Here is a 57671-nt window from a genome sequence, read left to right as displayed (position 1 = left end):
GACGGCGATGGGATCGCCAGCCGCGGACGGCCCACCCGACGGCGCGGTCACCCGGATCCGGGCACTGCTGGCCGGGGTGCTCAAGATGCCCGTCCAGCGCATCGAAACCGACGTCCCGCTGGAGCAGTACGGCATCAACTCGGTGGTCGCGTTGAGCATGACCGCCAAACTCGAGGAGGTCTTCGGCCGCCTGCCCAAGACCCTGTTCTTCGAGTACCGCACGATCGAGGAACTCACCGGCTACTTCCACACCGCCCACCCGGCGACGCTACGCACCCTCGCCGGAGTGCCCGCCACGGTGACATCGGCTGCGGTGGCGCCCGCCGTCATCCCCGCAGCCCCCGCGGTGATCGAGGAGCGTGGCCGTACCGGTGATATTGCCATCATCGGCGTCGCCGGACGCTACCCGCAGGCGCGCAATCTGCGGGAGTTCTGGGACAACCTGGCCGCCGGACGCGACAGCATCACCGAAGTCCCGCAGGACCGCTGGGATCACGCCCGGTTCTCCGGTGAGACGTACTGCAAGTGGGGCGGCTTCCTGGACGACGTGGACCGCTTCGACCCGTTGTTCTTCCGCATCTCCCCGCGCGAAGCCGAGATCACCGACCCGCAGGAGCGGCTGTTCCTGCAGTGCGTCTACGAAACGCTGCAGGACGCCGGATACACCCCCGGCCAGCTACCCGGCACGGGTGTGTTCGCCGGCTCGATGTACGACGAATACCAGCTGCACGGCACCACCGAGGCCGGCAAACCGGTGCCCGGCAACGCCGCGTCGATCGCGAACCGGGTGTCGTACTTCTGCGACTGGCACGGCCCCAGCCTCACCGTCAAGACGATGTGCTCGTCGTCGCTGACCGCCCTGCACCTGGCCGTGCAAAGCCTGCGGACCGGCGACTGCGAGACCGCCGTGGCCGGTGGCGTCAACCTGTCGCTGCACCCCAGCAAGTACGTGCTGCTCGGACAGAGCAAGTTCGCCTCCAGCAAGGGCATGTGCGAGAGCTTCGGCCGCGGCGGCGACGGCTACGTACCCGGAGAGGGCGTCGGCGCGGTGCTGCTCAAGCCCCTGGAACGGGCGATCGCCGACGAGGACCGGATCTACGGGATCATCAAGGCCACAGCGGTCAACCACGGCGGACGTACCAACGGCTACACGGTGCCCAACCCGCAAGCGCAAGGCGAGGTCATCGCTTGCGCCCTGGACCGGGCCGGCGTGGACGCGCGGGCGATCAGCTACGTCGAGGCGCACGGCACCGGCACCGTGCTCGGCGACCCCATCGAGATCGCCGGGCTGAGCCGGGCGTTCGCGCGGCACACCAGCGACACCGAGTTCTGCCCCATCGGATCGGTCAAGAGCAACATCGGCCATGCCGAAAGCGCCGCGGGAATCTCCGGCCTGACCAAGGTGCTGCTGCAGATGCGGTACGGCCGCCTGGTGCCCTCGCTGCACGCCGAGGAGCTCAATCCGCACATCGACTTCGCCGCCACGCCGTTCCGGGTGCAACGCGAAGCAGCCGACTGGCCGCGACCCACCATCGTTCGCGACGGCGTAGCCCACGAACAGCCGCGCATCGCTGGCCTGTCCTCGTTCGGTGCGGGCGGTTCCAACGCCCACGTCATCATCGAGGAGTACGTCCCGGTTGCGCCGCCCGCACCCCCGGCCCCGTCGCCGCTGTCCAGCGTCTTCGTGCTCTCCGCGCGCACCGAGGACCAGCTGCGCCAGCAAGCCCGAGGACTGCTCGACCACATCACCGCCGAAGGTGTCGCCGATAAAGACCTGCCCGGCATCGCGTTCACCCTGCAAACCGGCCGCGACCACTTCGACGAGCGGGTCGCCTTCCGCGCCACCAGGGTTGCCGAGCTCAGCGACCACCTGCGCGAAACAGCCGGTGACGTCGGCGAATCCGGCGGGCTGCACCGCGGCCGGGTCCAGCGGGGGAGCGGCGCGGTGGCGCTGTTCGCCGACGACGAAGACATGGCCGGTGTGGTCGACGCCTGGATCGGCAAGGAAAAGATCGGCCGGCTGCTCGACCTGTGGGTCAACGGGTTGTCGCTGCGCTGGCGCGACCACTACACCGGGGCGGCGCCGCGGCGGGTGGGGCTGCCGGCGTACCCCTTCGCTCGGGACCGCTATTGGGTTTCTGCCGCCGCATATCCGTCGCCCGCTGTCGAGGTGCCGCTGCCCGAACCCACGGCCCCGGCGCAAGCGCCGGACAAGCCGACCGGTATTCAGCTGACCACGACGGCCCAGCCAGCGCCGCAATCCGAGCACCTCATCGCCGAGCTTGCGGCGAGCCTGGCCCAGGCGCTGTACCTGGCCGACGGCGACGCTGACCCGGACACGGACTTCATCGATCTGGGCCTGGATTCCATCGTGGGCGTCGAATGGCTCAAGGACATCAACAAGAGGTATGACCTCACCCTGAACGCCACGGTCCTCTACGACGCCTCAACCGTCCGCCGCCTGGCCGGCCACATCGCCCACCTCACCCCCTCACCGCCCCTCACTACTCCTGTTGTTCCGGTCGCGCCGGTTTCGCTTGCGCCGCCGGCCGCCGCACTGCCATCGGTTGCTCTCACGCCGCCAAGCGCCACCGCGCCACCGGTCGTCTTGACGCAGCTTGCCGCTTCGCCCGCGCCTTCCCCATCTCCCGCCGCCCCTGCGGCGCCGGTTGCGCCCGTGCCGGCCGCTGCTTCCGCGCCGCCGGAGGCCGAGCTGGCGGCGGCGCTGACCGAAACCCTGAGCCAGGCGCTCTACCTGGACGCCGCGGACATCGACCCGGACGCCAACTTCATCGATCTGGGCCTGGATTCCATCGTGGGCGTCGAATGGCTCAAGGAAATCAACAAGAGGTACGCCCAAAACCCCCCCCCCCCCCGCCTCTACGACCACCCCACCATCCACCAATTAGCCGCCCGCCTCCACCACGACCTCTCCACCCAACCCACGGTCTTCCAAGAGCCCGCCGCTCCCCAAGAGCCCGCCGCTCCCCAAGAGCCCAACTCCGACCTCATTGCCGTCGTCGGCATGGCCGGGCGCTATCCCGGCGCCCCCGACCTGGCCGCCTACTGGGACAACCTCGCCGCCGGCCGCGACAGCGTCTGCGAGATCCCCTCCTCCCGCTGGGACACCGCCGCCTACTTCGATCCGCGCCCCCAGCAGCCCGGCAAGGTCTACAGCAAGTGGATGGGCATGCTCGACGACGTCGACGTTTTCGACCCGCACTTCTTCCAGATCCCGCCCGCCGAGGCTGAGGCCATGGACCCGCAGCAGCGCCTGTTCATGCAGGAGGCCTATCACGCCTTCGAAGACGCCGGGTACGACGTCCGCGCCCTCAGCGGTCATCGCTGCGGTGTCTACCTCGGCATCATGAGCAACGAATACGCCATGCTCGTACAGCAGCAGGGCGGCACCACCTCCAGCGCCGCCACCAGCAACAGCAACGCCATCTCCGCCGCGCGCATCGCCTACCTGCTCAACCTCAAGGGCCCAGCGATTGCCCTGGACACCGCCTGTTCCTCGTCGCTGGTCGCCACCCACCTGGCTACCCAGGCGTTGCGGGCCGGTGAGATCGACATGGCGCTGGTCGGCGGGGTCACGCTGTACCTGAGCCCGGAGTCGTACGTCAGCATGTGCGCCGCTGGCATGTTGTCGCCGGATGGGCAGTGCAAGACCTTCGATGACGGCGCCAACGGGTTCGTACCGGGCGAAGGCGTCGGTGCGCTGATCCTCAAGCGGTTGTCCGATGCCGAACGCGACCACGACCACATCTACGGCGTGTTGCGCGGCTCGGGCATCAACCAGGACGGCAAGACCAACGGCATCACCGCGCCCAGTGTCAGCAGCCAGACCGAGCTGGCCCGCGACGTCTACGCCCGGCACGGCATCGATCCGGCCGGCATCGACTACGTGGAAATGCACGGCACGGGCACCAAGCTCGGCGATCCCATCGAGCTGGAGGCGCTGGCGTCGGTTTACCGCGAGCACACCGATGCGGTCGGCTACTGCGCGGTGGGGTCGGTGAAGAGCAACATCGGACACACCTCGGCCGCTGCGGGCATCGCCTCCATTCAGAAGGTGCTGCTCGGCATGGAACATGGCCGGCTCGTTCCGACGCTGCACTTCACCCGGCACAACGAGCACTTCGACTTCGCGCGTTCGCCGTTCTACGTCAACACCGAGACCAAGGATTGGCCGGTACGTCCCCACGACGCCCGTCGCGCAGCAGTCAGTTCGTTCGGGTTCAGCGGCACCAACGCGCACCTAGTACTCGAGCAGTACCCGAACCCGGCCCCCACCGCCACCACCGCAGTCACGCCGGCCGTCATCGTGCTCTCCGCGCGCGGCCCCGAGCAGCTCGCCGGGTCCGCGGCCCGGCTGCACCGCTACGCCGTCGAACACCCGGACCTGGTGCTGCGCGACCTTGCCTTCACCCTCCAGGTAGGACGCGAAGCGATGCCGCACCGGCTGGCGTTCGTGGCCCAGTCCCGCGACGAGCTGCTGGCGAAGCTCTCCGCCTTCCACACCACCGGCGGGGGCAACGGCCTCTGGGCCGGTTACGTGCCGCGGCGCGGCACCGCGAACGCCGGGGCGGATCCGGCCGACCTGGCCGCCGGGGCGCGGGACGCCTCCGGTGCGGCGAAGCTGGCCGAGCTATGGGCCGCAGGTACGGCGGTCGACTGGTCCCAGCTGCCCGCCAACAGCCAGGCGCGCCGCTTGCCGCTGCCGGGCTACCCGTTCGCCCGCGGTCACTACTGGCTGGCCACCTCGGCGGCGCGGCCTGACACCACCGTCGAACCCCAGCCGCTCGCCGAGGGCTCCATAGTTCTCAAGCCGGTGTGGGACGTGACGGTCCCGGCCGGGTCGCCCGTCGCAACCCCGGCCGGTCGGGTGGTGGTGGCCGGTGGCACCCCGCAGGACCTTGAGCTCGTACGCCATCAGCACCCCGAAGCCGAACACCTGCACCTGTCCGGCGCTGACTCGGTGCCGGCGCTCGCCGACCGGCTCGACGGCGCCCGTGGGGCGATTGGGCGGCTCATCTGGTTCGTGCCCAGCACACCCGGCGTCGACGCGGACACCCTGATCACCGCGCAGCAGGACGGCCTGTACACCGGCTTCCGGGTGCTGAAAGCTTTGCTCAGCCTCGGTTACGGCCGCCGCGACCTGGACCTCACGGTGATCACCCGGGCAGCCCAGCCGATCCTCAAGCGCGACGTCGTCGACCCCGCCCCGGCGGGCCTGCACGGGCTGTTCGGCGCCGCCGCCAAGGAATACCCGGCCTGGACCGTGCGGCTGGTTGATGTGAGCGCCGACGGCGCGAACCCGGTGCCTGAGATTCTGGCGCTTCCCGTTGCCGAGCCCGGCTCGACCTGGGGGCACCGGCGCGGCCGCTGGTACCGCCAGAACCTGGTGCCGGTGCAGGTGAGCGTACCCGAGCCGGGCAGCCGCACGCCGTACCGCCGGGGTGGCACATACGTCATCGTGGGCGGCGCCGGCGGGCTGGGCGAGGCCTGGACCGAGCACATGATCCGCCGGTACGACGCCAGGATCGTCTGGATCGGCCGGCGCACCGAGGACGCGGACATCTCCCGCCGCCGGGAACGGCTCGGAACCCTGGGCCACATGCCGCTGTACGTGCGCGCCGACGCCGCCGACCCCGAGTCGCTGCGAGCCGCGTACCACAGCATCAAGCAGCACCACCCGGTCGTGCACGGCATCGTGCACTCGGCCATCGCGTTGCTCGACGCCGGGCTGGAACAGATGGACGAACAACGGTTCCGGGCCGCGGTCACGGCCAAGGTCGACGCCGCCGTACGGGTGATGCAAGCCTTCGCCGCCGAGCCCCTGGAGCTGGTCCTGTTCTTCTCGTCGATGAATTCGTTCCTGCGGGCCGCCGGGCAGAGCAACTACGTGGCGGGCTCGGTGTTCGAGGACGCCTACGCCCACCGGCTCGGCCGGGACCTGAGCGCCGCCGTAAAGGTCATGAACTGGGGCTACTGGGGCAGCGTCGGCGTCGTCGCCGACCGGCAGTACCAGCAGCGGATGAGCCAGGCCGGGGCGGCCTCCATCGAACCGGCCGACGGCATGGCCGCTCTCGACGTTCTTCTCTGCGGCGCCTTCGACCAGCTCGCCCTGGTCAAGGCCCAGATGGGTGACAGCTGATGCACAACCTCATCCCCAGCGAATCGATCATCATGGCCCCCACCGGGGTCCCGGTCGGTCTCGAAGCGCTCGGCTGCCAGGTCGCCGCGACGCTGCCCGCCGCCATGGGGACCCCCGCCGGGGCGATCGAGGACGACCTGCTGATCCGGCTGCTCGCGGTGCAGCTCGGCGATGCGGTCGCGCCGGTGGCGGCGATGCACCGCTGGTACGCCGAATCGGTGCGGTTGCTGCGCAGCCGGGGCCACCAGCCGGGCGGCGGCGACCCGGCGGCGGTGTGGGCCGAGTGGGACACCCGATCGGCCGGCTGGGCCCAGGATCCCGGGCTGCGCGCCCAGGTGCGGCTGCTGGATGCGACGCTGCCTGCCCTGCCGCGCATTCTCACCGGGGCGATCCCGGCGACCGACGTCATGTTTCCGGGTTCCTCGATGTCGCTGGTCGAGGGCATCTATCGCAACAACCCGGTCACCGACACGTTCAACGCCGTCATGGCCCGCACGGTTGCGGCCGTGCGGGATGCCGTTGTCGCCGCGGAACCGGCGAACCGCCTGCGCCTTCTGGAGATCGGCGCCGGCACCGGCGGGGGCAGCGCCGGGGTGCTGGAGCAGCTGCGCGGCGCACCGGTCGAAACCTACAGCTACACCGATCTGTCGCGCTCGTTCCTGCTGCACGCCGAACGCGAATTCGGGCCGCAGCACGCCTTCCTGGACTACCAGATCCTCGACATCGAACATGCGCCGCAGGACCAAGGGTTCACCCCTGGCTCGTACGACCTCGTGCTGGCCACCAACGTCCTGCACGCGACCGCCGACATCCGCCGCACCCTGCGCCACGCCAAGGCGCTGCTCAAACGCGGCGGAGTCCTGTTGCTCAACGAGATCTCGGCCTACTCGGTCTTCGCGCACCTGACGTTCGGGCTGCTCGATGGCTGGTGGCGCTACCAGGACGCCGACCTGCGCATCGCGGGCACCCCGGCGCTGGCCCCGGACACCTGGCTCGAGGTGCTGGAGGAGGAGGGCTTCGACCCGGTCGCGTTCCCCGCCGCCGCGCTGCACGGCCTCGGCTACCAGGTGGTGGCCGCCGCCAGCGACGGTCTGATCCGCCAGCAGGCCCCCAGCGCTGCTGCCGAGCCGCCGCCCCAGCCAGAACCTGAGCCTGAGCCTGTTTCGGTCGAGAAGTCCGGTGACGGGCTGCGACGGCACGTCGAGGACGCCATTTTCGCGCAGCTGAAGAGCTCGCTGAAGCTGGGCCGTGAGCACATCGCCGCTGATGACGCGTTCATGGACCACGGCATCGATTCCATCCTTGGCGTCCAGCTCATCCAGCAACTCAACCGGGTGCTGGGCATCGAGCTGAGCACCACCGACCTGTTCGACCACGGCTCGGTCACCCGGCTGGCCGGGCACATCGCTGCGACGTACCCGAATCTGCTGCCCTCGCCGCCCGAGACCGTCACCGTGCCGCAACCCCGGGCCCCGCAGCCCGCCGCCCGCGCCGAAGCGGCACCGGCCGGCAAAGAGCCCATCGCGATCGTCGGGATGAGCGGCCGCTTCGCCGGATCCGACGATCCCGCGCAGCTCTGGGAACACCTCGAACGCGGCGACGACCTCGTCGGCGAGGTCACCCGCTGGGACCTGCCGGCCTCCCCAGCAACCGGCGCCGACGCCTGTCGCCACGGCAGCTTCCTCGACCGCATCGATCTCTTCGATCCGATCTTCTTCAACATCTCCGGGGTCGAGGCCCGCTACATGGACCCCCAGCAGCGGATCTTCCTCGAAGAGTGCTGGAAGGCCCTCGAAGACGCCGGGTACGCCGGCCGCGGCACCCGGGGCCGCCGGTGCGGCGTCTACGCGGGCTGCCAGGAAAGCGGGTACGGCCAGCTCATCGGCGGCGAGGCGCCCGCGTCGGCGATGTGGGGCAACGCCCTGTCGGCCATGCCCGCGCGCATCGCCTACCACCTGGATCTGCGCGGGCCTGCGGTGTCGGTGGACACCGCCTGCTCGAGCTCACTGGTCGCGATTCACCTGGCCTGTCAGGGATTGTGGACCGGCGAGACCGGGATGGCGCTGGCCGGCGGTGTGTCCGTGCAGTGCACGCCGCGCTTCTACCAGGTGGCCGGGCATGCCGGGATGCTGTCGCCCAGCGGGCGCTGCCACACCTTCGACGAGCGCGCCGACGGATTCGTGCCCGGCGAGGGCGCCGCGGTGCTGGTGCTCAAGCGGCTCAGCGACGCGCTGGCCGACGGCGACCACATCCACGGGATCATCCGCGGCTCGGGCACCAACCAGGACGGCGCCTCCAACGGCTTGACCGCCCCCAGCGCCGCCTCCCAGGAACGGCTGCTGACCAGCGTGTACGACGAGTTCGGCATCGACCCGGCCGGCATCCAAATGGTGGAGGCGCACGGCACCGGCACCAAGTTGGGCGACCCGATCGAATACCACGCGTTGCAGCGCGCGTTCACCGGCACCGGCCCGCGGACCAGCCCCTGCGCGCTCGGCTCGATCAAGTCCAACCTCGGGCACACCATCACCGCGGCCGGGGTCGCCGGGATGCTCAAGGTGCTGCTGTCGCTGCGCCACCGGGTCATCCCGCCGTCGCTGCACTTCGAGCAGGGCAACGCGCACATCGACTTCACCGGTGGCCCGTTCGCCGTGCCGGTCACCAGCAAACCGTGGAACGTGCCGGCCGGTACGCCCCGCCGCGCCGCGGTCAGCTCCTTCGGCGTCACCGGCACCAACGCGCACCTGGTGATCGAGCAAGCCCCGGCGGTGGCGCCGCAGGGGTCGTACCGTGGTGCTGAGTTGATTGTGTTGTCCGCGCACACTCCGGAGCAGTTGCGTGAGCAGGCCGAGCGCCTGGCCGTGCGCTGCGCCGACGACAGCGGGCTCAACCTCGGCGATGTGAGCTTCACGCTGCTCACGGGCCGCAAGCACCTGCCGCACCGGCTCGCCTGCGTGGCCACCACCACGGGCGGGCTCGTCACCACCCTGCGGGCCTGGCTCGCCGACCAGCATCCCGCCGGGGTGCACGCCGCCGTGGCCGATGTGGCCGAGGAACGCCCGGCGCTGCGCGCCTTCGGTGCCGACTGTATCCGCCGGGTCGCCGCCGGGCCGTCCGCCGGCGACGAGCTGAGCACCGTGGCGGATCTGTGGTCGCAGGGCTACGACCTGCCGTACGAGGACCTGTTCCTGGCGGGCCACGACCGTCGGGTGCCGCTGCCGACGTACCCGTTCGCCCGGGAAAGCTACTGGGTCCCCGCCGCCCCGCAAGAGACCCCGCAGGGCGCGGCCGACGTGCTGCATCCGATGGTGCACACCAACGTGTCCACGTTGCGCGAGCACTGCTACCGGACCGCGTTCACCGGCTCCGAGCCGTTCTTCACCGACCACCGGGTTCAGGGCCGCAAGGTGCTGCCCGGCGTCGCGTTCCTGGAGATGGCTCGGGCCGCCAGCGCCGCGGCCCTGGACGACGACGGCACCGCCACGATGGTGCTGCGCAACGTGGTATGGGCGCGCCCGCTGGTCGCCGACCCGCAGCCCCCGGCAGTGCTGACAACGGTGACCGCTACCGGCTCGCACGAGGTGGCCTACGAATTCACCGGTGCCGACGGGCAGGTGCACGGTCAGGGCCGCGCGGCAGTGGAACACCGGGATCCGGTCGTCGTTGACCTCAGCGCCCGGCGGGCCGCCTGCACCGGGGCACAGGTGGGTGCCGGCGAGCTGTACCCGGCGTACGAGAAAATCGGTTTCTCCTATGGGCCTTTGCACCGGGGGATCGAGCGGCTCTACGCGGGGCCGGACGAAGTGCTGGTCCGGCTGGTGCTGCCCGAGGCGTTCCATGGCTCGCTTGCGACGATGGTGCTGCACCCCGGCTTGCTCGACGCCACGTTGCAGGCGTCGCTCGGTATGGGCCTTACCGCGGGCAGCGTCGGCGAGCTGGACGTGACCGGGATGAAGCCGTCGCTGCCGTTCGCGCTGGACGAGCTGGAGGTGCACGGACCGGGGGCCCCGGCGATGTGGGCGTGGATCCGCTACAGCGGCGGCGTGCGCCCCACCGGCGACCTGATGAAGCTCGACGTCGACCTGTGCGACGACGACGGCCGGGTACGAGCCCGCCTGCGCGGCATGTCCTACCGCATCCTCGACGGCGACGTCACCCCGACCGCCCCGATCGATCCGGCCACCCCGTGGCTGAGCCTGCGCCCCCGCTGGGAACGCCACCCCGCCACCGGCCGTACCCCGCAACGCACCGTCGTGCTGGTGCCCGGCCTGCCCGAGCTGGTCGAAGCTCTCCCTGCATCCGACGCCAGCACCGACGTCATCCCGCTGACCTCCACCGCCGGCACCGCGCGGCGCTACACCGAGTACGCCGAGCAGGCCCTCGCCTGGGCGCAGCGCGAACTCGGCAACCCCGCCGCGGGCGACACCCTGGTGCAGCTCGTGGTGCCCGAGGAACCCTCGCTCGCCCTGTCCGGCGGGCTGCTGGGCCTGCTCCAGTCGGCGGCCACCGAACAGCCCCGGCTGTCCGCGCAGGCCGTGTACGTCGACACCGCGCAGCCGCTGCCCACCCTCGTGGCGCAGGTGCTGGCCGCCCGGCACCACCGCGCCGCGGCCCGCATCCGGTTCCGCGACGGCGAAGCAGAAGCCCAGACCTGGGAGGAGCCGGGCACGCCGGCCCCGGCCCGGTTGCCGTGGCGCACCGGCGGGGTCTACCTGATCACCGGTGGCCTGGGCGGCCTCGGTCGGATCGTGGCCGCCGACCTGGTCGACCAGGTTCGTGAGGTCACGCTGGTGCTCGCGGGCCGTTCCGCCCCGGACACCGAACAGACGGCGGTGCTGGAGCAGTGGCGCTCCCGCGGCGCCACGGTGACCTACGTCCAGGCCGACGTCAGCGACGCCCAGCAGGCGCAGTCGCTGATCGCCGGGATTCTGCGCGAGCACGGCACGCTGCACGGCATCCTGCACAGCGCCGGAGTGCTGCGCGATGCGTTGCTGGGCACCAAGACCGCCGCCGACTGCCGGGTGGTCCTGGCACCCAAGGTGGCCGGAACCGTGCACCTGGACGAGGCGACCCGTGAGGTGCAGCTGGACTTCTTCGCGCTCTTCTCGGGTCTGGCGGGCATCTTCGGCAACACCGGGCAGGCCGACTATACGGCGGCGAACGCGTTCCTGGACGCCTACGCCGCCTACCGGCACACCCTGGTGGCGCAGGGCCGCCGCAGCGGTGCCTCAGTGTCCATCGCCTGGCCGTTGTGGGCGCACGGCGGCATGCAGGTCGACGCTGCAACTGAGCGCACGATGCGCGAGCGGCTGGGGATGGTGGCGATGGGTTCGGCCACCGGGCTGGCAGCCTTGCACGCCGCGCTGACCGCGGGCGACCCGCAGGTGGTGGTGGTCGCGGGTGATCTGGAGCGGATTCGTACCGTGATGATGCCCGCACCCGAAAAAACCGCTCTGACGGGGGCGGATCTCGTCGGGTATCTGCGCGGCGTGCTGTCCGAGGCGTTGCAGATTCCGGTGCACCGCATCGATCCCGCTGCGCCGTTCGACCGGTTCGGCATCGACTCGGTGCTCGCGCTGTCGGTCACCAACCGCCTCGAGAACGACTTCGGGTCGCTGTCCAAGACCCTGCTGTTCGAGCACCGCAGCGTGCAGGCCCTCAGCGAGCACCTGCAGCAGACCCACACCGCGGCGGTGTCCACCATCCTCGGCGTTGAAAAGGCGCCTCCCGCGCTGGCCACGGTGCGGAAAGAAGAAGCCCCGACCAGCGAAAAACCACGCCGCGATGATGATGTCGCGGTGGTGGCTCTGGCCGGGCGCTATCCCGGTGCCGCCGATCTCGACGAGTTCTGGGACAACCTGGTGGCCGGCCGGGACTGTGTCACCGAGGTTCCGGCGCAGCGCTGGGACCGTACCGCTGCATCGCTCGGCTGGGGTGGCTTCCTGGACGGCGTCGCCGACTTCGATCCGCTGTTCTTCCACATCTCGCCGCGCGAGGCCGCGGTGATGGACCCCCAGACCCGGCTGTTCCTGCAGTGCGTGTGGACGCTGCTGGAAGGGGCGGGCTACACCCGGCAGACCTTGCGGGAACGGTACGACGGCAGCGTCGGCGTCTACGTCGGCGCGATGTACCACCAGTACCAGTTGCTGGCCGCCGATCCGGCGCAGGAAGCGCTGACCTCGGTAGTGTCCTACAGCGCGATCGCCAACCGGGTGTCGCACTTCTTCGACCTGCGCGGGCCCAGCCTCGCGGTGGACACCACGTGCTCGTCGTCGCTGGCCGCCATCCACATGGCCTGCGAGGAGCTGCGCCGCGGCACCTGCGACATGATGATCGCTGGTGGGGTCAACCTGTCGCTGCATCCCAAGAAGTACGCCGGGCTGGAGGTGATCGGGCTGACCGGCAGCGGGCCGCACAGCCGGGCCTTCCTCGACGGCGACGGGTTCATCCCGGCCGAGGGCGTCGGCGCGGTGCTGCTCAAACCGTTGGCCCGCGCGGTGGCCGACGGCGATGACATCCTGACCGTGATCCGGGCCAGCGGCATGAACCACAAGGGCGGCAGCGGCGGCCCGGTGGTGCCGGACCCCGATCAGCAGGTCAGCCTGATCGAGGCGAACCTGCGCCGCTGCGGGGTGCATCCGCGCACGGTCAGCTACGTGGAGGCATCGGCGAACGGCTCCCCGCTGGGTGACGCGCTGGAAATGGCGGCGCTCAAGCGGGTGTACGGCGACGGCAGCGCACCGGGGCACTGCGCCCTCGGCTCGGTCAAGTCCGGCATCGGTAACGCCGAAGCCGCCTCGGGTATCGCCCAGCTGAGCAAGGTGGCGCTGCAGATGCGCCACCGGATGCTGGCCCCGCTGGTCGGGACCGGATCGCTCAACCCGAGTCTGGACCTGGAGCACTCGGCGTTCCACCTGCCCCGGAAGGCGACCAAGTGGGAGCGCCCAGTCGTCGACGTGGACGGCGTGGAGCGCGAGTATCCGCTGCGGGCCACGATCAGCGCGTTCGGTGCCGGGGGCAGCAACGCCCACCTGGTGCTGGAGGAATACGTGGCGGCCGCCCCGCCCGAACCGCACCCCGACGCGCCGCGCGGGCCGCTGGTGGTGCCGCTGTCCGCTCGTACCGGCGATCGGCTCGAAGCCGTGACCCGGCAGCTGATTTCCCATCTGGACGATCACCCCGACGTGGTGCTCGACGACCTCGCGTACACGCTGCAGCAGGGCCGCGAGGTGATGGAGTGCCGCCTGGCCGTGGTTGCCGCCGATGTGCCTGAGCTGATCACCGGCCTGCGCCAGCACCTGGGCAGCGACCCGGCAACGGTTGCGGTGTTCACCGGCGAGGCCCGGCACGGCCGCTCCGACCTGGCCATGCTGCTGGGCGGCGACTCCGGCGAGGCATTGCTGCGCCAGATCGTGGCGACCGGCAGCGCCGAGCAACTGGCCATGTTCTGGGCCCAAGGCGGTGACGTGCCGTGGACCACCGTGGCGCACACCGGCCCGCAACCGCGGATGCTGCGCACTCTGCCCACCTACCCGTTCGAGCGGCACCGGTTGTGGCTGGATCAGACGACCTCGGCGGCCACCCCGGCAACCGCGTCCGAGGATGTTCCGGCGGCGGTGGCGGACCTGCTCGGGTTGCCGGTGTCGGCGCTGGACCTGGACGCACCGTTGCCGCAGCTGGGATTCAGCTCGATGCACACCGTGCAGCTCGCCCAGCGCCTCGGTGCCGAGCCGCAGAGGGTGGCCGCCTCCGCGACCGTACGAGACCTGGCCCGCCGCCTGACCGAGCAGCCCGAGCGCGCGGTCGCACCCCACTTCACCGAGCTGGTGCCGCTCAACTCCGGGCGCACCGGCCGCCCGGTGTTCTGGTGCCACGGCGGGCTCGGCGGTGTCGAGGTGTACGCCCCACTCGCGGCCGCGGTGGGCCGTCCGTTCTACGGCATCCAGGCCCGCGGCTGGATGAGCGAGGAGCCGCCGCTGCACGGGATCGCGGCGATGGCCGCCCACTACGCCGGCATCATCCAGGCGGTCCAGCCCGAGGGCCCGTACGACGTGGGCGGGTATTCGCTGGGCGGGCTGCTGGCGTACGAGGTGACCCGGCAGCTGCAGCAGCGCGGCGCCACCGTCGACAGCGTCGTGATGCTCGACGCGATGTACGGCGAGCACCTCAAGAACCTGGCGATGTCCCGCCGCGACCTGCTGCTGCAACAGGTGAACGCGTTGCTCTTCGCGAGCCTGCGACCCGAACCGGCCGAGTTCGCCGGCACCCTGGTGGCCAGCGTCGACGTCAACTGGGACCGCGACGACGACGCGGTGCTGGAGCAACTGGTCACCCTGGCCCGCGGGCGTGGCCTGCGCACCCCGCCCGGCAAGCTGCGTGACCTGCTGGCCCACAACGCCGACGTGCACGAGGCGTACGACGTGCTCGGCTTCGACGTGCAACCCCTGCCGCAGCCCGGCGCGGTCACCTGCTTCTACCTGCGCAACGGCAGCGGGCTGTTCTACGGCGAGCTGGCCTCGGTGTTCTCCGCGCAGGACGGGCCCAACGGCGTCGACCACACCGACTACTGGTCGGAGTGGCAGCGCCGGATCCCGCAGTTCCACCTGCGCGACGTCGACTCACCGAACCACTTCGTGCTGCTCAGCCACGAGTCCTCGGCCGCCGTGGCCGCGCAGCTCTGCACCCGGCTCTACACCACGGACCCGGGCGCCGACGCGATCGAGGCCACCAAGCGGTGGATGAGCGGGCAGGACCAGCAATGAACCCCGGCAGCCTCGGATCGGCGGCGTTCCGCCAGGACCACGGCATCGCCTACGCCTATGCGGCCGGGTCGATGTATCGCGGCATCGCCTCCCGGCATCTGGTGGTGGCGATGGCCCGGGCCGGGTTCTTGAGCTTCCTGGGCGCGGCCGGGATGGCCCCGGACCGGGTGGCCGGCGAAATCGCGGCGATCCGGCGCGAGCTGGGCCCGGACCGGGCGTTCGGGGTGAACCTGCTCAGCGACCTGCAGGACCCGGCCCGCGAGATGGCCCGCGTCGAGCTGCTGCTCGGCCAGGGCGTCCGGCTGATCGAGGCATCGGCGTTCGTCCAGCCCACCCCCGCGCTGGTGCTGTTCCACCTGCGCGGCCTGCGCCGCGCCCCGGACGGCCGGGTGGCCCGCGACACCCGGATCATCGCCAAGCTGTCGCGCCCCGAGGTGGCGTCAGCCCTGCTCGACCCGGCCCCCGAACCGATGGTGGCGCAACTGCTGGCGGCCGGGAAGGTGACCGCCGAGCAGGCCGAGTTGGCCCGCGAGGTCCCGCTGTGCCAGGACCTGTGCGTCGAGGCGGACTCCGGCGGGCACACCGACCGTGGGGTGTCCACCGTGCTGCTCCCGGCCATCCAGGCGCTGCGCGACGAGCGGTCGACCCGGTTCCCCGCCGCCCAGCGGGCACGGGTGGGGCTGGCCGGGGGGATCGGCACCCCGCAGGCGGTGGCCGCGGCGTTCGTGATGGGCGCGGACTTCGTCACCACCGGCTCGATCAACCAGTGCACCGTCGAATCGGGGATCAGCGACGCCGTCAAGGACCGGCTGCAGCAGATCAACGTGCAGGACACCGCGTATTGCCCGGCCGGGGACCTGTTCGAGATGGGCGCGCTGGTGCAGGTGCTGCGCAAGGGGGTGCTCTTCCCGGCCCGGGCCAACAAGCTGTTCGCGCTGTACCAGGCGCACGAGTCATGGGACGACATCCCCGCGACCACCCGCGCGCAGATCGAGCGGACCTTCTTCCGCAAGAGCGCGGACGAGGTGTGGCAGGAAACCGCGGCCTACCTGCAGCGCACCGGACGCGCCGCCGAAGCCGGGCGCGCGGCCCGCAGCCCGAAGCGGCGGATGGCCCTGATGTTCCGCTGGTACTACGGCTACAGCAGCCGCCTGTCCTTAACCGAACCGGAACGCGACCTGGCCAACGTCCAGGTCCACACGGGTCCGGCCCTGGGTGCCTTCAACCAGTGGGTGAAAGGCACCGCACTGCACGACTGGCGTTGCCGGCACGTCGACGACATCGCCACCCGGCTGATGAGCGAGGGCGCGGCACTGCTGTCCCGCCAAGCCCGGACCGCCACCGCGAGCAAGGAGGAAGTGTCATGAGAATTTATCTGTTCCCCGGACAGGGTTCCCAGGCCAAGGGCATGGGCGACGGCCTGTTCGACGAGTTCCCCGAGCTGACCCGCACCGCCGACACCCTGCTGGGCTACTCGATCAAAGAGCTGTGCCTGCAGGACCCGCGCGGCGAACTCGACCGCACCGAGTTCACCCAACCAGCCCTCTACGTGGTCAACGCGCTGTCGCTGGAACAGCGTCGGCGAAACCAGGAACCGGTGCCGGATGTGGTGGCCGGGCACAGCCTGGGGGAGTTCAACGCCCTGTACGCCGCCGGGTGTTACAGCTTCGCCACCGGCCTGGAGCTGGTGAAGAAGCGGGGTGAGCTGATGAGCCAGGCTACGGGGGGCGCCATGGCCGCGGTGCTCAACGCCAGCGAGCAGGAGGTCCGCTCGATCCTGGCCGGCAACGGGATCACCACGATCGATCTGGCCAACTTCAACACCCCGTCGCAGATCGTGCTGTCCGGCCCGGCCGCGGACATGGAGGTGGTCAAGCCGCTGTTCCAGACCGGCCGGCACTTGTTCATGCCGCTGCGTACCAGCGCCGCATTCCACTCGCGCTATATGGAACCGGCGCGGGCCGAGTTCGCCCAGTTCCTGCAGCGCTTCTCGTTCGCCGAGCCGTCCGTGCCGGTGATCTCCAACGTGACCGCCCAGCCGTACGGGCGCGCCGACGTGCGCGATCTGCTGGCCCGCCAGATCGTCAGCCCGGTGTGCTGGACCGACAGCATCGCCGGGCTGCTGGCACAGGGCGACGCCGAGTTCGAGGAGATCGGGCACGGCAAGGTGCTCACCAAGCTGGTGCAGAAGATCCGGCGGGAGCTGCCGGACCCGCCGCCCCGCCCGGCGCCGGCGACCGGGCGCCCTGAGCTGGCCGACGAGCTGGTGCGGCGCTGGAACCAGACCTACGCCATCGGCACCCGGGTCAAGTCGACCATCGGCATCCACGAGCTGCTGGAGACCGCCACCCCGGCCACGGTGCTGTTCGGCCACCGTGCGGCCGTCTACATGAAGGGCTACCGCGGCTACTTCGACCTCACCGAGATCGAGCCCGTCGGCTGACCCGCATCCCCGGCCACCGAACCCCCGCTACGGAAGAGAACCCCTGATGACCTCTGCCGGTATCGAAGCCATGAACGTGTTCGCCGGAACCGCCTACATCGACGTCGCAAAGCTCGCCGCGCACCGCGGCCTGGACACGGCCCGTTTCCACAACCTGCTGATGCAGGAGAAGTCCGTGGCCCTGCCGTACGAGGACCCGGTCACCTACGGCGTCAACGCGGCCAAGCCGCTGCTGGACGCCATGACCCCAGCCGACCGCGACCGCATCGAGCTCGTGGTCACCGCCACCGAGTCGGCCTTCGACTTCGGCAAGTCGATGAGCACGTACTTCCACAGCCTGCTCGGGCTCAACCGCAACTGCCGGCTGTTCGAGGTCAAGAACGCCTGCTACTCCGGGGTGGGCGCGTTGCAGACCGCCATCAACTTCGTGCTCGCCCAGGTCTCACCTGGGGCCAAGGCGCTGGTCATCGCCACCGACATCACCCGGTTCATGGTGGCCGAGGGCGGCGACGCGCTGTCGGCCGACTGGTCGTTCGCCGAACCCAGCGGCGGCGCCGGGGCGGTGGCGATGATCGTGGGGGAGACGCCGCACCTGTTCGAGGTCGACAAGGGCGCCAACGGCTACTACGGCTATGAGGTGATGGACACCTGCCGGCCGCTGCCCGACAGCGAGGCCGGCAACGCCGAGCTGTCCCTGCTGTCGTATCTGGACTGCTGCGAGAACGCCTTCCGCGAGTACCAGAAGCGGGTCACCGGCGCCGACTTCGCCACCACGTTCGACTACCTGGCCTTCCACACCCCGTTCGGCGGCATGGTCAAGGGCGCGCACCGCAACCTGATGCGCAAGTTCGTCAAGGCGGCCCCGGCGGCCATCGAGGCGGACTTCCAGCACCGGATGCAGCCGGGACTGACCTACTGCCAGCGCATCGGCAACATCATGGGCGCCACCGCGATGTTGGCGCTGGCCAGCACCATCGACCACGCCGACCTGAGCAGCCCCCGCCGGATCGGCTGCTTCTCCTACGGCTCGGGCTGCTGCTCGGAGTTCTTCAGCGGCGTGGTGCGCCAGGAGGGCCAGGACCGGCTGCGCGCCCTGGGTATCGACCGGACGCTGCACGACCGCTACGAGCTGACCCTGCCCGAGTACGACGAGCTGCTGCGTACCAACGACGCCGTCAAGTTCGGCACCCGAAACGCCGTGCTCGACCCCGACGTGGTGCCCAAGGCGCGCACCGCGCTCGGCCGTGAGGTGCTGTTCCTCAAGCAGATCAACGAATTCCACCGGGAGTACGAGTGGACGTCCTGACCGGCCACGACTACCGCAGCATCCGGGTCAGCACCGACGCCGGGATCTGCACTGTGCGGCTGCACCGCCCCGAGGCGGGCAACACCATCACCGCCGAGTTGGTGGCCGAGTGCACCCGGGCCGTGCACGCGGCCACCGGCCGGGCCAAGGTTCTGGTGATCGAGGGCACCCCCGAGGTGTTCTGCCTCGGCGCCGACTTCACCGAGCTCGGTTCGGGCACCGCCACCACCGGCCCCGGCACCTCACACGCCGAGGCCCTGTACGACCTGTGGCGCGCCATCGCCCAGGGCCCGTTCGTGTCGGTGGCCCACGTCCGCGGCAAGGTCAACGCCGGCGGGGTCGGGTTCGTTGCCGCCTGCGACGTCGTGATCAGCGACGACCGGGCCACGTTCGGGCTCTCCGAGCTGCTGTTCGGGCTGATACCGGCGTGCGTGCTGCCGTTCCTGATCCGCCGCATCGGCGCGGCCAAGGCCAACTACCTGAGCGTGATGACCCAGCCGGTCACCGCGCAGCAGGCGCTGGACTGGCAGCTGGTCGACGTGTGCGGGCCGGACAGCGGCACCCTGCTGCGCCGGCATCTGCGCCGGCTGCGATGCCTGCCCGCCACCGGCATCGCCCGCTACAAGACCTATCTGCGCGAGCTGGACGACTCGCTGGGTGCGGCCCGCCCGGCCGCTGTGGCAGCCAACCACGCCGTGTTCTCCGACCCGGCGAACCTGGCCGGCATCGACCGGTACGTGCGCACCGGCCGTCTGCCGTGGGAGGAGGAATCAGCATGAGCGGCGCCCCGGTCACCGTCACCGAGCTGTCCCCGGCGATCGCGCAGATCACCATGCAGGACGAGCAGCACAAGAACACCTTCTCCAACGAGCTGATGACCGGGTTGTTCCGGGCCTTCGAGCAGGTCGGCGCGAACCCGGCGTACAAGGCGGTGATCCTGACCGGCTACGGCAGCTACTTCGCCAGCGGCGGCACCCGCGACAGCCTGATGCAGATCCAGGAACGCAAGATCAAGTTTACCGACGCCGCGTTGTACAGCCTGGCCCTGGACTGCCCGATCCCGGTGATCTCGGCGATGCAGGGCCACGGCATCGGCGGCGGCTTCGCCATGGGCTTGTTCGCCGATTTCGTGGTGCTGAGCCAGGAAAGTATCTACACCGCCAACTTCATGCAGTACGGCTTCACCCCGGGCATGGGCGCCACTCTGATCCTGCCCCGCAAGCTCGGCTACAGCCTCGGCACCCAGATGCTCATGTCGGCGCGCACCTACTACGGCCGCGACCTGCGGGCCAGCGGCGTTGCCTTCCCGGTGCTGCCCCGCGCGGAGGTGGTGCCGTACAGCCGGGAACTGGCCGAAACCCTGGCCGAGAAGCCGCGGGTGTCGCTGGTGACGCTCAAGGACCACCTGGTCGCCGACATCCGCGCCGAGCTGCCCGGCTACATCGCCCGCGAGGTGGCCATGCACGAGACGACCTTCCACCAGAGCGAGGTCCGCGACCTCATCACATCGCACTACGGAGGAACCCACCGATGACCGAGAACGACATCTTCCACCTGGTGGTCTCGCACACCCGCGAGATCCTGCCCGAGCTGGGCTCCCACCAGTTCCGGCCCACTGACTCGCTGCGCGAGCTCGGCGCCAACTCCATCGACCGCGCCGAGATCATCACGATGACGCTGGAATCGTTGTCGGTGGACATCCCGCTGGTCGAACTGGCGGGTGCGACCAACATCGGCGAGCTGGTGAGCACGGTCCATGCCAAGTCCGGCTCCTGAGTTTCTGATCACCGGGGTCGGCATCACCGCGGCTATCGGCTCGGGCCGCGACGCCTTCCTCGCGGCGCTGCTCGAGGCCCGGCACGCCTTCGCCTCGATGACCCGCCCCGGCCGGCAAGCACCCGGCCTGGATCCCTTCACCGGCGCGGAAATCCCGGGCCTGCCCGAGCCGCAAGGGGTGCCCGCGCGGGCGTTGCGCACGGCGTCGCTGTCCGCGCGGGCGGCCCTGACCGCGGTGGGGGAGGCGTGGCGCGACGCCGGCCTCGACGACGTCGACCCCGCCCGGATCGGTCTGATTGTCGGCGGCTCCAACATCCAGCAGCGTGAGCTGGTGCTGGCTCACCAGCGTCACGCCGACCGCCCGCAGTTCATCCGTCCGACCTACGGCATGTCGTTCCTGGACACCGATCTGTGCGGCTTCTGCACCGAGCTCTACGGCATTCAAGGCTTCGCCCGTACGCTCGGCGGTGCGTCGGCCAGCGGCCTGCTGGCCATCCTCGACGCGGTGCAGGCCGTGCGCTCCGGTCAGGTCGATGTTGCCATCGCGGTGGGCGCGCTGATGGACGTGTCGTACTGGGAGCTGCTGGCCCTCCGCGGCATGGGTGCCATGGGATCGGTGCGCTTCGCCGGCGATCCGGCTGCGGCGTGCCGCCCGTTCGACGCGGCCCGCGACGGCTTCATCTTCGGCGAGGCGTGCGGGGCGGTGGTGGTGGAGCGCGCCGGTTCGCGGGCGCAGCTGGGGCCGTACGCGTACATCCTTGGCAGTGCCGTGACCATGGACCGCAACCGCAACCCGGATCCGTCGCTCGACGGTGAGGTCCGCGTAATCGAAGGCGCGCTGCAGCAGGCGGGGGTGACGGCCGCCGACATCGACTACGTCAACCCGCACGGCACCGGATCGCCGCTGGGCGACGAGATCGAACTGGGCGCGCTGCGCAAGTGCGGGCTCACCCACGCCCGCATCAACGCCACCAAATCGGTTACCGGGCACGGTTTGAGCGCGGCCGGGGCCGTCGAGGTGATCGCCACGGTGCTGCAGATGCGCGCTGGCCGGCTGCATCCGACCCGCAACCTGAGCGACCCCATCGACACCTCGTTCGACTGGGTGGGCGCGCAGGCGGTCGAGCACCAGGTGACGACAGCGCTGAGCCTGAGCATGGGTTTCAGCGGCATCAGCTCCGCCATCTGCTTGCGGCGGTTTTGATGGCCCGCAAGGTGTTCATGTACTCCGGGCAGGGCTCGCAGTACTACCAGATGACCCGCCAGCTGTACGAGCAGAACGAGCGCTACCGCCTCTGGCTGGACTACTGCGACGAGATCGCCGAGCCGGTTCTGGGCCGCTCGGTGCTCGAGGTCATCTTCGCCGACGACCGGGCCCGCAGCGAGCCGTTCGACTCGCTGCCGGACTCCAGCGCGGCGCTGATGTGCGTGGAGTACAGCCTGACCCGGCTGGTGCGCGAGCTGGGCCACGAGCCGGATCTGCTGCTGGGCTACAGCCTGGGCGAGGTCACTGCGGCGGTGGTGGCCGAGGCGCTGTCGCTGGAGGACGGGCTCACGATCGCGGTCGAGTTCGGGCGGCTGCTGGAGGCGAGCACCCCGCCCTCGGCGATGCTGGCCGTGGTCGGCGCGCAGCACTTGCGCCGCGAGGCCGGGTCGCTGGCCGGCGGCTGCTGGGTGACCGCCACCAACTTCACCGGCAACTTCGTGCTCACCGGGCGGCTCGCCGACGTGGAGCGGGTGCAGGGCGAGCTGGAACGCGACGGGGTGCTGTGCCAACGGCTGCCGGTCAACTTCGGCGTGCACACCCCGCTCATCGACCCGGTTCGTGAGCAGGCCCTGGCGGTGCTCGGCGCGGCGCGTCCGGGGCTCCCGCGCATTCCGCTGATGTCGTCGGCGGGGGCCGATGGGGTGAGCGCGGTGTCGGGTGGATCGCTGTGGTCGGCGATGCGGCGACCGGTGGAGTTTGACCGTACCGTCGCAAAGCTTCTTGCCGGTGGCGACGCCCAGCTGATGGATCTCGGCCCCAGCGCCACCCTCGCCACGTTCGTCAAATATCTGCTGCCCCCGGGCAGCTCCTCGACGCAGGTCAGCACGATCAACCGATTCGGCAACGACATCAAGTCGTTGCGCGATTTCCAGGCCGCCGCGGCCTGAGGGGAGAGTCATGGCAGCACACGACGGGATCCGGACGTACGACCAAGCGGTCTGCGTCATCACCGGCGGCGCCTCGGGCATCGGCCGGGCCCTGGCCACCGAGCTTGCCACCCGCGGCGCCGAGGTGGTCATCGCCGATCGGCAGATCGCCGAGGCCGAGAAGCTGGCCACCGGCATCCGCGAACGCGGCGGGCGGGCCCGCGCGGCGCAGCTCGACGTCAGCGACCACGACGCCGTCACCGCGCTGGTGCAGGACACCGCGCGGCGCCACGGCCGGCTGGACTACCTGTTCAACAACGCCGGCATCAGCCACGGGATGGGCGCCGGGGCCCGCCACTACCGCATCGAGGACTGGCGGCGCATCGTCGAGGTCAACCTCATGGGGGTGATCAACGGGGTGCAGGCGGCCTACCCGTTGATGATCGAGCAGGGCTTCGGGCACATCGTCAACACCGCGTCGATGGCCGGGCTGGTGCCCAGCCCCGGCACCACGTCGTATGTGACCACCAAGCACGCGGTGGTAGGGCTGTCGCACAACCTGCGTGCCGAGGCGGCCGAGCACGGGGTCCGGGTGAGCGTGCTGTGCCCCGGGGTGATTCGCACACCGTTCATCGAGGGCGGCGAGTACGGCCGGCACGTCGTGCCCACCAGCAAGGAGCAGTACCGGGAGATGTGGGAGAAGCGCCGGCCCATGGCACCCGAGCCGTTCGCCAGCAAGTCGCTGGACGCGGTGGCCAAGAACCGCTGCGTGATCATCGTGCCGGCGTCGTGGAAGCCGATCTGGTGGCTGTTCCGGCTCTCGCCGACGCTGTGCCTGACCATGGCGGCGAGAACTTTCCGCGACGCGGTCCCGGCCCCGGAGACCGCTGCCCGCTGACGCAACGGCCGGGCGTGACCAAGCATGGTCACGCCCGGCCGGGAGACGTCAGTGCAGCTTGACGGGCAGGGTCTCCAGCCCACGGATGACCGCGCCGGGCCGCCAGCGCAGCGTCGCCGGGTCGGCGTCCAGCTGCAGGCCGGGGAAGCGGTCCAGCAGGGCACCGAAGGCGATCTCGGCCTCCAGCCGGGCCAGCGGCGCGCCGATGCAGTAGTGGATGCCGTGCCCGAAGGCCAGGTTGCCGTTGGTCTGGCGGGTGATGTCGAAGCCCGCGGCACCCGGGAACTGCTGCTCGTCGCGGTTAGCCGAGGCCAGCGAGATGAGCACCAGCTCGTCCTCGGGGATGGTGACCCCGCCCAGCTCGACCGGCGCGGTGGTGAACCGGAACGACGCGGTGTTCACCGGACCCTCGTAGCGCAGGAATTCGTCGATCGCCTTGGGCAGCAGCGCCCGGTCGGCGCGCAGCGCGGCGGCCTGCTCGGGGTGCTGCAGCAACGCGAACATCCCGTTGCCGATCAGGTTGACGGTGGTCTCGTGCCCGGCCACCAGCAGCAGGAACGCCATCGACAGCAGCTCCTGCTGGGTGAGCCGGTCACCGTCGGCGCTGGCTTGCACCAGCGCGGTCAGCAGGTCGTCGCCCGGAGCCTGGCGCTTGCTCTCGATCAGTCCGTTCATGTATCCCAGCAGCGCCGGCGCCGCCTCCTGGACCCGCTCGGCGTCGGTCGACAGCTGCGCCGCCACCCAGTCCTGAAATTTTTCCCGGTCGGTGAACGGCACCCCCAGCAGCTCGCAGATCACCGTGATCGGCAGCGGCGACGCGAACGCCGCCAGCAGGTCCACAGTGTCCTGCTTGGCCATGGCGTCGAGCAGATCCGCGGTGATTTCGGTGATGCGCGGGCGCAGCCGTTCCACCGTGCGGGTGGTGAATGCCTTGTTCACCAGCTTCTTCAACCGGGTGTGATCCGGTGGGTCGGTGTTGAGCATGTGCGCCGACAACTCGGCGGTGAACATCAACGCGGCGGTCTCGGCCGAACTGTGCTTCCGCAGCACTCGCTCGCCCACCACGACGTTCTTGGAAAGCCGGACGTCACTGAGCGCCGCCTTGGCATCGTCGTAACGGGTGACCAGCCAGACCTTCAGCCCGTCACCCGATACCACCTCACGCACCGGCGACTCGATCCGCAACATGTCATACAACGCGTGCGGATCTTGCGAAAAGGCTGCGTCATCGACCTGGATCGGTGCGCTGCCATTTTCAACAGTCACTTTTTCTCCCCTCCTGGCGTACCCGCAAAGTTTAATCTCCGGGCGGTCGGCAAACCGTGCCATAAAAGAGAGAGAAAAGTTATAGACGTCAATTCTGGACAGCGCAACAGCGGCGCCTTATCGAGCGCCGGACACCTGCCGGATGCGCTCGTCGAGCGCGTCCAGATCAGCCAGGAACCACACGTGATCGGACTGGTTCGACTCGTGCACCAGGGCCCGCAGCGCCGAGCTGGCCTGAAGATGATCGGAGATGTCACCGATGATCGCCAGCCGCAGCTTGTAGTTGACGAACTTCTGCATGACCTCGCCGGCGAACCGGGTGCCCAGCTCGAAGAACTTGGGGTCCAGCCGCTGCGCCGGAACGGCGACGATCTCGGCGGACAGGAAGGTCGCCCCGATCAGATCCAGCGCGTCCTGCTCGGTGGCCACCGTGGGCCCGTCCGGGTCGCAGACCAGCACCTGCAGCCCGGCCCGCTCCTGCACGACATCAGCCATGCCGCACCCCGCAGGCAACCGCGCCAACCGTCATCGAGATCAACATTTGTAACTCTTTCGGGTAATAGTTGTAATGCTCCCTTGCGCCAATCATTGTACAAGTCGCCGAGGTGGACGGAACCGGCCCTCTGTGCGCCTGCGGTGCCGCAAACAATGGCAATTCTTCGACGATCTTGATAAGCGCCCGCCACGGTTGGCGTGACGGGCGCTGGGCACGGTGCTCAGCCGACGACGGCCAGCGCCGAGGCCGGGCGCCACCAGGCCTCGTTCTCGGCGTACCAGCGCACCGTGGCCGCCAGGCCCTCGGCGAACGGCACCTGACATGTGAAGCCCAGCTCGTCGCGCAGTTTGCTGCCGTCCAGGGCGTAGCGCAGGTCGTGGCCCTTGCGATCCTCGACGTAGCGGATCAGGGAGGCATCGGCGTGGCACAGCCGCAGCAGGTCCCCGGTGATCCGGCGGTTGGTCAGCTCGGTGCCGCCGCCCACGTTGTAGATCTCCCCGGCCCGGCCACCGGTCAGCACCAGGGCCACCGCCCGGCAGTGGTCGTCGACGTGGATCCACTCGCGCACGTTGCGCCCGTCGCCGTACAACGGCACCGGCTGGCCGTCGAGCAGCCGGGTGACGAAGTGCGGGATCAGCTTCTCGACATGCTGGTAGGGCCCGTAGTTGTTGCTGCACCGGGTGATCGACACCGGCAACCCATGGGTGCGCCAGTAGGCCCGCGCGATCAGATCGCTGGCCGCCTTCGACGCCGCGTACGGCGAATTGGGCAGCAACGGCCATGTCTCGGTCCAAGCACCCGTGGCGATCGAGCCGTAAACCTCGTCGGTCGACACGTGCACCACCCGGGACACCCCGGCGGCCACGCACGCGTCCAGCAGCAACTGTGTGCCCAGCACGTTGGTGGTGACGAATGCCGCCGGATCGGTCAGCGACCGGTCCACATGCGACTCCGCCGCGAAGTGCACCACCGCGTCGTGGCCGGGTACCACCCGGTTCAGCATCACCGGATCGGTGATGTCGCCGACCACCAGGTTCGCCGCCGCGGGCAGGCTCTGCGGGTTGCCGGCGTAGGTCAGCTTGTCCAGCACGGTGACCTCGGCACCGGCCAGCGCGGGATAACCGCCGGCCAGCACCGTGCGCACGAAATGCGAGCCGATGAACCCGGCGCCGCCGGTGACGAGCAGTCTCATGCTGCGATCTCCACTTCGGTGTCATCGCCCAGCACCAGGCGGCGGTGGGCGTCGGCCGGCACGGAACGCACCCGGGCCCCGCGGCCCAGCACCGAGCCGTGAATACCGCGAACCTGCGTCACCGCAACGGAATCGAGCACGATCGACTGCTCGACCCCGGCCCCGCGCAGCCGGCAGTCCCGCCCGACCGTGGTGTACGGCCCCAGCCGGCTGTCCGTGACCACCGACCCGGCCGCGATCATCACCGGGCCCACGATGCGCGACCGCGTCACCCGGGCCCCCCGCTCGATGATCACCTCACCGATCAGCTCGCTCGCGGCGTCCACGCTGCCCTCGATGCCGGTGGTGATCGTGCTCAGCAGCTCGCGGTTGCAGTCCAGCACGTCCTCGATGCGCCCGGTGTCCTTCCAGTACCCCTCGAACCGGCCGGCGTTCACCTGCCGGCCCTCGTCGACCAGCAACGCGATGGCGTCGGTGATCTCGAGTTCCCCGCGGGCGCTGGGTTCGATCCGGCGTACCGCGGAATGGATCTCCGGGGTGAAGAAGTAGACCCCGATGACCGCGAGATCGCTGCGCGGGTGCAGCGGCTTCTCCACCAGCGCGGTGACCCGGCCGTCGGCGTCGACCTCGGCCACCCCGTACTCGCGGGGATCGGTCACCTTAGTGACGGTCACCTGCGCGGCCGCCCGGGTGCGGTGGAATTCCTCGGCCAGCGAAGCAATCCCGCCGACCAGCATGTTGTCGCCCAGATACATCACGAAGTCGTCGTCGCCCAGAAACGGCCGGGCGATCTGCACGCAGTGGGCCAGCCCGCGCGGCCGGTCCTGCTGCAGGTAGGTCAGGCGCAACCCGAACGCCGAGCCGTCGCCGGCGCTGGCCCGGATCTCGTCGCCGCGGTCGCCCACGATGACGCCCACGTCGCGGACGCCGATGGCGGCCAGCGATTCCAGGCAGTGCGCCAGCACCGGCTTGTTGGCGATCGGGATGAGCTGCTTGGGCATCGAGTGACTGAGCGGGCGCAGCCGGGATCCGGTGCCGCCAGCCAGAACCAACGCTTTCATGGCAACCCTCTCGGGGTAGGGGGAGAGGTGATCGCGGCGCGACCAGGCCACCTTGGTACGGCCCCGGCTACGACGCGGAATCGAGCCCGGCTGGAACCCGCACCCCGGCGAACCGGGCTTGAGCGCACCTCGATGCGCCCTGCCTAACGTCTGCGCGACCAGTATTCGAGCCACCGGGGGTTTCCCATGACGCAAAGCGCGAAGGCACTCATCCTCGAGCAGGTGGCGAAGTACCACCAGGAGGTGGCGCCGCGCACCGAGTTCATCCCCGGCGTCACCCCGGTGTGGCCCTCCGGCGCTGTGCTCGACGAGTCCGACCGGGTCGCCCTCGTGGAGGCGGCCCTCGACATGCGCATCGCCGCCGGGGTGACCTCGCGGACCTTCGAACGCAAGCTCGCCCGCGCCGCCGGGTTGCGCAAGGCCCACATGACCAACTCCGGGTCCTCGGCCAACCTGCTCGCCTTGTCCTCGCTGACCTCACCGGTGCTCGGCGATCGCCGGCTGCGCCGCGGCGACGAGGTGATCACCGTGGCCGCGGGCTTTCCGACCACGGTCAACCCGATCATTCAGAACGGGCTGGTGCCGGTCTTCGTCGACGTGGAGCTGGGCACGTACAACACCACCGCCGAACGCGTCGCCGCCGCGATCGGGCCGCGCACCCGCGCCATCATGATCGCCCACGCGCTGGGCAACCCGTTCCCGGTGGCCGAGATCGCCGAGCTGGCCGACCAGCACGGGCTGTTCCTGATCGAGGACAACTGCGACGCCCTCGGCGCCACCTACCAGGGCAAGCCCACCGGCACGTTCGGCGACCTGACCACCGTCAGCTTCTACCCCGCGCACCACATCACCACCGGCGAGGGCGGCTGCGTGCTCACCGACAACCTGGTGCTGGCCCGCATCGTCGAGTCGATGCGCGACTGGGGCCGCGACTGCTGGTGCGAGCCCGGCGAGGACGACACCTGCCACAAGCGCTTCGGCTACCAGCTCGGTACCCTGCCGGCCGGCTACGACCACAAGTACACGTTCTCGCACGTCGGCTACAACCTGAAATCCGGTGACCTGCAGGCCGCGCTCGGGCTGAGCCAGCTCGAACGCCTCGAGGACTTCGGGGTGGCCCGTCGGCGCAACTGGCAGCGCCTGCACGAGCAGCTGCAAGGCGTTCCCGGGCTGCTGCTGCCGCGCGCCACCCCCGGCAGCGAGCCGAGCTGGTTCGGTTTCGTGCTCACCCTCACCGCCGACGCGCCGTTCAGCCGCCAGGAACTGGTGAACTTCCTGCACGCCCGGCACATCGGCACCCGCCTGCTGTTCGCCGGCAACCTGACCCGCCACCCGGCCTACCTGGACCAGCAGTTCCGGGTGGCCGGGGACCTGACCAACAGCGACATCATCGCCGAACGCACGCTGTGGCTCGGCGTCTACCCGGGGCTGACCGTGGAAATGATGGATTACGTGGCGGCCAGCGTGCGGGAGTTCGTGGCGGGGCGCTGAGGCCCGGCCGTTCGTTACGCCGGGTGCCGCCACAACTCTTGCACAGCATCGAGCAAGCTGCGGCGCGGGTGCCAGTCAAGGCCCGCGGCCGCAGCCTCGACCCGTACGAGCTGCCGGTCGGTGCCCCCCCGCTGGGTGGTTCCGGCCGCAACAGCATTGAGCCGTACGTCCACAGCGCTCACCGACACCAGCATCTGCACCAGCCGCCGCGGCGCAACCGGGCGCCCCGACGCCACGTTGAACAACCCCGCGCCCGGGGCCCGCAACGCCGCCAGCACCGCCGCCCCCACATCGCCGGCGTGCATGAAATCGCGCTCCCCGGCCGCCACCGGCACGGTGAACTCCCCGGGCGGGGCACTGCGCAACCGAGCCGCCAGCCCGCCCAGAAAACTCTGCACCGGCATGCGCGATCCGACAGCGGTCGCCACCCGCAGCACGGTGCCTCCGCGCTCCAGCACCGCCCGGCTGCCGGCAAGCTTCGACACAGCGTACGGCGTCACGGGTTCCTCGGTGGTGGACTCCTCGAGGATGGGCAGGTTGCCGTACTCGTAGATGGATCCGAGCTGTACCACCCGCCGGCCCCCGGCCACCGCAGCCAGCTTGGCCGGCAGTTCCGCGTTGACCGCCGTCAACGCCGCCGGATCCAAATCCCTGCTCCACAACAGTCCCGCGCAGTTGACCACCGCATCCGGGCGCCACGCGCGCAGCAGAGCCCGCAGCTCGGCCGGCGAACAGCCCGCCACATCAAGACTCACCTCGCCGCGGCGCGACACCGGCACCACCTGCCAGCCCGCCGCCCGCAACGCCGCGCACACCTGCGATCCCAGGAAACCGGATGCACCCACCACCAGAGCTCTCATCCGCGCAGGATCGCGGCTGCGGCTCGAAGACCGGGCGTGCGCACCGCGCCGCGACCGCCGTTCCAGCGCGTCTCTACCGCCGGTGCGCACCATTGCGGACAGCACCTGTGAAGGAGGCATTATGGCGCACCGCAGCCTGATCGTCGCCCGGCTCGACCCCCGCCATCAGGACCGGGTCGCCGAGCTGTTCGCCGAGTCCGACGCGGGTGACCTGCCGCATCTGGTGGGCGTGACCCGGCGGACCCTGTACAGCTTCCACGACCTGTACTTCCACCTCGTCGAGGCCGACAACGACGTCCCGGCCAAGGTCGACGAGGTCCGCCGGGGCGAGCTGTTCCAGCACATCGACCGTGGCCTCGCCGAGTTCATCAGCCCGTACCACCCGTCCTGGCGCGGGCCGCGCGACGCGATGGCCACCCCGTTCTACGAGTGGCGCCCGTGAGCGCCCCGACACCCCTGGGAACCGTCATGACCATCAGCCCCGTTCGTGCCCGCGACGTCACCCCGAACCGCCGGCGCGGCGGCGACCTGCGGGTGCTGCTCGGCCCGGCCACCGCCGGCGCGACCTCCGGCTTCCTGGGCACCGTGCGCCTGGAGCCGGCCGAGTTCGTCGCCGAGCACCTGCACCCGTACTCCGAGGAATTCCTGTACGTCGTCAGCGGCACCGTTGTCGTGCGCATCGAGGGTGAGCCGGTCGAGCTGGCCGCCGACGAGGGCGTGCTGGTGGCCATCGGGCTGCGCCACCGCGTCGAGAACATCGGCGACGGCCCGGCGCACCTGGTGTTCCACTGCTCGCCGCTGGCCCCGGACCCCAAGCTGGGCCACGTCGACACCGAGCCGCTGCCGCACCCGGGCCTGCCGCACGTGCCGGTCGGAGGCGAGCGGTGAGCACCGGGCGCCGGGTGGCCCTGACCGGCATCGGCGTCGTCGCGCCCGGCGGGATCGGCACCAAGGCCTTCTGGAAATTGATCACCGACGGCCGTACGGCGACCCGCGCGATCAGCCTGTTCGACGCCACCGGCTTCCGCTCGCGGATCGCCGCCGAATGCGACTTCGACCCCGTCGAGGCCGGGATCACCGGCGCCGACCGGCTCGACCGCGTCGCCCAGTTCGCCGTGGCCGCCGCCGCCGAGGCCCTGACCGACAGCGGCCTGGACACCGGCGCGCTCGACCCGGCCCGCATCGGCAGCGTCGTCGGCAGCGCCGTGGGCTGCACCACCCGCCTGGAGGACAACTACCGGCTGGTCAGCGACGACGGGCGGGACTGGATCGTGGATCCGGCCCGCGCGGTCCCGTTCCTCTACGACTATCTGGCCCCCAGCAGCCTGGCCCGCGAAATCGCCTGGCTGACCGGCGCGGAAGGCCCGGCCGCGGTCGTCTCCACCGGCTGCACTTCCGGGCTCGACGCGGTCGCGCACGCCGCCCGGCTGATCGCCGAGGGCAGCGCCGACGTCGTGGTCGGCGGGGCCGCCGAGGCCCCCATCTCCCCGATCAGCGTGGCCTGCTTCGACGCCATCAAGGCCACCTCGGCCAACAACGACGACCCGCAGCACGCGTCGCGGCCCTTCGACGACCGCCGCGACGGGTTCGTGCTCGGCGAGGGCTCGGCATTCTTCGTGCTGGAGGAGGCCACCGCCGCCGAGCGCCGCGGCGCGCACATCTACGCCGAGTTCGGTGGCTACGCCGGGCGCGGCAACGCGTTCCACATGACCGGGCTGCGCCCCGACGGACGCGAGATGTCCGAGGCCATCGACGTGGCCCTGCGCCGCGCCGGGCTGACCGGCGAGGACGTCGGCTACGTCAACGCGCACGGCTCCGGCACCCGGCAGAACGACCGCCACGAGACCGCCGCCGTCAAACGCAGCCTCGGCTCGCACGCCTACCGGGTCCCGATGAGCTCCATCAAATCCATGGTGGGCCACTCGCTGGGCGCCATCGGCGCGATCGAGCTCGCCGCCTGCGCCCTCGCCCTGGAGCACCAGGTGGTGCCGCCGACGGCCAACCTCGAGGTCGCCGACCCCGAGTGCGACCTCGACTACGTGCCCCGCACCGCCCGCGACCAGCACGTGGACGTCGTGCTGAGCGTCGGCAGCGGCTTCGGCGGCTTCCAGAGCGCCGTCCTGCTCACCCGCCCCGGAGTGACCCGATGACCGCCACCATCACCGGGCTCGGCATCGTGGCCCCCAACGGGGTGGGCACTGAGGCCTACTGGCCCGCCGTGCTCACCGGCCGCTCCGGGCTCAGCCGGCTGCCCGAGGGCCACGCCGTGCGCGTCGGCGGGGTGGTTCCCGGCGACGCGATCACCGGCGTACCGGGCCGCATCGCCGTGCAGACCGACCGGTGGACGCAGCTGGCGTTGCGCGGCAGCGCCCTCGCGCTCAGCGACGCCGGGCTCGACCCGGGCGAGCTGGGCCCGTTCGACCTCGGCGTGGTCACCGCCGCCTCCTCCGGCGGCAACGAGTTCGGCCAGCGCGAGATCCAGAAGCTGTGGGCCCAGGGACCCGACCACGTCGGGGCCTACCAGTCGATCGCCTGGTTCTACGCTGCCACCACCGGGCAGGTCTCCATCCGTCACCAGGCCAAGGGACCCTGCGGGGTGCTCGTCAGCGAACAGGCCGCCGGGCTCGACGCGCTGGGCCAGGCCCGCCGGGTGCTGCGCGACGACACCCCGGTGGTGATCTCCGGGGGCACCGAGGCGCCGCTGTCGCCGTACGCACTGTTGTGCCAGAGCGGCAACGGCTCGGTCAGCGCGGGCACCGACCCGGCCAGCGCCTACCTGCCCTTCGACCGGCGGGCGGCCGGGTACGTACCCGGCGAAGGCGGCGCGATGATCGTGCTGGAACGCGCCGGGCACGCCCGCCGGCGCGGCGCTCGCCGCTACGCCGACCTGGCCGGGTACGCCGCCAGCTTCGACCCGCCCCCGGACTCGGCGCGCCCACCGGCGTTGACCGCGGCCATCCGCGGTGCGCTGCGCGACGCCGGACTCGGGCCCGCCGACATCGACGTCGTGTTCGCCGACGGCGCCGGCACCCCCGCCGCGGACCGGGCCGAGGCGCAGGCCATCGCCGCCGTCTTCGGCGCCGGCGAGGTGCCGGTCACCGTGCCCAAGACGCTCACCGGGCGGCTCTACGCCGGCGGCGCGTCGCTGGACGTGGCCACCGCCGCGCTGGCCATCCACCACGACCTGATCCCGCCCACGGCCGGCGTCACCGACGTCGACCCCGGCTACCCCATCGACCTTGTCCGCGACCTGCCGCGCTTCGGCTCCGTGCAGTGCGCGCTCGTCATCGCCCGCGGCGCCGGTGGCTTCAACGCCGCCGTCGTCCTGACCGCCCCCGCCGGCTGAACCATTGCGCTCGAAGGGAACCACCATGTCCATCTGCACCCTCGGTGAGCTGACCGATCTCATCCGCGAGACCCTCGGCGGCGACGACTCCGTCGACCTGGACCGCGACATCCACGACGTGGCCCTGTTCGACCTCGGGGTCGACTCGCTGGCCAAGCTGGAGCTGGCCGCCGCGCTGCGGCACCGCTACGGCATCGCGTTCAGCGACGAGGTTCTCGACACCCTGGAAACCCCCGGCGACTTCCTCGCCACGATCAACCGCAACCTCGTGGCGGTGGCGTGATGAGCGGGCACACCGACAACAGCGTGGTCATCGACGCCTCGCTCACCCGGGTCTGGCACATGACCAACGACGTCACCTCCTGGCCGCGGCTGTTCGCCGAGTACGCCGACGCCGAGATCCTGCGCACGGACGGCGACACCGTGCTGTTCCGGCTCACCAAGCACCCCGACGAGAACGGCAAGATCTGGAGCTGGGTGTCCGAGCGCACCCCGGACCGCAGCACCTGGACGGTCAGCGCCCGCCGCGTCGAGCCCGGCCCGTTCGAATACATGACCATCAAGTGGAGTTACGAACAGGTCGACGGCGGCGTACGGATGCGCTGGGTGCAGGACTTCGCGATGAAGCCCACCGCCCCGGTCGACGACGCCACGATGACCCAGCGGATCAACGCCAACACGGTCAACGAGATGGCCCGGATCAAGCGGATCATCGAGAGCGCCCGCGCCGCCACCGGCCGGCTCGGGCGGCCCGTCCGGACCCCGGCATGAGCGTGCCGGCCCTGGCCGCGCTGCCCGCGCTGACCAACGGTGTGGCGGCGGGCATCATGCTCGCCACGGTGATCGGCGTCGTCCCGCTCATGGTGGCCTCGGGCTACCCGCAGTACGTGCGCATGGTGCAGTTCATGTGGCCGCGCTACGACCCGGCGATGCCCATCCTCAACGGGCTCAGCCTGGCGCTGGACGTGGTCCTGGCCAGCACCGGGCCGGCCGCCGCGCGGGGCTGGTACCTGGCCGCCGCGGCGCTGCTCGCCACGGTCATGGCCATCTCCATCACCCGCAACGTGCCGGTCAACAAGTTCGTCAGCCGGCTCGACCCGGACGACGAACCCGCCGACTGGGCCCGCATCGACCCGCGCCGGCGCTGGCAGCGCTGGAACCTCACCCGCACGCTCATCGCGCTCAGCGCGTTCACCGTCAACATCCTCGCGGCCGTCGCCGCCCTCGCCAGCTGACCCCGTACCAGCGAAAGGCAGTCACCCATGAGCATCTCCCTGGCCGGAAAGAAAGCGCTGGTCACCGGCGGCACCCGCGGCATCGGCCGCGGCATCGTGCTCGCCCTGGCCGCCGCCGGCGCCGACGTCGTCACCTGCTACCGCAGCGAGGGCGAGCACGTCGAATCGCTCGCCCGCGAGCTGAAGAAACTTCCCGGCGAGCACCACCTGATCCGCGCTGACGTCAGCGTCCCGGCCGACATCGACCGGCTGATCGAGGAGTGCCGGATCCGCCTCGGTGGCCTCGACATCGTGGTCAACAACGCCGGCGTGATCAGCCACGTCCCTTTCGACAAGCTTGAGGCCGGGGAGTGGGCCCGGGTGCTCGACACCAACCTCACCGCCGCGTACCTGGTCATCCAGAAGTCCTTGGGGCTGTTCGGCGACTCCGCGTCGGTGATCAACGTGGGTTCGCGGGTTGCCACCGTCGGCATCCCGCTGCGCGCGCACTACACCGCGGCCAAGGCCGGTCTTGCCGGGCTGACCCGCTCGCTGTGCAAGGAACTCGGCCCGCGCGGCATCCGGGTCAACGTCGTGGCCCCCGGCGTCATCGCCACCGAGGCCGAGCTCACCGCCGAGACCCTCGCCAAGTACCAGTCGATGACGGCGCTGCGCCGCCTCGGACGCACCGAGGAGATCGCCGGTGCCGTGCTCTTCCTCGCCAGCGACCTGTCGGCCTACATCACCGGGGAAACCATCAATGTGGACGGAGGGATCTGAATGACGTTCCGCGTGCTGCTGCGCATGGAGGTCCGGCCCGGAGCCGGCGAGAACTTCGAGAAGGCCTGGCACGAGGGCGCCGGCGTGATCACCGGTCAGCGCGCCAACCTGGGCCAGTGGCTGTGCCGGGGCGAGGACGAGCCCGGCGTCTACCACATCATCAGCGACTGGACCGACGAGAAATCCTTCCGGGAGTACGAACACAGTCCCGAACACCTCGCCCACCGCCAGACCCTGCACCCGTACCGGCTGCGCGGCACCATGGCCACGGCAACCGTGCTCGCGGACCTGCCCGGCGCGGCAGCGTCATGACCACCCGTGTCCGCGTGCTGCTGTACGCCACCGCCCCCGCCGACTCGCCCGACGCGGTCGCACAGGCCTACCACCAGATCAGCACCCAGCTGCAAGGAACCCCGGGTCTGCTGCGCAACGAGCTGCTCAGCGGCCTGGACCGCCCCGACACCTTCGTGGTGCTCTCGGAATGGGCCAGCGAGGAAGCGTTCCTGCAATGGGAGCGGGGACCCGAGCACCGGCAGGCCACCGCGCCCCTGCGGCCCTACCAGGACGCCGGCTGGCGGGCCGCGTTCGGGGTGTACCGGGTAGCCGGCGACTACACCGCCGTCGGCTGACCCGCGAACAAGCGTCGGCGCCGCAGATCCAGTCCGGATCTGCGGCGCTGGCGTGTCACAGCACCGAAAAGAGGGGCGAAGGTGAGGATCTCACCGTCGCCCCTCTTTCGATGCTGTGGTCTGCTCAGGCCGCGTACCACCGGGTCTGCACCGGGAACACCTCACGCAGGAACCCGGTGGCCAGCTCGCCGATCGTCCCCGCCGCCCGGACCAGTGCATCGCCGTGCGCCACCCCCGGCACCTCCGCGAACCGGGCACCAGCAATCTGCTCGGCAGCCGCGCGCACCGCATGCGGTGGGAACAGAATGTCGTGCTCAAAGGCCACCAGCAGGGCAGGCACGGTGATCGCCGGCCAGCCCGCCTGCTGGCGCGCTGACCCCGCCCAATCGGCCGCCGCGGCGCCCTGGTCGACCGGGCCGCGGCCCTCACCCGTGCGCAACCGCAGATGCGCCAGCATGGTGGCCGCCATCGGCTCATCGGCCAGCAGCGCCGGCGCCGGCACGGTCGTCATCAACTCCACCAGCGCCGCCGCGGCCGGACCGTACGGCCCCCGCGCCGACTCCTCCTGATGGGCGGCCAGCACCGCCTGCTGAAACGCCGTCGGCATCCCGGTGCTGGCCAGCAGCACTGCGGCCTGCACCCCCGGGCGGTTAGCGGCCAGCCGCTCGGCGATCATCCCGCCCAGCGACAGCCCGCCCACCGCCACCGAGCGCCAGCCCAGCCGGTCGAGCACCGCGCCCGCATCCCCGGCCAGCTGCGGCACGGTGTACGGCCCGGGCGGCGCCACCGTGTCCCCGCAGCCCCGGTTGTCCATCGTCAGCACCCGGTAGCCCGCTTCAACCAGCCGGGGCACCAGCGTCACATGCCAGAACCGGCGGCTCATCGCCCGCCCGCAGAACAGCGCGACCCGTGGACCGTCCGCGCGCCCGTGCAAGTCGTAGTGCACCTGCACCGCACCGAGATCGGCGACAGCCATCAGAGCCTCGCCAGCAGTTCCGGGCCAACCAGCGCCTCGGACGGCAACGACCCGGCCACCACCGCGAAGTAGCGGTCGGTCAGCTCCTGATCGCCCTCGATGGCCCGCAGCAACGCCAGCCGGTCGCTCTGCACCGTCAGCCGCGCGGTCAGCAACGTCGCCTGATACCCCGGATCCAGCATCGCGTCGCGCTCCTCGGCATAGACCTGCAGCGCCGCCGCCGTGCGCGACCGATCCGGCAACACGCCCCGCAGATGCTCGGCCAGCAAAGCTGCCTGTCCGAACGCGTCGGTGATGCCCCGCGCCGTGATGGAATCCTTGTGGTGCCCGGCATCGCCCACCAGCGCCCACCCCGGTCCACCGGCCTGGCGCAAGAAATTCAACTGATCCCCCCGGGCGCGCAGCCGTTCCGCCTGCGTCGCCGCGGCCATCCGTTCGGCCAGGCCGGGTGCGGTGCCGGCAACGTTCTCCCGGTACGACCGCAGCGCATCCTTACGCACCGCATCGAACTCGTGCTGCGGGAAGTACGCGGCAACCAGGGTCAGATCGTCATGCGTGCGCACGGTTCCGACCCACCGCCCCGGCGCCTCGTACAACTCGAAGTCCGCCGGCAGATCCTGCCAGTACGTGTAGTAGATACAGGTCAGCGACGGCTGCTCGGCGTACGAGCGGGCACCGGCGAGCCGGGCCACCGTGGAGCGCATCCCGTCCGCGCCGATCACCAGCGCAGCCTGTTCGGTGTGCTCGCGGCCGCCGCTGGTGTAGCGGACCCCGCCGACCCAGCCGTCATCGTCCAGCAGGCCGGTCACGGTGGCGCCCATCCGGACGGTCACCCCGGCTTGGGCTGCGGCCTCGGTGAGGATGGCGTCCAGGATCTGGCGACGGGGGCCGTACGCGGCGTTGTCCCCCGAGGGCACGGCCGCCTGCCCGGCGAGCCTTACCCCGGCCACCTCGTAGACCGTGCGGCGCATAGCCGGCGCCCCGGAGGCCACCACGGCGTCGAGCACCCCCCAGTCGCGCAGCCGCTGCACCCCCGGCTGATGCAGGTAATGGGTGGAAACCGTATCCCCGGGCACCGCCGCGCGTTCCAGCAACAACACCCGATAGCCCTGCCGGGCCAGCAACATGGCGGTCGGGGCGCCCGCACAACGGGCGCCGACCACAATCGCGTCGTACACGATGCCTCCTTGCAGACAGTTCAAACAGAAGCGGGAGCCTTTCCGGCCACCTCGCCGACCGTGGCCAGCTCGGCCAGCCACAGCTCACCGAGCCGGCGACCCTGCGCCGGGTCGAGCACGTCGGTGCGGAACCAGATCCGCGCGCCCAGACCCCGCTCCAGCCACAACTCCAGGGTCAGCTCGAACGCGGAGTGGTGATGGCGGGGAACCGAGGCCGCGCAGTGCGCGCCGTCGATCACCAGGGCCGGGGCCTCGTAGTTCTGCACCACGAAACCGGCCTGGCAGAACGGATTGCGGTCACGCGGGCGCGGCGCACTGTCGCGCAGCAACCGCTCGATCGGCATGTACTGGAAGCGCAACGCGGTGGCCAACTGCTCGGCCGCGCGATGCAGATCGGTCAGCGGGCCGGCGCCGGGGACCGCGGTGAACCGGGCGGCCACCCCGGAGGTGAAGCAGCCGATCACGTCCTCGGCCGCCGCGATGGTGCGCCCCGCCACCGGGATCCCGATGGCGAAGTCGTCAGCGCCGGTGAACCCACGCAACGCGCGTACCCAGGCGGCCAGCAGGGTGGCCTGCACCGACCCGCCGACCGTCGCGGCGGCCCGCTCGGCGGCCTCGCGCAGGCCCTCAGGCACCGGCACCCACACCTCGCCGACCTCACCGGTGGCCGCGCCCGGCACGGTGCCCAGTGGTAGATCGGGCACCCCGTCCAGCTCCCGGGTCCACTGCCACAGCCGGTCGCGTTCCGCCGCGGACTCACCCTGATCCTGGGCCAGCCACGCCTGCCGGTAGTCGGTGGGCTCACCGGCGGTCAGCCCACCGGCGTAGGCCGCGGACAGCTCCCGGCAGAAGATCGCCCCGGACCAGCCGTCGAACGCGGTGTGGTGCACCGAGAACGTCAGCAGATGCGACTGCGGTCCGGTGCGCAGCAACAGCCCCCGGATCGGCAGATCCACATCGAGGCGGAACGGCAACTCCAGGAACGCCCGGGCCCGATCGGCCGCCTCAGGCTCGGGGCATTCCTGCACGCTCAGCAGATCCGGAACATCCTGCGGGCCGGCGACGACCGGGCGGATGCCGCGCCGGCCCTCGCGTAGCAGCCTGGTGCGCAACGCCGCATGCCGCCCGACCACGCTGCGCAGCGCCGCGGCGAGCAGCTTCGGGTCGAGCGGCCCGTCGATGCGGTGCTGCACCGGGGTCAGCCCGTCACCGTTGCCGGGACTGCGAACCTCCAGATACCAGAACCGCCACTGCGGCACCGGCAGATCGGCCTGCCAGCGCGACGCCGACCGGCTCTGCGGCCCGGCCTCGGTGGTCGCGGTCACCAGCTCGGCCATCGACCGCGGGGTCGGGTGGTGGAAGATCTGCGCCGGGTTCACCTTGACCCCGGCCAGCGCACCCAGACGGTGCGCGATCCGGATCGCGGTGATCGAGGAAGCGCCGGCGTCGAAGATGTTGGTGTCCCAGCCGACCGGCCCGTCCAGCAACTCGCGGACCGCGCTGAGCACCTCGCCGTCCTCGCCGGAATCCGCGGTGGCCGCCGGGGCTGCTGCGGCCGTGGCGATGCGGGCCGGCTCGGCCAGGTCGGCCTTGCCGTTCGCGGTGACCGGCAACCTGGGCAGGCTGATGACCAGATCGGGGACGTAGCCGGCGGGCAGCAGATCGGTGACGGCGGCGCGCACGGCCGTACCGTCCTGGGTGGAGACCACGCAGGCCACCATGCGCTCCACGTTCCCCGCCGAGCCTGCGGTGCGGTACGGCAGCGGCACCACCACGGCCGCCCCCACGCCGGGAATCTCCTCCAAGGCTGTTTCCACCTCGGCGGGCTCCACCCGTACCCCTCTGAGCTTGAACTGACGGTCGCGTCGCCCCGCAATGCGCAGCAGGCCGTCAGCGCCGATCCAGCCCAGATCCCCGGTCAGATAGACCCGGGTCGGCGATCCCAGCTCCAGCACCGGAAACTTCTCCGCGGTGGCCTGTGGATCGCCCAGATAGCCCAGCGCCAGGCCCGCACCGGAGATCGCGATTTCGCCGCGCACCCCGGCGGGAACGGGCTGGCGATCCTCGCCGAGCACATGGACTCCCGTGCCCAGCACCGGGCGGCCGATCGGCACCTCGCCGTCGTCGCGGAAACCGTCAAGGGGAAACGTCGTGGTGAAAATCGTGGACTCCACCGGGCCGTACGCGTTGTGCACGGCCACCCCGGGAACCTCGTCCCGGCACCGGCGCAGATGAGCGGGGGAGACCCGCTCGCCGCCGGTGATCACGGTGCGCGCCCCGGCGAACGCCTGCACCTCGGCGTCGACGAGAGCGTTGAACAACGTGGTGGTCACAAACATCGTGTCCGCCCCGCGCGCGATCGCCGCTCGCAGGTCGTCGGGTCCCAGGTACCGGTCGGGGTGGATCACCGTGACACCACCGCTGGTCAGCGGCGCCCACACCTCCATGGCGAACGCGTCCCACGGGCTCGGTGCGGCCTGCAGCATGCCGTGCCCCGGGCCCACCGCCAGCACCGGGTCGAAGGCCACCCGCAGGATGGCCCGGTGCCCGGCCAGCACGCCCTTGGGCGCGCCGGTGCTGCCCGAGGTGAAGAGCACGCAGCAGGCGCCGCTGGCGTAGGTGGGTGGCGGGGTCGCTTCGGACGCGGTGCGCAGCACCGGCACCGCAACACGCGGTAGCTGCGAGCGTCCGCTCGGGGCACCGACACACAGCCGGGCGCCGGTGCGCGCGGCGATGTCGGCGTACCGGGCGTCCGGCCAGCCGGCGTCCACGATGCTGTAGACGGCGCCGCACATCAGCACCGCCAGGATCACCTCGACCAGCTCGGCGCCTCGCGGCACATCCACCAGCACCACGTCGTCCGGGCTTACCCCCCGCTTGTGCAACCCGGCCGCGATCCGCTCCGCCGAGCCCACCAGCTCGGCATAGGTCATCGACACTGAGCCGGCACGCACCGCCGGGGCCTGCGGCGTCCGCCGGGCCCAGTGCCGCACCCACTGCTCGAGGCGCCGATCGTCGCCGGGCATCGGCGCCCCGGCCAGGCCCGCAACGGTTGCCCCGGCGCTCATTGCTGCACCTGCGCGATGCGTTGCAGCTCGCCCATGTCCACCTTGCTGTTCGGGGTCAGCGGGAATGCAGCCACCAGCGCCCACCGGGCCGGCACCGCGTATGGCGCCAGCGTCTCGGCGCAGAACCGCTTGAACTCGGCCACCGCGTCGTCCAGCGGCTCGGCCAGCACCACCCCGGCCAGCACCCGGCGGGTCGCGTCGTCGCCGTCGGTGGTGCCCACCACGACGTCGGCGATCGCCGGGTGCGCCGCGATGCGCTCACGGATCTCGCCGAGTTCGATGCGGAACCCGCGCACCTTCACCTGACCGTCACGGCGACCGAGGAACCGCAGCCGGCCGTGGGTGTCCCAGCGGGCCAGGTCACCGGAGCGGTAGAGCCGCGGCCCGGTGCCCGGTTCGCCGCCGTCGATGTCGAGGCGGCCGAACGCGGCCTTTGTCCGTACCGGATCGTCGAGGTAGTCGATCGCCACGCCGGGCCCGAGGCAGCAGATCTCGCCCACCCCACCCGGCGGCACCAGACCGCCCGCCTGATCCAGCAGCACGATGCCGGTTCCGTCGATGGGACCGCCGATCGGCAACTGCTCCTCCACCTCGGCCGGGTCGGTCATCGGGTACTGGGTGGCGATCACCGTGCCCTCCGTCGGCCCGTAGGCATTCGACAGCACCAAGCCCGGGAAGCGCGTCAGGATGTCGCGGACCGGCTCGACCGGCACCACATCCCCGCCGACCAGCAGGATGCGCATCGTTGCGAACGCCTCCGGGCGGTACCCGGCGACCGCCCGGAACAACGCGGTGATCAGCAACGAGGTGGTGATCGCGTGCTCCTGCAGGAAATCGGCCAGCAGCCCCGGCTCGGGCAGCGCGTCCGGGAACGCCTCGATCGACGCGCCGTTGGCCAGCGCCGGGAAGATTTCCAGCACCGAGGCGTCGAACGACAGCGGCGCCACCCGCAGCATCCGGTCGTCGGGGCGGATCGGCAGGTGCACCGAGCGGTCGGCCAGCCGGGTCACCCCGCGGTGCGCGATCCGCACGGCCTTGGGCAGCCCGGTTGAACCTGACGTGAACACCAGGTACGCCACCCGGCCCGGGTCGTTGCCGACCGGCGCCGGTGCCTGCGCGGGCAGCGTCGCAGCCACCGCGGGACCGTCGACCGGCTCCAGCACCGGGCACGTCAGGGTCAGCGCCGCCAGCCGCTCCCGCCGGTCCGCGGTGGCCAGCACCACCGCGGGCCTGCTCAGCGCCAGCATGTGCGCCAGCCGGGCCGGCGGGTTCGCCACGTCCAGCCCGACGTAGGCGGCACCCAGGCGCAGCGTGCCCAGGATCGCCACGGTCTCGGCGATCGAGCGGGGCACGGCGATCGCCACCACGTCACCCTCGCCGACGCCCTGAGCGGCCAGCGCCACCGACTGGTGCGCCGCCGCGGTCATCAGGTCCCGGTAGGTGATCGACCGGCCGTCGGCTTCGCGCACAGCAACGTTGTCCGGGTGCCTCCCGGCGGCCCGCGAGATCAGCTGCCACAGGTCGTCGGGGCGCTCCACGTCCGGGCCGTTGCGCACCGCGTCGAGGATCGCCCGCTGCTCGCGGGACATGCCGCGCACGGTGCCCAGTGCGGCTTCCGGGTCGGCGGACAGGTCGGCCAGGGTCGCCTCGTACGCGGTGGCCAGCCCGAGCGCGTCCTGTGTGGTCAGGGCCGAAGTCGCGTACTCCAGCACCAGCTTGGGTACCTTGTCCCAGTGCTGCACGAACAGCGACGCATCCGAGGCGGCCCACCCGGCGTACGACTCGTGCACCGTCGCGGTCAGCTCGCCTGCGGTGATGTCGGCCGGCAGGATCTGGTCGTGCGCGGAGAACCCGATCTGCGCCAGCGGCATCCGGCGCCCGTCGACCACCGCCTGCAACGAGCGGGCCAGCTCACCGATCGGCACGTCGGCGAACTCCACCGACTCGACCAGCGACTGCGCGGTGGACTGCAGGTATTCGCGCACCGGGCGGTCGTCGCGCACGTCGCAGCGGATCGGCACGAGCGCGGCGCACGGAGCGATCAGGTCGATCAGCCTCGGGTCGGTACGCCGGCTGGTGGCCGTACCGATGAGGAACCGGGACTGCCCGGTGCGCCGGGCGATGACCAGCTGCCACGCGGCGAGCAGCACCGCCGTGCGCGACACCCCGGCCACCTTGGCCAGCATCTCCGCGCCTTCACGGGCGGCCGCGCCGAGCCCGAAACGCAGCCGGTCGCCGCGGAAGTCGAACTGGTCGGGGCGCACCGCGTCGGTCGGCAGCTCCACCACCGTGGGGTAGTCGCGTAGCTGCTCCACCCGGCGCGCGGCGAGCCCGGCCAGCCGTCCCGATGCCAGGCCCTCGGCCCGGCGTACGGCCAGCAGCTCCGGCGTGGACGGCTCGCTCAGGGGCACCGGCGGCCCACCGGCCAGCTCCCCGTAGACGTCGAGCAACTCGCGGGTGAGCAACCCGATCGACCAGCCGTCGGCCAGCGCGTGGTGGAACACGAAGGTCAGCAGGTGGTGTTGCGGTGCGAACCGGGTGAGCAGGAACATCATGGGCGGGCGGCCCAGCGCGGCGGTGAAGTGCCGGCTGCCGCGGTCCAGCGCGCTGTTCACCATTTCGACCGGGCTGCTGGTGGCCGGCGTTGGCGCGTGCTGGCGGATCACCCCGGGCAACCACTCCGGCAGCACCCGCCGGCTCCAGCCGTCGCCCTCCTGGCGGAACGCCGTGCGCAGCGACTCGTGCCGGGCGATCAGCCGGTGCACGGCCTCGGTCAGCGTCGGCACATGCAGCGGGCCCGTCAGCTCCAGCCCGAACACCTGGTTCTGCGACCCGTCGCCCATCAGCGCCTCGGAGTGCAGGAAACCCTGCTGCTCGGGCACCGGCTCGAGTTTCCACCGGGGATCGGGATCGAGCGCCGGCGCGGCCGGTCTCGCGGTGGCCTCCGACACGGCCGCCAGCGTCTCGGCGAGCGGCGTGAACCCCAGCAGCCCGAGGACGTCGACCGCGCGGCCGAGTTCGCTCTCGCAGCGCACGGCGGCCTTCATCGCGTCGAGGGAACTGCCGCCGAGTTCGGTGAACGATGCCGTCTGCGCCCGCCGGACCACATCTTCGACCGGGCGGGACAGCACCGCCGACATGATCTCCACAAGCGGTGTGATGTCTGTGCCCACGTGTCCTCCGACCATCGTCTGGAAGCCCGGAGGCGATTCCGGGTCCGCGCGCAGCCTCGCGGGCGCGGATCGAAGCCCGCTCGATTACCGCGGCGATCGCCGGGCTCGACCCGCGCCCGAGCCGCACGCGGCACGCTGTCCGGCAACCTGAGGATGGAGCCGCCGTGCGGATGATGTTCGTGACCTGGGCCTGGCCCACCCACTTCTTCCCGCTGGCCCAACTGGCCTGGGCGGCCCGCGCGGAGGGCCACGAGGTCGTCGTCGCGGCCCCGCCCGAGCTGAGTCCAACGATCACCGCGGCCGGGCTACCCGCCGCCCCGGTCGGCGCGGGCCTGGACATCCGCCCGCTCGCCGGGCGCTTCTTCGCCTCGCTGGTCGAGCGGGCCACCCCACTGGAATGGTCGGAGATGCGCGCGTGGGGGCCGGGCAACCTGGCCACCTACCGCAAGATCGCTGCGGCGATGCTCGACGACACCGTGGCCTACGCCCGCGCGTACCGGCCCGACGTGGTGGTGCACGACCCGACCAGCTTTGCCGGGCCGATCGCCGCCGCGGACACCGGCGCGTTGCCGGTGCGCCACATCTGGGGTGCCGACTACACCATCCGGACCCGCGAGTTCGAGGCGGCCGCGCTGGAACCGCTGTGCGAGCGGCTCGGGCTGCCCGGCGTCGACTCGGTCGGTGCGGTCACCGTGGACCCGTGCCCGCCCGGCATGCAGGTGCCCGCCCCGGTGCGGCGGCTGCCGGTGCGCTACGCGCCGTACAACGGCTCCGCCGAGGTGCCGCGCTGGCTGGTCGAGCTCACCGGCCGGCCCCGCGTCTGCGTGCTCGGCAGCACCGCCGTCGCCTACTTCACCGACCGGCACGTCAGCCCGCTGCCCGTGGTCACCCGCGCGCTGGCCGGCACCGGCGTGGAGATCCTGGCCATCGGCGCCGAGCGTGACCGGGGCACCCTGGACGCCGGCGCGGACCAGGTCCGTCACGTGCCGGCTACCGCGCTGCACCTGGTCCTGCCGCACTGCGATCTGCTGGTGCACCAGGGCGGCGGGGGAGCGATGATGACCGCGCTGGCCGCCGGGATCCCGCAGGTGACGCTGCCGTTGTTCACCGATCACGTGTTCAACTCGCGCCGGCTGGCCGCGGCGGGCGCGGGCCGCTGGATCTTCGCGAACACCGCCGACGTGACCCGCGTACGCCGAGAGCTCCTCGATGTCCTGCACACCCCCGGCTACCGCGCCGCGGCCCGGGCGCTGGGCGCCGAGATGGCCGCCCAGCCCGCAGCCGCCGAAGTGGTCGCCCGCCTCGCCGAGCTGAGCACCAGCCCCGAAAGGATCTGAACCCGATGCGCATCCTGTTCACCACCCACCCGGCCAGCGGCCACCTGCGCCCCCTGGTGCCGATCGCACATGCGGCGCTGCGCCAGGGCCACGAGGTTGCGGTGGCCGCCCCGGCCGTGCTGGGCGCCGAGATCGCCGGGTACGGCCTGACCCACCTCGAAGCCGGCTATGACTGGCGGTACGAGGTCTACGACATGATCCCGCCCGGGTACGCGGGCTTCGGGCTGCTCGATGCCGCGGAGGCGTTCACCGCGCTCGGGCGCCCGCTGACCGAGGCCTTCGCCGGGCACATCGCCCGGGGCACCGCGCGCGACTTGCTCGCCGCCACCGCCGCTTTCAAACCCGACGTCATCGTCCGCGAACTCGACGAACTCGGCGGCTACCTCGCCGCCGAGGCCCTCGGCGTGCCGCACGTGTCGATCGCCTCGTTCGGCGGGCTGGACGACGTGCGCCCCGAGGTGCTCGGCCCGATCCTCGACGCCGGGCGCCACGAGCTGGGCCTGCCCGCCGATCCGCGCGGTGAGCGGCTCTACGGCCACCTGCACGCGAACTTCCTGCCCCCGCAGTACAGCCCGGCCGAGATGATCCTGCCGAACACCCGCTGCTACCGCCATCCCAACGCCGAGCAGCGCGACGGGCACCTGGACGCGGAGCTCGCCGAGCTGGACCTGAGCCGCCCGTTCGTGTTCGCCGGCTTCGGCACCGTGGTCTACAACCTGCCCGGCTCCGACACCCTGGTCGACTCCACGATCGCGGCGCTCGGCGAGGTGGACTGCACAGCGGTGCTCGCGGTCGGCTCATCGGGGCGCACGCAGCGCACCCGGCCCGTACCGCCCAACGTGCACCTGGTCACCTTTGTCGAGCAGGCCCTGATCCTGGAGGGCTGCGACGCCTTTCTCACCCACGGCGGGCTCAACAGCATGAAGGAGGCGATGCGGCTGGGCGTACCCATGCTGGCCGTGCCGCCGCTCGGCGATCACCGGCACAACGCCGCCCAGGCCGAAGCCCTCGGCATCTCCCGCACCGTGCCGCTGGCGCAGGCCACCGCGCCGGCGTTGGCCGCCGCGCTGAGCGAGGTGCTCACCGACCCGGCGTACCGGGTGCGGGCCCGCCGCCTGCAACGCCACATCCACGCCCAGCCCCCGGTTGACGTGCTGATCGATGACATCGCTGCGCTGCTGCGCTGACGCCTTGGAAAACCACAGCCGCCGTCCTCCCCGGGGGAAGACGGCGGCTGCTCACCACCAAGGGTCTTCAGGACAGCAGGTTGGCCTTGAGCGCGGTGACGTCGGCGGCGTCGAGGCCCAGACCGATCTGCACGAACGTGGCCCAGTCGCCGTAGATCTCGTTGACCTTGGCGAACGCCGCGTCGAGGTACTCGATGAACAGGTACTGCCCGCCGAGGGTCTGGTTGCTGCGCAGGAACTCCGAGTTCACCTGCGCCCGCAGCACCCCCAGCACGGTCATCAGCACCGCCGCGGTCCAGCCGCTGCGCGCCGACCCCGAGTCGCAGCTGAAGATCAGCGGCATGCCGCCCTGGATCGCCAGCATCCGCAGCACCGAGCCGACCGAGATCACGCTGGAGGTGAACGACACGTACGACTGGAACTCCGCCGTCGTGGCAGCCGTGATCTGACCGGCGACCGGCGGGGCGAACGGGTTGTCCTCGGTGTCGTTGCCCACCGGGGCGAGCCACGGCTTGACCGTGCCGACCTTGCCCTTGCCGAACAGGTAGCGTTCGGCGTCGTTGCGCAGATCGAAAGCCCACTTCACGTTGAGGGCGGCTAGCTGGCGGGTACCGGTGGCGCTCAGCGCGGCCAGCGAGCCGGAGCGGAACACCTTGCCGTTGCGCAGCGTCTTGCCGTCGGCGGTGGTGTAGCCGCCCAGGTCGCGGGTGTTGGCAGCGCCGTCCAGGGTGACCGCGGTGCCGGGGGAGCGTTTGGTGCCGTCGGCGGCGAAAGCGGGGGTGATCCGCAGCGCGGGAACGGCGGCGAGGCCGAGCCCCGCGGCGCCGGTGGCGAGCAGCCGGCGCCGGTTCAAGGTAACTGTCATGGTCGTCCGTTCTATGGGGGTCACCGGGGTTTGCGCCCGATGACGAGGGTGTCGGTGGAACCGAGGGGGAGTACCTCGGTGGTGGTGCAGCCGGCCGCGGCCAGCCAGTTCTGGCAGTGCGACGCGGGGTATTCGGAACCGCCCTCGGTGACCAGCAGCATGTTCAGGCTGACCAGGGTGCGGGGCAGGTCGGCAGGCGTTTCGGGAAGCATCGCGTCGTAGACCAGCAGGGCCCCGCCGGGCGCAACGGCGGCCCAGGCGCGGGCGATCAGCGCGGCGCGCTCCTCGGGCGACCAGTTGTGCAGGACGTGACCGAGCATCACCACGTCGGCGGTGGGCAGCTCGTCGCGGAAGAAGTCACCGGCGTGGAAGGTGGCCCGCTCGGCCACGCTCAGGGCCGCCGTGTGCTCGCCGAACGGCTCGGCCATCGGCGGCAGGTCGAACACGGCGCCGTGCAGGTGCGGGTAGGCGCCGAGCAGCCGGCCCACCAGGTTGCCGCGGCAGCCGCCGACGTCGAGCACGCTGGCGTGCGCGGTCCAGGAGAAGGCCCGGATCAGGTGCGGCGCGACCAGGCCGCTGGCTGAGTCCATCATGGTCAGGTACGGCCCCCGCTGCGCCGGATCGGCCAGCATCTGCAGGAACGCGCCGGGTCCGGCCCCAGCGGTCTGCGGCTGCCCCGTGCGCAGCGCCGCACCGAGGTGCCCCCACGCCGGGTACAGCATCCGCGACGCCCGGCGCAGGAAGCCGCCGATGTAGCGCGGGGTGCCCGGCACCAGCGTCTCGGCGGCCACGCCGGTGAGCGTGTACACCTCACCGGTCAGCTCGATCAGCCCGAGCAGCACCAGCCCGCTGAGGAAGTCGTTGACGCCGCGCCCGGCCAGCCCGAGCCGCTCGGTGACCTGCTCCTGCGTGGACGGCCCGTGCCGGTCCAGGTCGGCGAACAGGCCGAGTTCGTCGGCGGTGAGCAGCAGCTGGGCGTGGCAGAACGCGTTGGCCAGCCGCTTGACGTCGGTGGGGCTGCGCAGCGCGGCGGTGGCGGGGGCGGGAGCAATCGTCATGACAGGCTTCCTTTTCGAACGCGGGGACAAGATCAGCTGAGGGACAGGGCGGCGAGGGCGTGCGCCACCAGCGCGGTGCAGGCCAGCGCGGTGCGCAGCAGGTGCCAGCGCCGCCACGCCGGACGGGGGTCGGCCCAGCCCGGCGGCAGGGTTCCGGCGGGCAACGACCGGACCCGGCGATTGATGGGTACGTTGCCCAGCTGGGAGGTCACCGCGACGCCGGCCTGCAGCAGCGCGGCCAGCAGCAGCAACACCCGCGCCGGGCCGCCCAGCGCCAGCCCGGCCGCCACGTCGGCGGTGCTGGTGAGCAGGACGATGAACGGCATGACCCGGTCGAAGCCGGCTCCGACGACCCGGTGGATGCGCACGTAGTCGGGGGCCGGGACGGCCGCGAAGGCCGGGACCACGCCCACCGCGACGCCGAACAGCGTGCCGGCGAGCAGCCCCGAGCCGATCAACGCGCCCGCCAGCAGGGTGGCCACGGTTGCTGACATGCTCACCTCCGCAGGGTCAAGGCCGACTGTGCACGTCCGGCGTCCACGCGGAGTCGATCGGCAATCGAATGATCGGCTTCGATCTCGGCATCCCACAGGTCGGCGACCGCGCGCTCGATCGAGCGCCGCGCCCGCCAGCCCAGCAACCGCGCCGCGGTCCACGGGTTCACCGCCAGCCAGTCGGCGACCGCCCCGGGCGACGAGGGCGCATCGCTGCGCTCGTCCACCTGCGCGGGTATGCCGCTGGCCGTGATCAGCCGGTCGACCAGCTCGCGGACGCCGATGGCAGTGCCGCTGCCGATGTTGATCAGCTGCCCGGGCCGGCCGTGTACCGCGGCGGCAACCACCGCCTCACCGAGATCGCGGACATCCAGGTAGTCGCGCCGGGCGTGCAGCGGGGCCAGCACGATGCGAGCCGTGGACCCCTCGCGCCGGGCCGTGCCCAGTGCCTGGGCCACCTTGCCGAGCAGGCTCGCCGGATCCACGCCCGGACCCACCGAGTTGGTCACCCGCAGCACCACCGCATCCACCCCGGCAGCCCGCTCGACTGCCCGGGTGGCGTGCAGCTTGGCCGCACCGTAGGGGGTTGCGGCGTCCACGGGCGAGCTTTCGTCGAGCAGGGTCCGGCCGGACACCGCGGCGTACTCCATGACGCTGCCGAGGTGGATCAGCCGGGCGGGGGAGCCGAGCAGGGGCCAGGCCGCGAGCAGCCGCTCGGTGCTGCCGGCCAGCGCGTCGTGCAGGGCCGCACCGGTCAGCCCCCAGTAAGCGCCGGCGGCGTTGACCACCACGTCCGGCTCGGTGCGTTGCAGGGCCGCGGCCAGGGTGCCCGGGGCGGCGTCGAGGGTGATGGGGGCGTACGGGAAAACGGTTGTGGGGTGTGGGCGCCGGGCCGCGACCGTGACCTGCCAACCGGCCGCAGCGAAAGCCCCGGCGATGTGCCGTCCGGCGAAGCCGGTGCCGCCGAGGACCGTGACCCGGCGATGGCGCGAAAATGTCACAGCGAGCTCCCTGAGGTGAGGTACGAGGCGGACCGGATGTCATCGGCCAGGGCGGCCTGATGCCGGGAGTCGCCGCCCGGCGCGACCCCGGTACGGACCTGGGCAACGAACGCGCTGAGGCAACGGGCGAACTGGTCGTCTGCCCCAAGCTCCAGGGCATGGGAAGCGCCGGACCCGCTCTGCAACCACACCTGCGGCGTCATCTCGGGCGGTGTGGTGAACGCCCGTTCCACCCGGATCGACCCGCGGGTGCCGGTCAGCTCGTAATGACAGCGGTACTCACCGTCCATGCCGAACTCCAGCCGCGCCTCCACGCCGCCCGGTCCGCGCAACCGGGCTGTGCCGCCCAGATCGACGTCGCGGACCGGGTCGTGGCGCAGCGCCGCGGAGTCCACCCGCAACCCGGACCCGAGGTGCAGCAACGCCGCCCGGACCGGATAGACCCCCTGATCCAGCAGCGAGCCACCGCCCAGCGCGGCCTGATAGCGGATGTCGCCATCGGGCCGCGGGGGAACACAGAACGAGGCGTGCAGGCTGCACAGCTCACCGATGCGGCCCTGCGCTACCAGCCGGGACACCGCCGCGTGCTGGGAGTGGAACGGAAAGGTCATGTTCTCGGCCAGCACCAGCGAGCGCCCGGCGGCCAGGCGCAGCAGCCGTACGGTGGTCGCGTGATCGACGGCCAGCGGCTTTTCCGCCAGCACGTGCTTGCCGGCGAGCAGGCACCGCTCGATCCACGGCCCGTGCAGTCCGGCCGGCAACGGCAGGTACACCGCGTCGACCGCCGGGTCGGCCAGCAGCGCGGCATACGAGCCGTACGCCCGGACCCCGTGTTCATCGGCCAGCTCCACGGCCCGCGGGAGCACCCGGCTGGCCACCGCGACCAGCGCGGCCTCGCCGGGGATCGTGGCCAGCGCCGGCAACGTGCGGCGCACCGCGATGTCGGCCACGCCGAGCACCCCGAAGCGCAGCGGGCTCAGCACGCCGCACCCAGCCCGGCCAGCAGGCTGCGCGCCTGCACGTTGACGTAGTACGGGTGCAGCAGCAAGGCGCGCAGCTGCCCCGGGGTTACCCAGCGGAAGCCTGGTGGCTCGTCCAGCGGGAACCCGCTGCCCACCTCGATCACCTGGTAGCGGTTGGTGGCGTGGTGGAACCGGCCGCCCTCCTCGGACTGCACGCTGTCGTAGCGCAGCGCCGCAGCGGGCGCGCCCAGCACCTCGTCAAGAAAGCGGGGCCGCAGATGCGCCGGCTGCCCGGCGAAGTTGCCCGGCAGAGCCTGGAACGTCGGTGCCAGCTCGGCCACGTCGCGTACCCCGGCCTCGACCTTGGCCTGCACGAGCAGGTGCGGCACCCCGTCGATGACCCGGGTCAGGAACGCCGCGATGCCCGGCCCGACCGGCGCGATCAGCGGCTGCGTCCAGCGGCCCACCTCCCGGTTGCCGGCCGCCGCCTCCACCGCGATGACCTCGAAGAACCGGCCGTCGTCGTGCCGGATGGCCTCGGCGGTGCGGTGCCAGCCGGCGATGTCGCGCAGCGCAACGAGTTGCTGGTGCAGCTCGGCGCGGGCCTTGACGTCGGTGAGCCAGCGCAGCAACGCCCCCGTGGAGTGCAGCGCCGGGCCCTGGTCACCGTCGGGTTCCGGTATGCAGGACAGCACCGAGCGGGCGTCCATGTTCACCACGTTGTCGGTTCGCAGCAGGGTTCGTACCTGGGCAAGGGTCAGCCAGCAGAAGTCGGGATGCTCCGGGACGTCCTCGGTGACTTCCACGATCATGTTGCGGTTGCGTTTGTGCAGGAACCACGAACCCTGCTCGGATTGCAGCACGTCAACGAGGACGCGCGCCCGGCCCGGCTGGGTGAAGTAGTCGAGGTGGGTGATCGGGCGGCCCCGGTGCACGCCCACATAGTTGCTGCGGGTGGCCTGCACGGTGGGCGACAACTGGACCAGACCCACGTTGCCCGGCTCCATCTTGGCCTGCATCAGCAGGTGCAGCACCCCGTCGAACTCCTTGACGGCCAGCCCGAGGATGCCGATCTCGTGCTGCTGGATGATCGGCTGCATCCAGCTGTGCGGCGCGCCGCTGCGCACGCTCAAACCCTCGACGGTGAAGAACCGGCCGGTCTCGTGCACCAGGTTGCCGGTGGCCGGATCCTCGCACCAGCCGCGCAGAGCGCCCAGCGGGATCCGCTCGACACCGAAGCGGGACGCTCGGCGCCGCCAGGTGAACCACTCGCCGAACTGCTCGTCGCTCAGCACCGCACCGGGCGAGCGCGCCGACGCGGCGAACCGGTCGGCGAGAGCGGGACGGGTGAGCACCGTCGGTCGTGCCATGAAAGCCTCCTCCGGCTCGGCGCGGGTCGCCGCACCAGAGTCGGGGGTCGCCGTCGAAGCCTGGTGGAGCGCGGGGTTCGACCGGCTCTCCAACCACCGCACCTACCGTCGCGCGGCATGGCAGACCGCATGTACACCAGCCGTAGCCTGGACATCCACGAGCTTGAGATCCCCGACGTGTTCGTGCTGACCTCGCACGTCTTCGCCGACGAGCGCGGGCAGTTCGTCGAGTCCTACCGCGAGGACGCGCTCAGCGAGGTCCTCGGCCGCCCGTTCCGCATCGCGCAAACCAACCACTCTGTGTCGCACGCCGACGTGGTCCGCGGCGTGCACAGCGCCCGGGTCCCGCCCGGCCAGGCGAAAATCGTCAGCTGCCTGCGCGGCGAGATCCTCGACATCTCGGTGGACCTGCGCGTGGGCTCACCCACCTTCGGCCGGCACCTGGCCGTGCGGTTGCGCGCCGGCGACCCCCAGGCGGTGCTGCTGGGTGAGGGCATCGGGCATGCGTTCCTCGCCGTGCGCGACGACACGCTGGTGCAGTACCAGTGCTCGACCGGATACGTGCCCAGCGACGTGATCGCGGTCGACCCGCTCGATCCCGACCTGGCGTTGCCGTTCGCCGGCCGGACGGACCTGATCCTGTCGCGGGTCGACGCCGAAGCGCCGTCGCTGATCGAGTCCGTCCGGCGGGGATTGCTGCCGTCGTACGCCGACTGCCAGGCCCTGACCCCTCAGGCGGCCACGGCCGCCGCGGCGACCAGCCGGCTGTAGGGACCGCCCGCGGTGCGCAGCTCGGCCGGCGGGCCGAGCTCCACCAGGCGGCCCGCGCTGAGCACCGCCACCCGGTCGGCGTCCTCCGCGACCGCCAGCCGATGCGCGATCACCACCGTGGTGCGCCTCCCGGACATCCGCCGCATCGCGTCGTGCACCACCGCCTCGGCTGAAGCGTCCAAGTTGGACGTCGCCTCGTCGAGCAGCAGCACCACCGGGTCGACCAGCTCGGCGCGGGCCAGGCACAGCAGTTGCCGTTGCCCGGCCGACAGCGAGGCACCGCGCTCGTCAAGCACATGGCGGTAACCGCCGTCCAGCCCGGCGATCATCTCGTGCGCCCCGACCCGGCGGGCAGCCTGCTCCACCTCGGCATCGCCGGCGCCGGGCCGGCCGTACGCGATGTTGTCCCGCACCGCCCCGGAGAACAGGTAGGGCTCCTGCGGCACATAGCCCAGCCGCGAGCGGTACACCTGCTCGTCGATGTCGCGCAGGTCCACCCCGTCCACGCACACCGACCCGGCCGCCGGGTCGTAGAAGCGGACGATCAGCTTGGCCAGCGTCGACTTGCCCGACCCGGATTCGCCCACCACCGCCAGGGTTTCGCCGGGGGCCACGTGCAACTCGATGTCCTGCAACGCCACGCGACCGTCGGGGTAGGTGAAACCCACGCCGGTGAAGTCGATGGCGCCGCGGAGCACTTGTGGGCGTACCGGATCAATCGCGGGACGCACGCTCGCCTGCTCGTCCATCAGCTCCTGAACCCGGCGCATCGACACCCGCGCCTGCTGCCACGAGTCGAACAGCGTCGACATCTGCTGCACCGGGGTGAAGAACAGGTTGATGTAGAGCATGAACGCGACCAGCGCACCCACCTGCAGATGCCCGCGCCCGATCAGCCAGGCCCCGGCCGCCAGCACGAACACCGCCGCCACGTCCGCCAGCAGCTCCACGAACGGAAAATACAGCGACGCCAGGCGCTGCGCGGCCATCCGCGCGTCCACATACGCCCGGGTCGTCTCGGCGAACCGGCCCCGGCGGCGGTCCTGCTGGCCGAACACCTGCGTCTCGCGCACCCCGGCCAGGCTCTCGCGCAGGTCCGCGTTCATCTGTGCCACCTGTTCGCGCGCGTCCGCGTAGGGCTTGCTGCTCAACCGCTGGAACACCACCGTCACCAGCACGAACGGCACCAGCACGACCGAGGTCAGCAAGGTCAGCGCCGGGCTCATCCACAGCATCGCGGCCAGCACCCCGGCGAAGGTGAACACCGCCACCACCGCCTGCGCCAGCCCCGAGGAGAACACCCCCGTCAGCGATTCCACATCGGTGATGACCCGGGTCATGATGCTGCCGCCGCGGTGCCGCTCATAGAAATCCAGCGACAACCGCTTGAGATGCGCCCACACCCGCAGCCGCAACGCCACCACGATGCGCTGCCCGAGCCGCCCCGACACCAGCGTCATCGCCCGCACCGCGAGCAGATCGGCCACCGTGACCACGGCCATCGCCGCCACAACGATCAGCAGCACCCGCTGCGATCCGCTGCGCACGCCGCCGTCGATGCCGTGCTCATAGAGATACGGCCCGGCCACGGTGGTTGCCGCGCCCAGCACAAACAACGGGACGCTCAAGCCCAGCGTCCGGCGGTACGGCGCCAGGAACCGGCCCAGCGTGAAGCGGGATTCGTCGTCGGCGGCAGCGGTGTTGATCCGCGGGTCCTCCTCGGCCGCAGGCAGCGTCGCCAGCTTGGCCATCATCTCCGCAGCGGCCGGGCTCACCGGCTTGGGTTGCGGCGTACCCCACGCTCCGGCAACGGTTTCCGCCTCCTTCGCGGCCTCCGCCAGCAGTTCGCCATAGCGGGGGCAGCGCGCCATCAGCTCGTCGTGGGTGCCGTGGTCGATGACCCGGCCGCCGTCGAGCACGGCGATCCGGTCGGCCAAGGCGAGAGTCGCGCGCCGATGCGAGATCACCAAAGTGGTACGGCCACGCGTGGCCGCCCGCAGCCCCGCCACGATCTCGGCCTCCACCTGGGCGTCCACCGCGCTGGTCACGTCATCGAGCACCAGCACCGGAGCCCCGGTCACCAACGCCCGCGCGATCGCGATCCGCTGGCGCTGACCGCCGGAGAACCGCGAACCCCGCTCCCCGGTCTCGGAGTCGTAGCCATCCGGTAGCGCCGCGATCAGCTCGTGCACCCCGGCGGTCCGCGCGGCTGCCACGATCTCGTCGAAGGGCGCATCCGGGCGCCCGTACGCGATGTTCTCGCGCACCGACCCGGCGAACAGGAACGACTCCTCGAACACGATGGCCACCTGGCGGCGCAGCGAGTTCAAAGTGACCTCGCGGACGTCCTGGCCGTCGATGCGCACCGACCCGCTCTGCGCCTCCCGCAACCGGGGTAGCAGCAGCGCGGCGGTGGACTTGCCGGAGCCGGAAGCGCCAACCAGCGCCACCGTTTCCCCGGGAGCCAGGCGCAGGCTGAAGCCGTCCAGCACCGGCTCGGCGTGCGGGTAGCCGGCCTGCACCGCGTCGAAGACCACCTCGCCGTTGCCGACCCGCAACTCGCGGGCATCCGGGGCGTCGGCGATCAACGGCACCGAGTCGAGCACCTCGAAGATGCGCGTGGCAGCGGCGCCGGCCCGTTGCGCCGAGCCGATCAGCCCGGCCACGATGCGCGCCGGGGCCACCAGCATCATCAGGTAGCTGGCGAAGGCGAGAAACGTACCGACCGAGATGCGGTGCTCCAGGGCCAGCCAGCCGCCCAGCGCCAGCACGGCCACCTGACCGAAGCGGGGGATCGAGCCGAACAGCGACTCGTACTTGGCGCTCAGGCGGGTCAGGCGCATCCGGGCGCCGTACAGCTCCCGCGAGCGCTGCACCATCGTGTCCTGCTCACGCTCCTGCTGCCCGAACGCCTTGACGACGCGGATGCCGCCGACGGTCTCGTCAACGGTCTGGGCCAGCTCACCCTCGCGCTGCTGAACGTCCCACGAGGCCGGCTGGACGACCGCGCGCATCCGGGCGGCCACGTACGTCAGCACGGGCACCATCACCAGGGTGACCGTGGCCAGCAGCGGCGACAGGGCCAGCATGGCGATCAGCGCGACGAGCGTGAAGATCAGCGCGCCGAGCACCTGCGGCACGTTGGCCAGCACCCGCACCAGGACCCCGGCATCGGAGTTGACCCGCGACACCAGTTGCCCGGTGGGCAGCCCGTCGCGGGCCGTCTCATCGAGGTGCTGCAGCCGGGTGTGCACCTGGTTGCGGACCTCGTACTGCAGCTCGGCGACGGCACGGGCCTGCCGGTACAGGCAGATCCGCTTGGTGGCGAACACCCCGATGCCCAGCAGCAGGTAGACCACCAGTCCGGGCCAGATCGGCGCGGTGTGCGCGAGGATGGCGTGGTCGACGACCCATTGCTGGGCCAGCGGTGTGGCGGCGGAGAACAACGCGCCCAGCGCGATGAAGCCGGTGGCCACGAGCAGGCCGCCGATCTGCCCGCCGACCAGGTGCAGATTGCGCCGTACGGCCGCCTTGTACCGCCCGTCCGGGCGCCCGGGATCGTGTCGCGGCCACCTCACCGCTGGCTCCCGGCGATCGCGGCCCGCCGGCGCAGCGCATCCATCATCGGCCGGCCGAGGCGGCGGGTGAGCAGGATCAGCACCCCCAGCCCGAGCAGCGTGGGCACCTGGCCGGCGAACACGCCGAGGGTCAGCGGGACGTGGTACACGATCACCACCCGCAGCACCGCGCTGATCAGAAAGCCGATGCCCCAGATCAGGTTGAGCAGCTTGAGCCGCGCCACGAACACCGGCTCGTGCTCCCACGCGCTGCGCCACGCCGCCGCGAGTTCCGGGTCGCCGCGGGTGATGAACGGCCCGGCCACGTCGAATACCAGCGGGCGGCCGGCGAAGGTGGTGATGATGCCGTACGTGCCGCCCAGCGCCGGGATCAGCGCCGACTTGGCCAGGATCAGCCGCGGGTCGCCGGTGATGAACACCAGCGCGATGGTGGCGGCCATGACGATGAGCATGAGCACGGAGAACGCGCTGATCCGGCGCTCGCGCACGGCCAGGTAGAGCACCCGCAGCCCGGCCGCGAGGGCACCGGCGGACAGGGCGATCACCGGCGGCACCCCGAAGATCAGGTACAGCACGATGAAGCTGACCATCGGCGCGGCCATGTCCAGCGCCATTGGCAGGACCGCGGCGAGCCGGCGGCGGCGGTCGCGCGGTGGCACAGCCCGGGGGGCCACGACGGGCCCGGCTTGCACAGCCATGGAAAAGACTCCTTCGGGTACGAGGGGCAGAACGCGGGCAGCCGTCATCGCGCGACGGGTGAGCGCGTCGCGGACCGGTCTGCGGATACAGCTGCGCCCGCCGTCCGGGGGCCGGGGGCGGGCGCAGCTGTATCCGCAGACC

42 protein-coding genes (1 of these 42 running past the window's edge) are annotated in these 57671 nt (G+C 71.3%); 25 read left to right on the top strand and 17 right to left on the bottom strand.

The window, feature by feature from the left end; genetic code table 11:
• The 11 genes in view from TFC3_RS36955 to TFC3_RS11945 are tightly spaced (at most 46 nt apart) and all read left to right on the top strand, a layout consistent with a single transcriptional unit that may run on beyond the window.
• On the top strand, positions 1–6160 hold the final stretch of the coding sequence (locus TFC3_RS36955) for an SDR family NAD(P)-dependent oxidoreductase (protein ID WP_067499197.1). It extends 22814 nt beyond the left edge of the window; 6160 of the gene's 28974 nt are visible here — the last part of the coding sequence; its start codon lies beyond the left edge, outside the window; its stop codon occupies positions 6158–6160.
• Positions 6160–14922 carry an SDR family NAD(P)-dependent oxidoreductase gene (locus tag TFC3_RS11990; RefSeq protein WP_067499195.1) on the top strand — a complete coding sequence of 2921 codons (8763 nt, stop codon included), beginning with the start codon at positions 6160–6162 and terminating at the stop codon, positions 14920–14922. The genes TFC3_RS36955 and TFC3_RS11990 overlap by 1 nt, the downstream gene beginning before the upstream one ends.
• Positions 14919–16289, top strand: a complete 1371-nt coding sequence (locus tag TFC3_RS11985) for a PfaD family polyunsaturated fatty acid/polyketide biosynthesis protein (protein WP_067499193.1) — start codon at positions 14919–14921, stop codon at positions 16287–16289. The genes TFC3_RS11990 and TFC3_RS11985 overlap by 4 nt, the downstream gene beginning before the upstream one ends.
• Positions 16286–17365: an ACP S-malonyltransferase gene (gene fabD, locus TFC3_RS11980; protein WP_067499191.1), complete on the top strand. Its 1080-nt coding sequence runs from the start codon at positions 16286–16288 to the stop codon at positions 17363–17365. Before TFC3_RS11985 ends, fabD begins: the two co-directional genes overlap by 4 nt.
• A 46-nt stretch (positions 17366–17411) precedes the next feature.
• A complete protein-coding gene (locus tag TFC3_RS11975; RefSeq protein WP_067499190.1) occupies positions 17412–18671 on the top strand; it encodes a hydroxymethylglutaryl-CoA synthase family protein in 1260 nt (419 codons plus the stop codon).
• Positions 18659–19450, top strand: a complete 792-nt coding sequence (locus tag TFC3_RS11970) for an enoyl-CoA hydratase/isomerase (protein WP_067499188.1) — start codon at positions 18659–18661, stop codon at positions 19448–19450. Before TFC3_RS11975 ends, TFC3_RS11970 begins: the two co-directional genes overlap by 13 nt.
• The gene (locus TFC3_RS11965) at positions 19447–20205 is read left to right on the top strand and encodes a polyketide synthase (RefSeq protein ID WP_067499187.1); all 759 of its coding nucleotides are present in this window, start codon (positions 19447–19449) and stop codon (positions 20203–20205) included. The genes TFC3_RS11970 and TFC3_RS11965 overlap by 4 nt, the downstream gene beginning before the upstream one ends.
• On the top strand, positions 20202–20447 hold the full coding sequence (locus TFC3_RS11960; protein WP_067499185.1) for an acyl carrier protein: 246 nt from the start codon (positions 20202–20204) through the stop codon (positions 20445–20447). Before TFC3_RS11965 ends, TFC3_RS11960 begins: the two co-directional genes overlap by 4 nt.
• Complete coding sequence (locus TFC3_RS11955) at positions 20428–21651, top strand: beta-ketoacyl synthase N-terminal-like domain-containing protein (RefSeq protein WP_067499184.1); 1224 nt, start codon at positions 20428–20430, stop codon at positions 21649–21651. The genes TFC3_RS11960 and TFC3_RS11955 overlap by 20 nt, the downstream gene beginning before the upstream one ends.
• The gene (locus TFC3_RS11950) at positions 21651–22601 is read left to right on the top strand and encodes an acyltransferase domain-containing protein (RefSeq protein ID WP_067499183.1); all 951 of its coding nucleotides are present in this window, start codon (positions 21651–21653) and stop codon (positions 22599–22601) included. The genes TFC3_RS11955 and TFC3_RS11950 overlap by 1 nt, the downstream gene beginning before the upstream one ends.
• A gap of 10 nt (positions 22602–22611) precedes the next feature.
• Positions 22612–23478, top strand: coding sequence for an SDR family oxidoreductase (locus TFC3_RS11945; RefSeq protein WP_067499182.1), 867 nt, complete (start codon positions 22612–22614; stop codon positions 23476–23478).
• A gap of 48 nt (positions 23479–23526) precedes the next feature.
• On the opposite strand, the gene TFC3_RS11940 is transcribed toward TFC3_RS11945, so the two are convergent.
• The 4 genes from TFC3_RS11940 to TFC3_RS11925 all read right to left on the bottom strand — a co-directional run bounded on the left by TFC3_RS11940 (position 23527) and on the right by TFC3_RS11925 (position 27493).
• Entirely contained in the window at positions 23527–24744 is a 1218-nt protein-coding gene (locus tag TFC3_RS11940; protein WP_067499181.1) for a cytochrome P450, read from the bottom strand.
• Positions 24745–24861: 117 nt separating this feature from the next.
• Positions 24862–25239 (bottom strand): DUF4180 domain-containing protein, encoded by a 378-nt coding sequence (locus TFC3_RS11935; protein WP_067499180.1) that lies wholly within the window; start codon positions 25237–25239, stop codon positions 24862–24864.
• A 221-nt stretch (positions 25240–25460) separates the two neighbouring features.
• On the bottom strand, positions 25461–26432 hold the full coding sequence (gene rfbB, locus TFC3_RS11930) for a dTDP-glucose 4,6-dehydratase (RefSeq protein ID WP_067499179.1): 972 nt from the start codon (positions 26430–26432) through the stop codon (positions 25461–25463).
• Positions 26429–27493: a glucose-1-phosphate thymidylyltransferase gene (locus tag TFC3_RS11925; protein ID WP_067499178.1), complete on the bottom strand. Its 1065-nt coding sequence runs from the start codon at positions 27491–27493 to the stop codon at positions 26429–26431. The genes rfbB and TFC3_RS11925 overlap by 4 nt, the downstream gene beginning before the upstream one ends.
• Before the next feature lie 186 nt (positions 27494–27679).
• Between TFC3_RS11925 and rfbH the strand changes: the two genes are divergently transcribed.
• A complete protein-coding gene (gene rfbH, locus TFC3_RS11920) occupies positions 27680–28984 on the top strand; it encodes a lipopolysaccharide biosynthesis protein RfbH (RefSeq protein WP_067499177.1) in 1305 nt (434 codons plus the stop codon).
• 14 nt (positions 28985–28998) lie between these two features.
• Here the strand turns inward: rfbH and TFC3_RS11915 are convergent, their stop codons facing one another.
• Positions 28999–29844, bottom strand: coding sequence for an NAD(P)-dependent oxidoreductase (locus TFC3_RS11915; protein ID WP_067499176.1), 846 nt, complete (start codon positions 29842–29844; stop codon positions 28999–29001).
• 121 nt (positions 29845–29965) lie between these two features.
• On the opposite strand from TFC3_RS11915, the gene TFC3_RS11910 reads away from it, so the two are divergent.
• The 10 genes from TFC3_RS11910 to TFC3_RS11865 are packed head-to-tail and all read left to right on the top strand — an operon-like array spanning position 29966 to position 35813.
• Positions 29966–30286, top strand: a complete 321-nt coding sequence (locus TFC3_RS11910; protein WP_067499175.1) for a TcmI family type II polyketide cyclase — start codon at positions 29966–29968, stop codon at positions 30284–30286.
• Between the two features lie 26 nt (positions 30287–30312).
• Positions 30313–30732: a cupin domain-containing protein gene (locus TFC3_RS11905; RefSeq protein WP_067499174.1), complete on the top strand. Its 420-nt coding sequence runs from the start codon at positions 30313–30315 to the stop codon at positions 30730–30732.
• The gene (locus tag TFC3_RS11900; protein WP_067499173.1) at positions 30729–31994 is read left to right on the top strand and encodes a beta-ketoacyl synthase; all 1266 of its coding nucleotides are present in this window, start codon (positions 30729–30731) and stop codon (positions 31992–31994) included. The genes TFC3_RS11905 and TFC3_RS11900 overlap by 4 nt, the downstream gene beginning before the upstream one ends.
• Positions 31991–33190: a ketosynthase chain-length factor gene (locus tag TFC3_RS11895; RefSeq protein WP_067499172.1), complete on the top strand. Its 1200-nt coding sequence runs from the start codon at positions 31991–31993 to the stop codon at positions 33188–33190. Before TFC3_RS11900 ends, TFC3_RS11895 begins: the two co-directional genes overlap by 4 nt.
• A 25-nt stretch (positions 33191–33215) precedes the next feature.
• Complete coding sequence (locus TFC3_RS11890; RefSeq protein ID WP_067499171.1) at positions 33216–33473, top strand: acyl carrier protein; 258 nt, start codon at positions 33216–33218, stop codon at positions 33471–33473.
• Positions 33473–33961, top strand: coding sequence for an SRPBCC family protein (locus tag TFC3_RS11885; RefSeq protein WP_067499170.1), 489 nt, complete (start codon positions 33473–33475; stop codon positions 33959–33961). The genes TFC3_RS11890 and TFC3_RS11885 overlap by 1 nt, the downstream gene beginning before the upstream one ends.
• Positions 33958–34425 (top strand): DUF1772 domain-containing protein, encoded by a 468-nt coding sequence (locus tag TFC3_RS11880; protein ID WP_067499169.1) that lies wholly within the window; start codon positions 33958–33960, stop codon positions 34423–34425. Before TFC3_RS11885 ends, TFC3_RS11880 begins: the two co-directional genes overlap by 4 nt.
• Positions 34426–34452: 27 nt before the next feature.
• Complete coding sequence (locus TFC3_RS11875; RefSeq protein WP_067499168.1) at positions 34453–35184, top strand: SDR family NAD(P)-dependent oxidoreductase; 732 nt, start codon at positions 34453–34455, stop codon at positions 35182–35184.
• Positions 35185–35496 carry an antibiotic biosynthesis monooxygenase gene (locus TFC3_RS11870; protein ID WP_067499167.1) on the top strand — a complete coding sequence of 104 codons (312 nt, stop codon included), beginning with the start codon at positions 35185–35187 and terminating at the stop codon, positions 35494–35496.
• Entirely contained in the window at positions 35493–35813 is a 321-nt protein-coding gene (locus TFC3_RS11865) for an antibiotic biosynthesis monooxygenase (RefSeq protein WP_067499166.1), read from the top strand. The genes TFC3_RS11870 and TFC3_RS11865 overlap by 4 nt, the downstream gene beginning before the upstream one ends.
• A gap of 124 nt (positions 35814–35937) precedes the next feature.
• On the opposite strand, the gene TFC3_RS11860 is transcribed toward TFC3_RS11865, so the two are convergent.
• From TFC3_RS11860 to TFC3_RS11845, 4 genes are read right to left on the bottom strand one after another with little or no spacing between them, the layout of a single operon-like run.
• Complete coding sequence (locus TFC3_RS11860) at positions 35938–36789, bottom strand: alpha/beta fold hydrolase (protein WP_067499165.1); 852 nt, start codon at positions 36787–36789, stop codon at positions 35938–35940.
• Positions 36789–37967, bottom strand: a complete 1179-nt coding sequence (locus TFC3_RS11855) for an NAD(P)/FAD-dependent oxidoreductase (protein ID WP_067499163.1) — start codon at positions 37965–37967, stop codon at positions 36789–36791. Before TFC3_RS11855 ends, TFC3_RS11860 begins: the two co-directional genes overlap by 1 nt.
• Positions 37968–37987: 20 nt before the next feature.
• Positions 37988–41035, bottom strand: coding sequence for an AMP-binding protein (locus TFC3_RS11850; RefSeq protein ID WP_067499161.1), 3048 nt, complete (start codon positions 41033–41035; stop codon positions 37988–37990).
• Positions 41032–44208 carry a non-ribosomal peptide synthetase gene (locus TFC3_RS11845; RefSeq protein ID WP_161952582.1) on the bottom strand — a complete coding sequence of 1059 codons (3177 nt, stop codon included), beginning with the start codon at positions 44206–44208 and terminating at the stop codon, positions 41032–41034. Before TFC3_RS11845 ends, TFC3_RS11850 begins: the two co-directional genes overlap by 4 nt.
• A 170-nt stretch (positions 44209–44378) precedes the next feature.
• Here TFC3_RS11845 and TFC3_RS11840 point away from each other — a divergent pair, with 170 nt between their 5' ends.
• Both TFC3_RS11840 and TFC3_RS40165 read left to right on the top strand, forming a co-directional pair.
• Entirely contained in the window at positions 44379–45545 is a 1167-nt protein-coding gene (locus TFC3_RS11840; protein WP_082771992.1) for a nucleotide disphospho-sugar-binding domain-containing protein, read from the top strand.
• A 5-nt stretch (positions 45546–45550) separates the two neighbouring features.
• Positions 45551–46732 carry a glycosyltransferase gene (locus tag TFC3_RS40165; protein ID WP_067499156.1) on the top strand — a complete coding sequence of 394 codons (1182 nt, stop codon included), beginning with the start codon at positions 45551–45553 and terminating at the stop codon, positions 46730–46732.
• A gap of 67 nt (positions 46733–46799) precedes the next feature.
• Here TFC3_RS40165 and TFC3_RS11830 read toward each other — a convergent pair whose 3' ends face one another.
• The 6 genes from TFC3_RS11830 to TFC3_RS11805 are packed head-to-tail and all read right to left on the bottom strand — an operon-like array spanning position 46800 to position 52482.
• The gene (locus TFC3_RS11830) at positions 46800–47597 is read right to left on the bottom strand and encodes a tyrosine-protein phosphatase (RefSeq protein ID WP_082771991.1); all 798 of its coding nucleotides are present in this window, start codon (positions 47595–47597) and stop codon (positions 46800–46802) included.
• A gap of 20 nt (positions 47598–47617) precedes the next feature.
• Positions 47618–48655 (bottom strand): methyltransferase, encoded by a 1038-nt coding sequence (locus TFC3_RS11825; protein WP_067499152.1) that lies wholly within the window; start codon positions 48653–48655, stop codon positions 47618–47620.
• 32 nt (positions 48656–48687) lie between these two features.
• Entirely contained in the window at positions 48688–49149 is a 462-nt protein-coding gene (locus TFC3_RS11820) for an anthrone oxygenase family protein (RefSeq protein ID WP_067499150.1), read from the bottom strand.
• A gap of 2 nt (positions 49150–49151) precedes the next feature.
• Entirely contained in the window at positions 49152–50150 is a 999-nt protein-coding gene (locus TFC3_RS11815; protein ID WP_067499148.1) for an NAD(P)-dependent oxidoreductase, read from the bottom strand.
• Positions 50147–51133: a Gfo/Idh/MocA family protein gene (locus tag TFC3_RS11810; protein ID WP_201787146.1), complete on the bottom strand. Its 987-nt coding sequence runs from the start codon at positions 51131–51133 to the stop codon at positions 50147–50149. The genes TFC3_RS11815 and TFC3_RS11810 overlap by 4 nt, the downstream gene beginning before the upstream one ends.
• Positions 51127–52482 carry an NDP-hexose 2,3-dehydratase family protein gene (locus TFC3_RS11805; RefSeq protein WP_067499146.1) on the bottom strand — a complete coding sequence of 452 codons (1356 nt, stop codon included), beginning with the start codon at positions 52480–52482 and terminating at the stop codon, positions 51127–51129. Before TFC3_RS11805 ends, TFC3_RS11810 begins: the two co-directional genes overlap by 7 nt.
• A 117-nt stretch (positions 52483–52599) precedes the next feature.
• Here TFC3_RS11805 and TFC3_RS11800 point away from each other — a divergent pair, with 117 nt between their 5' ends.
• Complete coding sequence (locus tag TFC3_RS11800; protein ID WP_236718084.1) at positions 52600–53253, top strand: dTDP-4-dehydrorhamnose 3,5-epimerase family protein; 654 nt, start codon at positions 52600–52602, stop codon at positions 53251–53253.
• On the opposite strand, the gene TFC3_RS11795 is transcribed toward TFC3_RS11800, so the two are convergent.
• Entirely contained in the window at positions 53214–56831 is a 3618-nt protein-coding gene (locus tag TFC3_RS11795) for an ABC transporter ATP-binding protein (protein WP_153040200.1), read from the bottom strand. The genes TFC3_RS11800 and TFC3_RS11795 overlap by 40 nt on opposite strands.
• On the bottom strand, positions 56828–57529 hold the full coding sequence (locus tag TFC3_RS11790; protein WP_201787145.1) for a VC0807 family protein: 702 nt from the start codon (positions 57527–57529) through the stop codon (positions 56828–56830). Before TFC3_RS11790 ends, TFC3_RS11795 begins: the two co-directional genes overlap by 4 nt.
• Positions 57530–57671 lie beyond the last annotated feature (142 nt).

It is taken from the genome of Actinoplanes sp. TFC3 (genome assembly GCF_001553785.1).
Classification (GTDB): Bacteria; Actinomycetota; Actinomycetes; order Mycobacteriales; family Micromonosporaceae; genus Actinoplanes.
This window is presented reverse-complemented; position numbering and strand designations above follow the sequence as displayed.

Coding starts and splice junctions, on each gene's coding strand:
- TFC3_RS11990 (WP_067499195.1), top strand. CDS start 6,160: ATGCACAACCTCATCCCCAGCGAATCGATCATCATGGCCCCCACCGGG.
- TFC3_RS11985 (WP_067499193.1), top strand. CDS start 14,919: ATGAACCCCGGCAGCCTCGGATCGGCGGCGTTCCGCCAGGACCACGGC.
- fabD (WP_067499191.1), top strand. CDS start 16,286: ATGAGAATTTATCTGTTCCCCGGACAGGGTTCCCAGGCCAAGGGCATG.
- TFC3_RS11975 (WP_067499190.1), top strand. CDS start 17,412: ATGACCTCTGCCGGTATCGAAGCCATGAACGTGTTCGCCGGAACCGCC.
- TFC3_RS11965 (WP_067499187.1), top strand. CDS start 19,447: ATGAGCGGCGCCCCGGTCACCGTCACCGAGCTGTCCCCGGCGATCGCG.
- TFC3_RS11960 (WP_067499185.1), top strand. CDS start 20,202: ATGACCGAGAACGACATCTTCCACCTGGTGGTCTCGCACACCCGCGAG.
- TFC3_RS11955 (WP_067499184.1), top strand. CDS start 20,428: ATGCCAAGTCCGGCTCCTGAGTTTCTGATCACCGGGGTCGGCATCACC.
- TFC3_RS11950 (WP_067499183.1), top strand. CDS start 21,651: ATGGCCCGCAAGGTGTTCATGTACTCCGGGCAGGGCTCGCAGTACTAC.
- TFC3_RS11945 (WP_067499182.1), top strand. CDS start 22,612: ATGGCAGCACACGACGGGATCCGGACGTACGACCAAGCGGTCTGCGTC.
- TFC3_RS11935 (WP_067499180.1), bottom strand. CDS start 25,239: ATGGCTGATGTCGTGCAGGAGCGGGCCGGGCTGCAGGTGCTGGTCTGC.
- rfbB (WP_067499179.1), bottom strand. CDS start 26,432: ATGAGACTGCTCGTCACCGGCGGCGCCGGGTTCATCGGCTCGCATTTC.
- TFC3_RS11925 (WP_067499178.1), bottom strand. CDS start 27,493: ATGAAAGCGTTGGTTCTGGCTGGCGGCACCGGATCCCGGCTGCGCCCG.
- rfbH (WP_067499177.1), top strand. CDS start 27,680: ATGACGCAAAGCGCGAAGGCACTCATCCTCGAGCAGGTGGCGAAGTAC.
- TFC3_RS11915 (WP_067499176.1), bottom strand. CDS start 29,844: ATGAGAGCTCTGGTGGTGGGTGCATCCGGTTTCCTGGGATCGCAGGTG.
- TFC3_RS11910 (WP_067499175.1), top strand. CDS start 29,966: ATGGCGCACCGCAGCCTGATCGTCGCCCGGCTCGACCCCCGCCATCAG.
- TFC3_RS11905 (WP_067499174.1), top strand. CDS start 30,313: ATGACCATCAGCCCCGTTCGTGCCCGCGACGTCACCCCGAACCGCCGG.
- TFC3_RS11895 (WP_067499172.1), top strand. CDS start 31,991: ATGACCGCCACCATCACCGGGCTCGGCATCGTGGCCCCCAACGGGGTG.
- TFC3_RS11890 (WP_067499171.1), top strand. CDS start 33,216: ATGTCCATCTGCACCCTCGGTGAGCTGACCGATCTCATCCGCGAGACC.
- TFC3_RS11885 (WP_067499170.1), top strand. CDS start 33,473: ATGAGCGGGCACACCGACAACAGCGTGGTCATCGACGCCTCGCTCACC.
- TFC3_RS11880 (WP_067499169.1), top strand. CDS start 33,958: ATGAGCGTGCCGGCCCTGGCCGCGCTGCCCGCGCTGACCAACGGTGTG.
- TFC3_RS11875 (WP_067499168.1), top strand. CDS start 34,453: ATGAGCATCTCCCTGGCCGGAAAGAAAGCGCTGGTCACCGGCGGCACC.
- TFC3_RS11870 (WP_067499167.1), top strand. CDS start 35,185: ATGACGTTCCGCGTGCTGCTGCGCATGGAGGTCCGGCCCGGAGCCGGC.
- TFC3_RS11865 (WP_067499166.1), top strand. CDS start 35,493: ATGACCACCCGTGTCCGCGTGCTGCTGTACGCCACCGCCCCCGCCGAC.
- TFC3_RS11860 (WP_067499165.1), bottom strand. CDS start 36,789: ATGGCTGTCGCCGATCTCGGTGCGGTGCAGGTGCACTACGACTTGCAC.
- TFC3_RS11850 (WP_067499161.1), bottom strand. CDS start 41,035: ATGAGCGCCGGGGCAACCGTTGCGGGCCTGGCCGGGGCGCCGATGCCC.
- TFC3_RS11840 (WP_082771992.1), top strand. CDS start 44,379: ATGATGTTCGTGACCTGGGCCTGGCCCACCCACTTCTTCCCGCTGGCC.
- TFC3_RS40165 (WP_067499156.1), top strand. CDS start 45,551: ATGCGCATCCTGTTCACCACCCACCCGGCCAGCGGCCACCTGCGCCCC.
- TFC3_RS11830 (WP_082771991.1), bottom strand. CDS start 47,597: ATGACAGTTACCTTGAACCGGCGCCGGCTGCTCGCCACCGGCGCCGCG.
- TFC3_RS11825 (WP_067499152.1), bottom strand. CDS start 48,655: ATGACGATTGCTCCCGCCCCCGCCACCGCCGCGCTGCGCAGCCCCACC.
- TFC3_RS11820 (WP_067499150.1), bottom strand. CDS start 49,149: ATGTCAGCAACCGTGGCCACCCTGCTGGCGGGCGCGTTGATCGGCTCG.
- TFC3_RS11805 (WP_067499146.1), bottom strand. CDS start 52,482: ATGGCACGACCGACGGTGCTCACCCGTCCCGCTCTCGCCGACCGGTTC.
- TFC3_RS11800 (WP_236718084.1), top strand. CDS start 52,600: ATGGCAGACCGCATGTACACCAGCCGTAGCCTGGACATCCACGAGCTT.
- TFC3_RS11790 (WP_201787145.1), bottom strand. CDS start 57,529: ATGGCTGTGCAAGCCGGGCCCGTCGTGGCCCCCCGGGCTGTGCCACCG.